The sequence below is a fragment of the uncultured Victivallis sp. genome, from assembly GCF_944391105.1.
In the GTDB taxonomy this organism is placed as follows: domain Bacteria; phylum Verrucomicrobiota; class Lentisphaeria; order Victivallales; family Victivallaceae; genus Victivallis.
The window spans coordinates 1-52,105 of sequence record NZ_CALXSK010000025.1 but is presented as its reverse complement, the minus strand read 5'-3'; the positions used below and the strand labels follow the sequence as shown (position 1 = coordinate 52,105).

37 protein-coding genes and 1 pseudogene are annotated in these 52,105 nt (G+C 58.9%); 27 read left to right on the top strand and 11 right to left on the bottom strand.

What is annotated here, in order from left to right:
- The 5 genes and pseudogenes from Q0K10_RS09200 to Q0K10_RS09180 all read right to left on the bottom strand — a co-directional run.
- Positions 1 to 958 (bottom strand): tetratricopeptide repeat protein (locus Q0K10_RS09200; protein ID WP_294506173.1); only part of this gene is annotated, 958 nt, incomplete at its 3' end.
- Positions 959 to 1,306: 348 nt separating this feature from the next.
- On the bottom strand, positions 1,307 to 4,201 hold the full coding sequence (locus Q0K10_RS09195) for a hypothetical protein (protein ID WP_294506171.1): 2,895 nt from the start codon (positions 4,199 to 4,201) through the stop codon (positions 1,307 to 1,309).
- Positions 4,198 to 4,935: a LamG-like jellyroll fold domain-containing protein gene (locus Q0K10_RS09190; protein WP_294506169.1), complete on the bottom strand. Its 738-nt coding sequence runs from the start codon at positions 4,933 to 4,935 to the stop codon at positions 4,198 to 4,200. The genes Q0K10_RS09195 and Q0K10_RS09190 overlap by 4 nt, the downstream gene beginning before the upstream one ends.
- 505 nt (positions 4,936 to 5,440) lie before the next feature.
- Positions 5,441 to 5,638, bottom strand: a pseudogene (locus Q0K10_RS15610) (DUF1559 domain-containing protein); the annotation flags it as partial.
- An 11-nt stretch (positions 5,639 to 5,649) separates the two neighbouring features.
- On the bottom strand, positions 5,650 to 6,720 hold the full coding sequence (locus Q0K10_RS09180) for a substrate-binding domain-containing protein (protein ID WP_294506166.1): 1,071 nt from the start codon (positions 6,718 to 6,720) through the stop codon (positions 5,650 to 5,652).
- Between the two features lie 291 nt (positions 6,721 to 7,011).
- Between Q0K10_RS09180 and Q0K10_RS09175 the strand changes: the two genes are divergently transcribed.
- The 6 genes from Q0K10_RS09175 to Q0K10_RS09150 all read left to right on the top strand — a co-directional run bounded on the left by Q0K10_RS09175 (position 7,012) and on the right by Q0K10_RS09150 (position 16,246).
- Positions 7,012 to 8,181, top strand: a complete 1,170-nt coding sequence (locus Q0K10_RS09175; RefSeq protein WP_294506164.1) for an acetylxylan esterase — start codon at positions 7,012 to 7,014, stop codon at positions 8,179 to 8,181.
- A 9-nt stretch (positions 8,182 to 8,190) separates the two neighbouring features.
- Positions 8,191 to 9,252, top strand: coding sequence for an SGNH/GDSL hydrolase family protein (locus tag Q0K10_RS09170; protein WP_294506162.1), 1,062 nt, complete (start codon positions 8,191 to 8,193; stop codon positions 9,250 to 9,252).
- 63 nt (positions 9,253 to 9,315) lie between these two features.
- The gene (locus Q0K10_RS09165) at positions 9,316 to 10,014 is read left to right on the top strand and encodes a response regulator transcription factor (protein WP_294506160.1); all 699 of its coding nucleotides are present in this window, start codon (positions 9,316 to 9,318) and stop codon (positions 10,012 to 10,014) included.
- Position 10,015: 1 nt separating this feature from the next.
- The gene (locus Q0K10_RS09160; RefSeq protein ID WP_294506158.1) at positions 10,016 to 11,773 is read left to right on the top strand and encodes an ATP-binding protein; all 1,758 of its coding nucleotides are present in this window, start codon (positions 10,016 to 10,018) and stop codon (positions 11,771 to 11,773) included.
- Positions 11,774 to 11,910: 137 nt separating this feature from the next.
- On the top strand, positions 11,911 to 13,083 hold the full coding sequence (locus tag Q0K10_RS09155) for an efflux RND transporter periplasmic adaptor subunit (RefSeq protein WP_294506156.1): 1,173 nt from the start codon (positions 11,911 to 11,913) through the stop codon (positions 13,081 to 13,083).
- A gap of 13 nt (positions 13,084 to 13,096) precedes the next feature.
- Positions 13,097 to 16,246, top strand: coding sequence for an efflux RND transporter permease subunit (locus Q0K10_RS09150; protein WP_294506154.1), 3,150 nt, complete (start codon positions 13,097 to 13,099; stop codon positions 16,244 to 16,246).
- A gap of 56 nt (positions 16,247 to 16,302) precedes the next feature.
- Here Q0K10_RS09150 and Q0K10_RS09145 read toward each other — a convergent pair whose 3' ends face one another.
- The 3 genes from Q0K10_RS09145 to Q0K10_RS09135 form a co-directional block, all read right to left on the bottom strand.
- Positions 16,303 to 20,829, bottom strand: coding sequence for a hypothetical protein (locus tag Q0K10_RS09145; protein WP_294506152.1), 4,527 nt, complete (start codon positions 20,827 to 20,829; stop codon positions 16,303 to 16,305).
- A gap of 22 nt (positions 20,830 to 20,851) precedes the next feature.
- On the bottom strand, positions 20,852 to 21,550 hold the full coding sequence (locus tag Q0K10_RS09140) for a type II secretion system protein (protein ID WP_294506149.1): 699 nt from the start codon (positions 21,548 to 21,550) through the stop codon (positions 20,852 to 20,854).
- Positions 21,551 to 21,643: 93 nt separating this feature from the next.
- Positions 21,644 to 22,696: a GntR family transcriptional regulator gene (locus tag Q0K10_RS09135; protein WP_294506147.1), complete on the bottom strand. Its 1,053-nt coding sequence runs from the start codon at positions 22,694 to 22,696 to the stop codon at positions 21,644 to 21,646.
- A 198-nt stretch (positions 22,697 to 22,894) separates the two neighbouring features.
- Here Q0K10_RS09135 and Q0K10_RS09130 point away from each other — a divergent pair, with 198 nt between their 5' ends.
- From Q0K10_RS09130 to Q0K10_RS09040, 19 genes are all read left to right on the top strand, one after another.
- Positions 22,895 to 23,746 carry a discoidin domain-containing protein gene (locus Q0K10_RS09130; protein ID WP_294506145.1) on the top strand — a complete coding sequence of 284 codons (852 nt, stop codon included), beginning with the start codon at positions 22,895 to 22,897 and terminating at the stop codon, positions 23,744 to 23,746.
- Between the two features lie 409 nt (positions 23,747 to 24,155).
- Positions 24,156 to 24,923 (top strand): ABC transporter permease, encoded by a 768-nt coding sequence (locus Q0K10_RS09125; protein WP_294506143.1) that lies wholly within the window; start codon positions 24,156 to 24,158, stop codon positions 24,921 to 24,923.
- Positions 24,923 to 25,675, top strand: coding sequence for an ABC transporter ATP-binding protein (locus tag Q0K10_RS09120; RefSeq protein ID WP_294506141.1), 753 nt, complete (start codon positions 24,923 to 24,925; stop codon positions 25,673 to 25,675). The genes Q0K10_RS09125 and Q0K10_RS09120 overlap by 1 nt, the downstream gene beginning before the upstream one ends.
- A gap of 2 nt (positions 25,676 to 25,677) precedes the next feature.
- Entirely contained in the window at positions 25,678 to 26,784 is a 1,107-nt protein-coding gene (locus Q0K10_RS09115) for a DegT/DnrJ/EryC1/StrS aminotransferase family protein (RefSeq protein ID WP_294506138.1), read from the top strand.
- The gene (locus tag Q0K10_RS09110; RefSeq protein ID WP_294506135.1) at positions 26,778 to 28,205 is read left to right on the top strand and encodes a TDP-N-acetylfucosamine:lipid II N-acetylfucosaminyltransferase; all 1,428 of its coding nucleotides are present in this window, start codon (positions 26,778 to 26,780) and stop codon (positions 28,203 to 28,205) included. Before Q0K10_RS09115 ends, Q0K10_RS09110 begins: the two co-directional genes overlap by 7 nt.
- A gap of 38 nt (positions 28,206 to 28,243) precedes the next feature.
- A complete protein-coding gene (locus Q0K10_RS09105) occupies positions 28,244 to 29,449 on the top strand; it encodes an ATP-grasp domain-containing protein (RefSeq protein ID WP_294506132.1) in 1,206 nt (401 codons plus the stop codon).
- 73 nt (positions 29,450 to 29,522) lie between these two features.
- Entirely contained in the window at positions 29,523 to 30,473 is a 951-nt protein-coding gene (locus Q0K10_RS09100) for a hypothetical protein (RefSeq protein WP_294506129.1), read from the top strand.
- Positions 30,466 to 31,758: an ATP-grasp domain-containing protein gene (locus tag Q0K10_RS09095; RefSeq protein ID WP_294506126.1), complete on the top strand. Its 1,293-nt coding sequence runs from the start codon at positions 30,466 to 30,468 to the stop codon at positions 31,756 to 31,758. The genes Q0K10_RS09100 and Q0K10_RS09095 overlap by 8 nt, the downstream gene beginning before the upstream one ends.
- Entirely contained in the window at positions 31,751 to 32,659 is a 909-nt protein-coding gene (locus Q0K10_RS09090; RefSeq protein ID WP_294506122.1) for an NAD(P)-dependent oxidoreductase, read from the top strand. The genes Q0K10_RS09095 and Q0K10_RS09090 overlap by 8 nt, the downstream gene beginning before the upstream one ends.
- A gap of 9 nt (positions 32,660 to 32,668) precedes the next feature.
- Positions 32,669 to 33,655, top strand: coding sequence for a glycosyltransferase (locus Q0K10_RS09085; RefSeq protein ID WP_294506119.1), 987 nt, complete (start codon positions 32,669 to 32,671; stop codon positions 33,653 to 33,655).
- Positions 33,655 to 34,596, top strand: a complete 942-nt coding sequence (locus Q0K10_RS09080; RefSeq protein WP_294506116.1) for a glycosyltransferase family 2 protein — start codon at positions 33,655 to 33,657, stop codon at positions 34,594 to 34,596. Before Q0K10_RS09085 ends, Q0K10_RS09080 begins: the two co-directional genes overlap by 1 nt.
- A gap of 210 nt (positions 34,597 to 34,806) precedes the next feature.
- Entirely contained in the window at positions 34,807 to 36,381 is a 1,575-nt protein-coding gene (locus tag Q0K10_RS09075; RefSeq protein ID WP_294506114.1) for a glycosyltransferase family 39 protein, read from the top strand.
- 134 nt (positions 36,382 to 36,515) lie between these two features.
- A complete protein-coding gene (locus Q0K10_RS09070) occupies positions 36,516 to 37,553 on the top strand; it encodes an ABC transporter ATP-binding protein (RefSeq protein WP_294506112.1) in 1,038 nt (345 codons plus the stop codon).
- Between the two features lie 13 nt (positions 37,554 to 37,566).
- Positions 37,567 to 39,150: an ABC transporter substrate-binding protein gene (locus Q0K10_RS09065; protein WP_294506109.1), complete on the top strand. Its 1,584-nt coding sequence runs from the start codon at positions 37,567 to 37,569 to the stop codon at positions 39,148 to 39,150.
- Entirely contained in the window at positions 39,151 to 40,821 is a 1,671-nt protein-coding gene (locus tag Q0K10_RS09060; protein WP_294506107.1) for an iron ABC transporter permease, read from the top strand.
- Between the two features lie 40 nt (positions 40,822 to 40,861).
- Positions 40,862 to 43,933, top strand: a complete 3,072-nt coding sequence (locus tag Q0K10_RS09055; RefSeq protein WP_294506104.1) for a glycosyl hydrolase — start codon at positions 40,862 to 40,864, stop codon at positions 43,931 to 43,933.
- A 3-nt stretch (positions 43,934 to 43,936) separates the two neighbouring features.
- On the top strand, positions 43,937 to 44,770 hold the full coding sequence (locus tag Q0K10_RS09050) for an AraC family transcriptional regulator (RefSeq protein ID WP_294506177.1): 834 nt from the start codon (positions 43,937 to 43,939) through the stop codon (positions 44,768 to 44,770).
- Between the two features lie 128 nt (positions 44,771 to 44,898).
- Positions 44,899 to 46,341: a hypothetical protein gene (locus Q0K10_RS09045; protein ID WP_294506100.1), complete on the top strand. Its 1,443-nt coding sequence runs from the start codon at positions 44,899 to 44,901 to the stop codon at positions 46,339 to 46,341.
- Entirely contained in the window at positions 46,338 to 46,766 is a 429-nt protein-coding gene (locus tag Q0K10_RS09040; protein ID WP_294506097.1) for a hypothetical protein, read from the top strand. Before Q0K10_RS09045 ends, Q0K10_RS09040 begins: the two co-directional genes overlap by 4 nt.
- Positions 46,767 to 46,777: 11 nt before the next feature.
- On the opposite strand, the gene Q0K10_RS09035 is transcribed toward Q0K10_RS09040, so the two are convergent.
- Together Q0K10_RS09035 and Q0K10_RS09030 are read right to left on the bottom strand one after the other, a co-directional pair.
- A complete protein-coding gene (locus tag Q0K10_RS09035) occupies positions 46,778 to 47,362 on the bottom strand; it encodes an L-threonylcarbamoyladenylate synthase (RefSeq protein ID WP_294506093.1) in 585 nt (194 codons plus the stop codon).
- On the bottom strand, positions 47,359 to 48,981 hold the full coding sequence (locus Q0K10_RS09030; RefSeq protein WP_294506091.1) for a sodium:solute symporter family protein: 1,623 nt from the start codon (positions 48,979 to 48,981) through the stop codon (positions 47,359 to 47,361). Before Q0K10_RS09030 ends, Q0K10_RS09035 begins: the two co-directional genes overlap by 4 nt.
- A gap of 191 nt (positions 48,982 to 49,172) precedes the next feature.
- Here Q0K10_RS09030 and ispH point away from each other — a divergent pair, with 191 nt between their 5' ends.
- On the top strand, positions 49,173 to 50,102 hold the full coding sequence (ispH, locus tag Q0K10_RS09025; RefSeq protein ID WP_366942986.1) for a 4-hydroxy-3-methylbut-2-enyl diphosphate reductase: 930 nt from the start codon (positions 49,173 to 49,175) through the stop codon (positions 50,100 to 50,102).
- Positions 50,099 to 50,674, top strand: a complete 576-nt coding sequence (locus Q0K10_RS09020) for a hypothetical protein (protein WP_294506088.1) — start codon at positions 50,099 to 50,101, stop codon at positions 50,672 to 50,674. The genes ispH and Q0K10_RS09020 overlap by 4 nt, the downstream gene beginning before the upstream one ends.
- Positions 50,675 to 50,693: 19 nt before the next feature.
- Here the strand turns inward: Q0K10_RS09020 and Q0K10_RS09015 are convergent, their stop codons facing one another.
- Complete coding sequence (locus tag Q0K10_RS09015; protein WP_294506086.1) at positions 50,694 to 52,022, bottom strand: ADP-ribosylglycohydrolase family protein; 1,329 nt, start codon at positions 52,020 to 52,022, stop codon at positions 50,694 to 50,696.
- Positions 52,023 to 52,105 lie beyond the last annotated feature (83 nt).

The following is a 52,105-nucleotide window of genomic DNA, read 5'->3' as shown; positions in this document are numbered from 1 at the left end:
GTTTCACCCCCTCGCCGTTCTCATACATCACGCCGAGATTGTACTGCGCGGACGAGTGTTCCTGTTCCGCTGCGAGGCGATAGTACTTCACCGCCTCGACATCATTCTCGTCGACTCCCTCGCCCACGTCATATGACACGGCAAGATTGTACTGGGCATCCGCAAACCCCTGCTCCGCCGCAAGGCGATAGTACCTCACCGCCTCCGCGAAATCCTGCGGCACGCCACGACCGTTGTCGTACATCACCCCGAGAAAGTACTGCCCCTGCGCGTCTCCCTGCTCCGCCGCCAGACGATACCATTTCGCGGCCTCCGCGAAATCCTGTTCCACCCCCTCGCCGTTCTCATAGGCCAGACCCAGATTGCATTGCGCGAGAGAGTCCCCCTGCTCCGCTGCAAGGCGATAGTACTTCACCGCCTTCTCAAGATCCCGTTCTACCCCCTCGCCATGTTCGTAGGCTGCGCCGAGATTGTTCTGAGCCCACGCAAATCCCTGATCCGCGGCCAGACGATACCATTTCGCGGCCTCCACGTGATCCTGCGGAACGCCTTCGCCGTTGTCATACATCACGCCCAGGTGATATTGCCCCTGCGCGTCTCCCTGCTCCGCCGCTTTCCGAAACCACTGCGCGGCCTCCGCGTCATCCTGCGGAACTCCCGCCCCAATGCAGTATGCCAATCCCAGATTACGCTGCGCGATCACGTTGCCGGCCTCCGCGGTTTTGCGGAACTCCGCCATCGCGGCGGCGTATTCGGGTTGTTTCAGGAACTCCGGGCCAGTCGCGGCGAGCGCATCCCCCAGGCTGGAAATCGCAACATTCGTCTCCGCCGTCGCCATCGCACGAATCAGCTCTGGAATCGCGGAATACCCGCTCTGCGCAAGTTCCTCATATTTCGCCGAGTCCTCCCGGGAAGGCGGTTCTCCAGCAACGCAAACCACACAAACCAGTATCAACACGGCCCCTGCGATTCTCCTCAACAGCATGGCATTCCTGTTGCAAATCAATTTCAGAACCTCCAAGTTTTCTCTTTTCTCCTGTCGGACGGAAAAAAAATAGCACCAAACCGGGCTGTTTGCAACCCAGGTTCAGTGCTATTGTTCCAAGGAAAAACCCGCTGTCGAACGGTTTGCGGGAAATCGCTTTCCCGGAGCCGGTCTCAGCGATGAAACTTGAATCGCCCGAAACTTGACGGCCCCGCCGGCCACCCCTCGATCCCCGTAGCGAAGAGATTCACCTTCCAAACCGACCTCCCGCCCCGGATGAGCGCCGGAACGGGAGATTTTTTCCGGGATGTTCAGGGAGAGCTACAGCAGCACCCCCCAGCCGAACTCGTCCGGATTCTTCGAACGGCCGATGCCGCCCATCCATTCAATCCAGCGGACGCGCCCCTGGCCGTCGTTCTCATTCACGAGGAACGAGAAGCGGAAGAGCGTGCCGGAACGGTCGGCGATGCCGAGTTTCTCCAACGGCAGCGAAACCTCATAGAGCGTGACGTTTCCGGTGCGTTTCACGCTGACCGGGACCTTCCACTCTTCCGCCGACGCAGGAGCGGGAACGACGGAAGCGTAAGCAGCTCCCCCGCCATCCTCCCCGGAAAGCGTGATCTCCGTAAACGCACCGTCAAGATTCTGGAAGCCGATCTGGATGCTGTCATCCCTCCAGCCCTCTTCCGGTTTCGAATTCATGACGTGCCGGTCGTCGGTCACACGGGCGACGATCCGCAATGCACCGTTTTCCCGCGTCATCGCAAGGTCACAGGAGAGATCCGCCGCCCCCTTCCAGCGCGGAATCGCCGGATCGAACGTCAGCTCATGGACCCGGTCGAGCGTGTCAAGCACGATATGCGCTGCCGCAGTCCGTCCCGCCGCCACCGGATAACCGACATTCACCGCCAGCGGCACCGTCAAAGAGAGCTTCCCGCTGCCGGCTTTGAGTTTCACCTCCCGGTCGAGAGAGAAAATCCCGTTCACCGCATCCGCGGGAACCGCGACCGGAATGGAAAGAACCCGTTTCTCTCCGGCGGCAAGTTCGACCGGGGCATTCCCTTCGACCACAACCCGGGCCGGAACGGAGAACGGATTCCGAAGTGCCAGCGGCACCGACACTTCGCTCCCGGCACGCGCCCCCGTCACCTGCGTCTGTTCCGCCACGGCCGCCGCCAGACGGAAGCCCCCCAGCGGATAACTCACATAAACCGGGTCTTCCACCGGGATCGTCACAAACGGCGCATTCAGCCGCGACTCCTTCCCGAAGATTCCCGCAACCGTAACTTCGCCGCGACCCTCCAGCGAAAGGAGCTGGCGGGTCCCCGCCACCTTCGGCCAGAGCGCAAGAACCTCCCGATTCCCCTTCTCATCCTTGAACCGGTAGATCTCCAGAGCTCCCGTGCCGGAGAGAAGTTCGCCCTGCCCGGTGTTCCCGAGCCGGCGGATCAGCTCGTTGTAGGCGACGAACGACGGTTTCGGGCGGTTGTCGCTCGTGACAAGCCCGAACGAATCGTCCGCTTCGAAATCCATGTCCCAGTAATCCTGAAGCGTGAACCAGGTGTAGAACTCCGTATGACGGCTTTTCGCATAGACGATCTTCTTGACGAGCGTCACGGCGTGACGCTTGATCGTGTCGACCGTGTAACCGCTGCGGTCGCCCGTCTCCGTGTTGCAGACCGGCAGATCGACTCCGGCTTCCGCGAGCCATTTCTCCAGCAGCTCCTGCCGCTCGACGTAGTTCAGGAGGCTTCCGTGCGCGTGGAAGCAGGCGACGTCGTAAAGTCCCTTGCCGCGGGAGTACATATCACGCGAAAAGTTCTTCTTCTCCTTCGGATGGATGATTGTAACCCCGCCGGTCGCGATCCGGATTTCCGGGGCATTCTCCTTCTGGGCGGCGCGCACGATCTTCAGCGCGTCGAGATAGCCGTCAAGCGTCCCGATCAGGAATCCGAGGTCCGGCTCGTTCCAGAACTCGAAATACTGGACATTCGGATAGTTCCGCAGACAGCGGAACACCTTGTCCATGTGGCCCCGGAACGCCTCCGGCTTCGTGGGCAGCCCGCGCCACAGCTCCTTCTCCTGCGTATAGGCAGGCACTCCTTCGGTATAGGAGACGCAGGCGATCATGCCCGCATCGCGATTGCTCCGGAGGATCTTCTCGTACCCTTCGAAATTCGTCACTTCGCCGTTGTCGAGGCGGTTGCCGGTGATGCCGAGCCGTTCGATGTCGAACCCGGCCATCTTCATCCACTCGTAATGCAGGGCGTTTTCCGCCTCGCAGTTCCAGATGGAGGTGTCCTGGATGCCGAACCACATCGGGTGTGAATTTTTCCGCCCGTTGTTCGGGTGGAACGCCGCGATCCAGTCCGTATAGTCGCTGCGGACTTTGCCGGATGTGAATTCGATGATCATCGGGTAGCAGCCGATCTCAAGCGCCGGAAGCGGCACGTCGAGAACCGCACTGCCGAACGGCGGGACAGCAAGAGGAAATGTCCGGTCCATCACCGTCCGGTCCTTCCAGTCAAGAAGGCGGCAGCGCACCGTTCCTTCGACCTTCCCCGCGGAGGCGTTCCGGAAGCGATACGAGGTTTTCCCCGGTTTTCCCGGCTCGGTCGCCAGCGAAGAGAGAACAGGGCGGATCGAAATCCGGCGACGGCGGCTTACATCCCCGGTCATGGCGATGTCATCCACCAGAATGTAACCGCTGCCGGAAATCCCTTCCGCTTCGAAGTGCACTTTCACAAGTTTAAAGGGGCCGGTATGCGTCTTCGCGGCCTCCCCGACCTCGGCGCGGCAGCGACGCCACCCCTGCCCGGAAAATGGCGCACTCCCGGTACGGAACTGTTTTCCCCCGGCGTCTTCGAGTGTAAACGAGAAACGTCCCGTCACACCGCGCGGATCGACGTCGAGTTCCACTCCGTCGGCAAACACCTCCGGCTGTCCCGCCTTCGCCCGGACAAAATCGAGCGCGCTCCTCTGCGCCGGATCGGCGAAGTGAAACAGCAGTTTGCCCGCATAACCGTCATCGCGCGACGCATCCGGCGTTCCACCGAGGCAGAGGTCGGCTCCGAACCACTTTCCCGGCGTCACATTCCGGACGCCGTTGGTCCGCCAGGTTCCGACGTCGGAGAAATCCTCCACAATCAGCCGGTCGGCCGCCCCGGCCGACGCACATAACGCCGCAAGCGCAGCAGGAATCCACAGATGCTTCATTTCGACTCCAACGGTTCAATCTCATCGATCCACTCCGCGGAGAGCGGGGACGCATAGACGCGGATCTCATCGATCTGCATCTTCTGCGCCGAACTCGCTTTCAGGCGGCCGACCATAAGACTTTGAAACGCATCGAGTTTCGGCATCGGGGAATTGCGCTCCGCAGTCTTGCCGTCGACAAAGAGCGTCACTTTCTTCGTCTTGCCGTTGAAGGTGATCGCGACATTCGCGTATTCTCCGACCGTGACCGGCAGGTGGCCGGACGCCATGCCGGTTTCAAGCTTTTCCGGCCCCTTGGCCCGTGAACCGATTCCCTTGGATGTGAAGAACGGCGTCAGAACCAGCTGCGCCCAGTCGCCGGGGGTGACCGCATTGACCAGACCGAAGCTGAAAAACGGCTCGTTGGCAGGAGCGTTCAGATACTTGATCCGGCACCAGATCGTGCCGCCCTCGGCGAGCCCCGCGAACTTTTCCGACGCCGAGTTGATCGCGTCGCTGAAAAGGATCACGCCGCCGCCGAGAGTCACGGAACCATCCGCGTTGCAGCTGAAACTCGGATCGCTGCCGATGGAGCTGCGTTTGAGAACCAGCCCGCCGACATCGTCGGTCAGCGCTTTCTCCTCACTGGAATTGTCGTTGAAACTCCAGCGGGCAAGCAACCCCTGGGTGAAGTCCGCCTGTGCCGAAAACACTCCCAGCATCAGCGCCGCCGCAATCATTCCGCTTTTCTTCATGACAGTTTCCACCTTTCCTTCATTTCAAGGTCAAATAATATTCCACTTCGTTATAGCCGACCGTGGTCACATGCATATCAACTGCAAGCACATTGTCCCGCTTGTTGTGGCGCACCGGGGAAAGATTGTCCACTCCTCCCACCGCTCCGGCATTGTACAAATAGGTATTGCTGGGAAGAGCCGCCTCATTGTATCCGGCATCGATCGCCAGCAGGATTCGGGAGAGTGCGACATTCCGATAGGCTCCGTTGTTCATACTGTTGATCTTACCGAGTTTGACGCCGTCGGAACGGGTCGTCGTATAATCGAACGTGTTGGTCCGGTAGGAAACAATGTCACGCTGATTCGAAGGACAGAACATCACGCATCCGGGCCGCTGCCCGTAGATGGCATAATTGTATTCATTCGTGCCGACTTTTCCATCGTATCCGATATAGCTTCTCAACCGGTACTGCCAGCAGTTCAGCGGCCACGCCAAGTCTCCGGTGGAGCGTCCCACTGCGATCTGGTCGTTAAAATCCCCGGCGTACTGGGTCTCTGCCAGACCGATCTGCTTGAGGTTGTTCATGCAGCTCGTCCCGCGCGCCCGCTCCCGCGCCTGATTCAATGCAGGCAGCAGCATCGACGCAAGAATCGCGATGATCGCAATTACCACCAGCAATTCGATCAATGTAAATTTCCTCACACCTGTTCCACCAGTCATTCCGAACATTTTCATATTGCCATTTCCTCTTGTTTGGGTGAAAATTTCTTTACGGATGTACGCTCGGCGACAACGGGAGAAACCTCGATGTGACCCGGCAGTTTCCTCCGGTGCCGCAGACGGTCTTCTATGATATCGAAAATCCTGCAGGCCATTTCGGATCGCGGAGTATAAACACTGGACAGCCCGCTCTCCGCCCCGAGGGTGTTGCCGAATCCGAGCACGCTCAAATCCTCCGGCACCCGGATGCCGAGCTCGTCGAGAGCCTGAAGCGCCCCGGCCGCACTTCCATCGCTGACCACAAACAGAGCCGAGATGTCCGGCACTCCGCCTCGGAAATGTTCGAGGACATACCGGTAGGCATTCTCCGAGGAACTTTCCCCGGAAACGGTGCAGCAGTCGAACAGCTCCACCCGGCAGAGATTGGTCCGCGCGCTCAACGAAAACCCATTCACCAGCTCGCTGACCGAAAAAAGATGCGGCTCCGAAAAAAGCACCCCGAGTTTCCGATGCCCCGCCTGGTAGAGATGGTTCGCCGCTACGGCGCCCGCTTCGGAGTTGTTGCCGCACACGTAGCAGATCTCCTCCACCCGGACGATGGAACGGCTGATGACCACCGGCACACAGCAGCGATGAATCCTCGTAATCTGCTCAAGGGAGAGAAAGTCGTTGGGCAGGCCGTCGATCACAATCGCATCCGCCTCGAATCCATCCAGTTTCGCGCAGATGTTCTCCTTGAAATTGAAACGGCGCAACTCAAAACACATTCCGCGAAGCAGCGACTCCTTCCTCAGAAGTTCGATCATCTCGGCAATCCCGCGGCTCGGCCAGTCATTCGCCAGCAGCAGAACTTTCGGCGGGGTTTCCGCCGCAGGACGGCGCACAAATGTCCCCCGCCCGACGAACGATTCAATCAACCCGAGTTCACGCAGTTTGCGCACCCCCGCGGTCACCGTCGCCTGACTGACTCCGTACTCTTCCATAAGCCGGCGAACCGACGGAAACTCCGCCCCGTCCGGCATCGCCGAAATTCGCAGGCGCAACAGCCGGAACAATTCATCGCCTTTGTTTTCCACCAACATCGTGCCAACCACTCTTCAATGTGTTTATCAACGATACACTTTGCCCGCTTCCCTGCCGCCTGGAAAAAGCGGAGGGAGAAAAAATTCAGGTGTGTCTATTCTCGATACACTTTAATTATACCACATTCGCCAGTGAAAAACAACAGTTCTTTCAAAAAAAATCGTGTTTTTTTCGATTTTCAACGGGAAGATTTGAGAGTTCTCCGGAAAAAGCGGAATCCGGGATTGCAAATGCGGTTTGCCGCGTTATATTGATTGCAAACACAGTCCGAAACAACCCGGAGTTTCATTATGACGACCGCCACCGCCTTTGGCGACGTGACACTTTTTCACCGGCTTCCGAAGCGCCATCCCGCCCCCGGCTTTGAAGCCGAAGGGGTTGAAGCGTTTTTCTACGACGGCCCCTGCTGCGGGGGACGCGCCACCCGGATCTTCGCCTGGTATGGACGGCCGGAAAACGCCTCGCCGGAACATCCGGTTCCGGGCGTGGTGCTCATCCACGGCGGCGGAGCGACCGCCCTTCCCGACTGGGTCCGGCTCTGGAATTCGCACGGATTCGCCGCCATAAGCATGGACACCTGCGGCGGCGTCCCCGCCTGGAATGAAAATCCCTACTGTCGCCCGCAGTGGCCTCGCCATGCGCACTCGGGACCGGCGGGCTGGGGCAATCTGGCCGACTCGGAGCAGCCTCCCGCGGAACAGTGGATGTTTCATGCGGTCGCTTCGGCACTCCTCGCCCGCACGCTGCTCGCGTCGTTTCCGGAGGTTGACGCAGGAAACATCGGTCTCACCGGCATCTCCTGGGGAGCGGTGATCGGCTGCAACGCCGCCGGGCTTGAGGAACGTTTCCGGTTTACAATTCCCGTCTACGGGTGCGGATTTTTCAATCTCCCCGAATCCAGGCTCGTCGGCACTGGCGAGAGCGACAGACAACGCGACAGGTGGTTTCAACTCTGGGATCCGGGCCGACACCTCTCCGCCGCGGCGATGCCGTTCCTGTGGCTCACCGGCGCCGAGGACTCGGCCTTTCCGCTCCCGGCCTGGCAGCGTTCGAGTGCGGCATCGCGGGGAACGGTCTGTCGTTCCCTGCGGATCGACTATCCGCACGACCACACCCGCTGCTGGAGTTCAAAGACCATTTTCGACTTTGCACGCTCCACGGTCGAAGGCAAACGTTTGCCGTCATTCGGGCCGGTGAGCCGCGACGGAGAGAACCTGCACGTCCGATTCGATCGCGCGGGCCGGGGAATTCGCTCCGTGGAACTCTGCTTCACCCGGGCCGCCGGAGCGTGGCAGGATCGCCGCTGGCACACTCTGCCGGCGAAAGCCGACGGCGACGAAATCTCCGCGGAACTCCCGCAGCTCACTACGGCTGTCTTTTTTCAGTGCCGCGACGCAAACGGCGCGCTGTGGAGCTCCGAACTCCTTGAAATTCACCACCGGAACCCGATGCAAACATGAGGTTTTGCCATGTCTCTTCTCTGGAATCGTAAAACCGGCGTCGTCCGCCGGGAAAGCTGTATGTTCGCCGGAACGGACTCCGTCCGATTGCTGTTCCCCGCCTCGGAACTGCTCCGGATCGCATGCCCCGCTCTCGGGACCGAATATCAGTCTGGATGCGACTGTTCGCTCTCTCCCGACGGCCGGACGCTGAAGTTGGAACCCGGCTCCCGGATTCCGCACCTCACAGAGCGGGAACTCCATCCGGCAGAGCCGGAAGCACGTTTTTACCCCGCGCCGGACGCCAATGCGATCGAAGGCGGAATCGACGGGCGCAACCTCCTCTTCGACCGGAGGAATTTCTTCGCCCGCCACCAGATCGAAGTCGACTACCGCAGCGACGAAATCGACTTCCGCTCAGAACTCGCCCCGCAGAGAGACCGGCTGCCCCGCTGCCGCGCCCGGCTCGCCCGCCGCGAACGGCTGAACATCACCGTCATCGGCGACAGCATAAGCGAAGGATACAATGCGACCGCCTTCGTCGGGTCTCCCCCTTTTGAGCCCCCCTATCCGGAACTCGTCCGCAGGGAGCTTGCCGAACGGTTCGGGACGACGGTCGAACTTCGCAACCGCGCCATCGGCGGAACCGGCTGTCGCCAGGCGGCCGACATCGCGGACTCCTGGCTCGGAGACCGGCCTGATCTGCTCATCGTCGCCTACGGGATGAACGATTTCGCGCACCTCTCCGCAACGGAATTCATCCGGATCATGGCGGAGATCCGCGAACGCTGCCGCCGCACATCGCCCAATACGGAGTATCTCTTCGTCGCCTCGATGAGCGGGAATCCGCAATGGCGGCTGACTCCGCCGGGGCCGGATGCGGAGTACGCCGCCGCCCTCCGGGAATTCGTCGCGGGCTCTCCCGGCGACACGGCTCTGGCCGATGTGCACAAGGTGTGGAGCAGGATTCTGGAACGGAAGAGCTTCTACGACCTCACCGGCAACGGCGTCAACCATCCGAACGACTACGGCCACCGGATCTACGCGAGCGTACTGGTCGCACTGTTCGATCCGGCGGAAGGCAGCTTCTGAGCCGGAAGACTTGACAAAATCGTTCCGGACAACTATCTTGTAAAAAAAAGAGAGGAGAACAGTTTGAGTGCAAATCCGAAAATCCTGATGATCGAGGATGATCCCTCCATCTGCGACATGACGAAGATGAACCTCAACATGAACGGATACCAGCAGGTGTTCTGCGCGATGGACGGGAAAGAGGGACTTGCACTCGCGGCGAAGATCGTTCCCGACCTGATCCTGCTGGACGTCATGCTGCCGGAGATCGACGGGTTGACCGTCTGCCGCTGTTTGAAGAACACGCCCGGGCTCTCCTCCATACCGATCATCATGCTGACGGCGAAGGGCGAGGAGAACGACATCGTGCTCGGACTGGAGATGGGTGCGGACGACTACATCTCCAAACCGTACAGCAGCAAAGTTCTCGCGGCCCGCATCGCCGCCCGGCTTCGCGGCCGCAACACCCCCCGGATCGAAAGCCGAACGGTGACGCTTGGTGCGCTCGAAATCGATTTCGAGGCTCATTCAGCCAAAATCGACACGGAGCCGGTCGCCCTGACGCCGGACGAATTCAACACCCTTGCGCTGCTGGCCGGAACCCCGGGGCGGGTATTCACCCGCAACCAGATCATCCAGAAGGTCAAGGGTGAGAATTATCCGGTGACGGCGCGCGCGATCGACATGCACATCGTGAATCTGCGCAAAAAGCTCGGCGACTGGGCCGATCATATCGAGACCGTCCGCGGCGTCGGCTACCGGATTGCAGCGGAGCAGGCGTGAAATGGCCCGGCGAGACTCCGTTTTTCTTTTCATTCCGGCGCTGATCGGTGGAATCATCGTCATTTCGATCTTTCTGCTGGACATTCAGCTCGCGAACTTTCAGGAGGCGTATTTCCGCGAAGTCGCCGACGAGACCAGGCGGAACAACTACTTTCTCGTCCGCTTCTGCAAGGAGCAGCTCGAAACAGGCAATCTGGAGAATCTGCGGCGGCTTTTCCGCAGCCGGGGCGCAAATCCGATGGTCGCAAAAATCATCGCCCGCGGCAAGGGACTCGTGGTCGAAACGGAAAATTCCCCCGACTACCTGGCCGAACATCTCCGGACACCGGAAGTGCGCGGAATCTTCCGGCAGAACGAGCAGGAGGATGTTCTCGTCAAATATGATGAACCGCTCCAGTCTTTCATGATCTACCACTCCGCCCACTTCCGGGTGGGGGGACAGGAGTATCTGCTGCTCATGGCCGCGAAATGCAACAGCATGACCATGCTCATGCGGCAGACCCGTCGAAGCATGATTGTGCTGACCGTGTTCGGACTTCTCTCTGCGGCGGTTCTCATCGCCTACTTCGTCTATCTCGTCCGTTCGCCGCTGAACCGGCTTTTCGCGAGCATGTCGAAGATCGCGGCCGGAGAACTCGAATATCCGATCTATGTTCCACGCCACGGCATCGTACACGAAATCGCACTGTGCCTGCAAAGTCTGACCGACCAGCTGAAGAAACAGATCGTCTCCCTGCGCGATGACGCGAGCGAACGCAAAGCGATCCTCGACGCCCTGACCGAAGCGATTCTGCTCATCAACGCAGAGGAACGGGTTGAACGGTGCAACCGGACCGCCTGCCGGCTCTTCTACCCCGGTGCGGATCCGGCCGCCCCGGGCACGCCGGAGTGTCCGCCCGAACTCCTGGATTTCATCCGCTCCACGGATGATGCCGGAATCCGTTCCGGGGAGTTCCGCATCCGGAGCGGAGAAAAAAAGCTGCAGATGTTCGTCAATGCCGTCTCATTCACGCGGGAGGGGAACCGGTATGTCCTCGTCACGCTCACGGATCTTTCGGACATCCGCAAACTCGAAGCGGACCGCACGGAATTCATCGCCGCGATCTCGCATGAGATGAAAACCCCGCTGACCGGCATCGTCGGCGCCGTCGACGCGATCAACAACGGCGCGCTCGACAACGAGGAGTATAAATCCCGCTGTATCCGGACTCTGACGCTGCAATCGGAACGGCTGCACGCGCTGCTCCAGAACTTTCTTACGCTGAACGCGCTCGAAACCATGCGCCGCGACGGGGAGAACGATTTTCTCCCGGTCCGGCCGCAGGCGGTGATCCGCAGCTCCATCGAAGTGTGCAAGCCCGATGCGGAAACCGCCGGAATCGAACTCGTCGCCGGAACATGTCCCGAACTGGAACTGCCCGGAGACGCGCTGCTGCTTCAGCAGGCGCTGAATAATTTGATCCGCAACGCGATCCTCCACAGCGGGACCTCGAAAATCGAGGTCTCCGCCACGCTTCTGCCGGATCAGACACTCGATTTCCGTGTACGGGATTACGGCTGCGGCATCGCGCCGGAACATGTCGACCGCATCTTCAAACGATTTTACCGCGTTCCTTCCAGCCACACCCGGCAGAACGGCAACGGCATCGGCCTGGCGATCGTCAAACACGTTGCGCTCCACCACGGAGGGAGCGTATCCGTCGACACCCGCCCCGGAGAAGGGGCCTGTTTCCATCTGCGAATCCCCGTCCCGGCATAACCGCACGCCTCAGGCGGACGATTTGTCGCACCTGAATCAGTATTTTGTCAAGATTCTGTCAAGGTCATTGCAACCTTCTTCCCACGTGCTATTTTATAGAAATGACCATTTAACAACACTCCTGGGGGGGAGGATTCATGCACACATTATTGCGCTCATTGTCGTGCATCGCCGCAGCAGGAATCGTGCTGGCACACTGCGGCGGATGCGGGAAAGAACAGAAAAAGGAGATCGCTGAACGTGAGATCCGCGTCACGCTCAAGCCGCTGGAAAAACGGGTGTTCCGCCACCAGATTCCGGTACAGGGGACAGTCTGGCCGGTCGAATATGCCGTTCTTTCCGCAAAGATCAGCGGAACGCTTGAACTCCTGAAGGTCGACGAGGGGGATGTCCGAAAAAAGGGAGACACGCTCTTTGGCATCGACCGCCAGATCCTGAAGAACCAGGTCACGGTCCGCGAGGATGAGATCAAGGTCAAGCAGGCCGAACTCGAAAGCGCGAAACTTTCGCTGCAGAGCGCGAAGATCCTGGAGGAAAAGGCGACGCTCGACTACAAGCGATTCCTCTCGCTGTGGAGCTCGAAAGCGACCAGCGAAAGCGAATTCGAAACCTACGAGACCAACTATAAAAAAGCCGAGACCGACGTCAACTCCGCCCAGGCCGCGATCGTCAACGCCGAGGCTCAGCTCAAACAGGCCGAGGGGAATCTCGTCATCGCCAGAAAAAATCTCGATGACTCGATCGTCTACGCTCCGTTCGACTGCGTGGTTACGGACAAATACGTCGAGGAGAACGAATATGTCGTCACCGGTCAGAACATCCTGCGACTCGAAAATCCCGGGGAACAGGAGGTGATCTGCTACATCAGCGCCGGTTATTACGATATGGTCAAAGCCGGCACGACGCCGGTGATCTTCGCACTCGACGGCGTGGAGAAAGGGCGCGGCGTCGTGACTTACAAGGCGCCGAGCATCGATCCCGAAAGCCGCACGTTCAAGCTCAAGGTGCAGGTGCCCCGGGAAATCCAGCTCGTGAGCGGAACCTTGTGTGACCTGAACATCATCCTCGAAGAGAAGGAGGCCTATGGACTCCCGGCCGACGCGATGCTGCTGCGCGCAAACGACCGCTACATCGTCTACGCAATCGACAAGGAGAATCGAGCGAAAAGCATCGACGTTGTCCGCGGCATCGTCGACGGCAAATACTGCGAAGTGGTGAATGCGGACAACCTTCTGAACGAACGCATCGTGGTGACGGGTCAAACCTTTGTGAACAACGGTTCGCTGCTGCGGCCGATCAACGCGGAATAACGGAGGGACGGCCATGTTTCTGAGTAAATGGTCCGTCCAGCGTCCGATTGCGATGACGGCGCTCATCATTGTTCTGGTGATGATCGGAATCAGCCTCTATCCCCGGCTCAGCATCGACCTGCTGCCGAACATGGAGATTCCGACCGTACTTGTGCGGTGCGAATACCAGGGGGCCAGTCCGACTGAAATCGAAGTTGAAATCGCCAAGCGCATCGAGGACGCGGTTTCGTCTCTGGACGGAATCAAGCATATCACAAGCATGTCCATGGAGGATGAAGCGCGGATTCAGCTTGAATTCAACATGGGTACGGACGTGGACATCGCCGCGACCGAAATCCGGGAAGCTCTGAACCGCATTCGCGAAGACCTCCCCGACGGCGCGAACGAACCGACGATCCGCAAGATCGACACGAATGCGACCACGGTTTCCCAGGTGTTTCTCGTCGGCGACCGCACCCAGGATGATCTTTACGACTACGCCGATGACGTGATCGCCGACCGGTTCGCCTCCGTTCCCGGAGTCGGAGAAGTGCGCGTCTACGGTGCGAACGAGATGCAGATCCACGTGCTGCTGAATCGGGAAAAGCTCACGGCGATGAATCTTTCCATCAACGACGTCGTCTCGAAACTGCGCGAGAACAACGTCCGCGAGCCGCTCGGGCGCATCCAGTTCGACAAGGGCGAAAAAAACGTCACGTTCAATGGCGACTTCAAGGATGTTGAGCAGATCAAAGCGCTGGAAGTCGGGAAATTCAAGGACAAGCGCGTCTACCTGCGCGATGTTGCGGACGTAAAGCTGATGAGCCGGGAGGTGCGCAGCAAGGCCTATGTCAACGGTCAGCCTGCCGCCCGGTTCAAGATCGTCAAAAAAGGCGAGGCGAACGCGATCGAAGTGATCCGAGGCATCCGTCAGCGATTCGACCAGATGGTTGCGAACGGCGAACTGCCGACCGGGATGGAGCTCTTCTGGTTCACTGACTCGGGAGCTTTCATCCAGGCGTCGGTCGACGATGCTTGGAGCAGCATCATCACGGGCATCATTCTGACGGCGGTGCTGCTGTTCCTCTTCCTGCACGAACCGAAATCGACTTTCATCGTCATGGTATCGATGCCGATTTCGGTGATTGTGACGTTCGCGGTGATGGTGTGGTTCAACTACTCGTTCAACATCATGACGCTGCTGTCGCTCGGGTGTTCGGTCGGCGTTCTGGTGACGAACTCGATCGTCGTCATTGAGAACATCTTCAAGCACATCGACAAGGGCGAACCGATCAAAACCGCTGCCGAACGCGGAACGGGGGAAGTCATCGCGGCGGTCTCGGCCAGCGCGCTCACAAACGTGGTGGTTTTCGTTCCGGTGATGATGATGACGACCCGGATCGGCAGCATGATGGTGCCGTTCGCCGGGGTGATGGTCGGGGCGACGCTGGTTTCGCTCTTCATCAGCTTCACGCTGACCCCGATTCTCGCATGTGTGCTGCTGAAGCAGAAAAAACGGAAAAAGGCCGATGAACCAGAGAAGAAGAGTCTGCTGCAACGCATATTCGTTCCGTGGGATCTCGGCTATGACTGGCTCTGCCGGAAATTTGACCGCTCCATCGAATGGACGGCGCGTCATCCGATTCTGCTGATGGCGGCGGTAGTGGCGCTGGCACTCTCAACCGTGCTCTTTATTGTGCCCAAGGTGGGGCTGTCATTTCTGCCGTTCTGCGACCAGGGGGAGATCCGGATCAAACTCGAGTTTCCGACCAACTACAATCTTGAGACGACCGACAAGCTCATCCGGGAAGCGGCCGATCATCTGAAAAAGTTCGACTTCATCCGCGGCATGTCGATCACGATCGGCGACTCGGACGGTGGTTCCGGGCAGGTGAATTCCGCGGTCTACCTCGGGCAGATCACGTTGAAAACCTCGGAAAAATTCGAGCGGGAGGAGACGATTTACGATCTGCTCGCGCAAGTACGGGAAGAGCTATCCTACCTCGACAACTGCCGTCTGACATTGTCGATTCCGTCGACGTTCGGCGGCAGTGGCGCGGAGATCCGCTGCGTGATGAACGGTAATGATCTTGAGGTGCTTGAGAACGCCGAGATGACCGTCATGGAAAAACTGCCGACCCTGGGCATCACGCGCGATCTTGATTCGAGCCGCCGTGAACGCAAGCCGAACATCAACATCACGCCGCGCCGGACCGTGCTTCAGAATCTCGACATGTCGGCCAACGAGTTGTATGAATATCTGCTCGGGTCGCTGGACGGCATCGAAGTCGGGGATTTCCGCAGCGGCACGCGCACGTTCGACATCCGGGTGAAAAACGCCAAGGAGTATGGGGAAGAGCAGCTCCGCCAGGCGGCTCCCGCGGTCAAGGACAACAATCCGCTCGGCGTGGAGGCTCTTGCGGAAATCACCGAGGACACCCGTCCTGTGGTCATCAACCGCTACGACAAGATCCGGACCATGTGGCTCTACGCGAACACGGCGCCGGGGATGGCGCTCGGCACGGTCTCCCAGACGATCGGGGAAATCGCGCTGGAGGCGCTGCCGCCGGGCTATGGCGTCCGAATGAGCGGGAACGTCGAACTCATGAATGAGACGGCCCGGGAATTCGGTCAGGTCATCATTCTGGCGACATTGCTGACCTATCTTCTGATTGCGGCGATCATGGAGTCCTGGACGCGCCCGTTCCTCATCATGTTCACGGTGCCGCTCGGATTCCTCGGCATGTATGCGACGCTCTGGGCGACAGGAATGTCGATGTCGCTCATGGGACTTCTCGGCGGGGTGATGATGATCGGCATCGTGGTGAACAACGCGATCCTCATCATGGACGAGTGCGCAACACTGGTTAAATCCGGAGTGACGACCCACAAGGCGATGCTGCTCGCGACCCAGTCAAAGTTCCGTCCGATCGTGATGACAAGCATCGCTTCAGTCGCCGGCATGCTGCCGATGGCACTCGGAACCGGACTCGGTTCGGAACTGCGCGCGAGCTGCGGCATGGGTGTGGTCGGCGGCCTTTCGATCGCGTCGCTGCTGACGCTCTATGTGATTCCGGCGCTCTACTTCATCTTCGTTCATGACACGGCCAAACCGCGGCGGCACCGTCTGCGCCGCCTGTTGCACCGCCTGTTGCGAAGCGGAAAAAAACCGGTCTCCGCATAACGGCAGACCGGGCCATGCTGGAGGGCGCGGGGGGAAATCTCCCGCGCCCGTTTTGTTCAGAATTCAAGGACGAAGCGGTTTTCTCCGGGGAGCAGCGGAAGGAGAGCCCCGGCGTCGGCCTTCGCGGCCTCGACCTCGGAACCGTTCCGCAGGATGCGCTTCGGCGGGGTGACGCTCTCGACTACGAGCCGGCTCCGCGGCCCGGCTTCGAAGTCAACCTCGAGTTTCCGGGTGTCGGGATCGTACACGGCGCGGGAGATGTCCAGTTCGTTGCACTCCGCGAAGGCCGGAGCGGAATATTTGCGCCAGAGCGTGCAGCCGAAGTGGAACGGCGCGCAGATGCCGGGCCAGTCGCGTTTGAGATTTTCCCCATGCAGTTCGAGAACTCTGGCGGTTGCCCGTTCGAGCGCAGCCGGATCTTCCCCGTACATCGAGAACGGCTGAAGGTAGGCCGAACGCATGATGAAATTCTTCTCATCGGTCAGAATCGGCAGTGAAGTCTCCCGCAGATAAGTCTGGATCTCCGGCAGCGCGCGGTCGCGGTAGAGTCGATAGAGCACGCCGGGTGACCCCTGCGACAGATCGAAGAGATCCATCGCCGTCACGAAATTCCCGGTCGGGAAACGCATGGTCTTGACTCCGTCCTCCCCGAATCCGGTCACAAGCCCGATCGCGGAGGTGTCAAATTCCGGCATCGCCCGGTTCAGATAACTCTTGAAATGGAGGCGCATCAGCGTGGGGAGCGTACGTTTGGCGGCGCGGTAAAGCGCATGCTCCGCGGTGGCGTCGTCCCCCGCGAGTTCCGCAAGACGCGAGAAGTAGACCATTCCGGCATATTCGCCGTTGAGCATATCGATCCAGGCGCCGACGCCGAATTCGCGGCAGCTGCCGGTGTGGAACGCGTAATCGTCGATGAAGAGATTGTGGCGCATGATCTCCCGGAAGAAGTGCCAGTTGGAACGCACGAGTCCCGCGTGGCCGTAAACATCCGCGAGCTGGCGGCCGACCCAGCTGGTCACCGTGCACGCTTCGTTCACATCGCCGTAGATGATCTTCGTTCCCATCCCCGGCGCATAAACGGTGGTGTTCGGATAGTAGCTGTTGAAGCTGATCGGATATTTGAGTCCGCTGAACGGCTCCTCGCGGTGACGCACGAAGTTCTTGTATTGATAGAGTTCAATCGGCTCGATGAAGCGGTTGCGGCACCGTTCCTCGAGTTTCATCCGGTTCGATTCATCGAGCAGGAGTCCGCCCTGAAGAGCGGTGGTCATTCCGAAGTTCCACGCGAAAAGGTCGATGTTTCCTGTCGGGATATCCCCGGCGGGTTTCGCGGGAGTCCACGCCGTGACCGGAACGCCTCCGCCGCAGGAGAAACGCACGCCGGAAGCGAAGATCTCATTCCACGCGCGCCCGAGTTCGCCCGCATTGCGAATCCCCGGAATCGTCAGATCCTCCGGCGGCGGCAGCGGCAGCGAATAAGCGATCGTACTGCAATTGCGCACTCCGGCCGTCGGTCCGAGCCGGGTGTTCAGCTGGAAATCGGTTACAGCCGCATCGGTTTCGACAAGTTTTCCCTGTTCAAGCGCGAAGGCGGCGAGTGGCGGCAGCGTTGCGAACGGTTCGAGCGGAGTATTCCAGTCGTCCCTGACCGGGCTGAAGCGGAAACGGTTCACGATGCGGACCCGCTGATTCTGCCGGTCCAGCGCGAAGATCTCGTCGCAGCCGACCGGCAGGTTCAGCGCCATGTTGACCCCCTGTGCGATCTGCCGCAACGCGGTTTCCGGCAGCGCTTCCGGCCAATTCGTCGAGTCGGGGGTCGTAACGCCCCACGGCCAGCCTGCGCCGACCACGCCGACCGGGCGGCCGTCCGAACCGGAAATGCGAATTCCTTCCAGAACCGTGCCGCGAAGCTGCGCAGCAAGTGAACCGGGCTGCGAGGCGAATACCAGCAGCAGCGGCTTGCCTTCCTTCCTGCGGAACAGCAGCAGCCAGGGAGCGTTCCATTTTCCGTCACGCTTCCGGTCGAAGAACTCCGGCGTGCGGCGCAAATCGGCAATGCGAACTCCCTGACCAGTGCTCCAGGCGGCGTAATCAAACGTGTTCTCCTGCGCGAGCATCACCTCGGACTGCGGGAACGTATAACGAATGAAAGGAGCCAGCAGCGTCATCTGCAGTTCCCGCGTCTGGCCATTCGATTTGACGCGATAGGTCTTGCCGATCCAGTCGACGGCGCTGACTGCGATTTCCGGAGTCCCGGCATTCTCCGAGACGGTCAGGTACGGGCGCGATCCGAACCTTGCCTCGCCGCGCAGATTGCCGACCCGGACGGTGAACCGGTTCGGTTCGCCCCAGCGGACCTTGTCCTGCGGAATGGGATAGACGCGCGGCGTCATCCAGTGATACGGCACAGTTTCGCCGGTCTCCCCGATTACAACGCCGTTGAGCCAGGTTCTGTCCACGTCGTCGATGCCGCCCTTGACTTCAAATACCAAACGTTTGCCTTTCCAGGCCGGATCCATCAGAAGTTCGGTGGTGTATTCCACTTCGCCGACGCCGGACCACTCCTCGCACGGATCAATCTCGCCGGATGCGGCGGCGGCGGAGGGGAACGCGACCTCCCCCTTCACAACTTTTCGACTCCAATCCGCAAACGGGATGGAGAGTTTGCCGTCCGCGTCAAAGCGATAGCTCTGGGCGCCGTTCGACACGGTCAGGTCCCGGCTGATGCTGTCGCAGGAGAGCCCCTCCCCGATCAGCCATCCGAACCGCCCCATGTTGTCACGCGACATCCCGGGCCGGTAGACCAGCTCCGCGGCCGGCGTGATTCCAGCCTCTTCAAGCACGGAGTCGACAAGCGAACTGTCGGCTGCGGCGCGCTGTGCGAGCAACTCCTTTTCGCGTGCGTCAAGCGCGGCGAGCGCCGGAGCGTTGCCGAGCGCGGCGGCACGCAGAAAAAATTTGTCGTAAAACACCTCCCCGGGTTCGAGCGCACTGCCGATCCCGCAGGCGAAGTGCAGAATCGCCCCGTCCTCGGCGAGGAACGGCGTCCCGTCCTCAAACGAAAGCAGCGCCCGCCCGCGCCGGAGCGAACTCTTGAAATAACGCCCGAAATCCCCGTCGACGAAGGTACGTCCCGAAAGCAGCGGATGCTCCGCCGCCTTCCCGACCTTCGACCGCGATGCGAAACCGGTCAGCGCCAGCGGTTCGAGCGCAATCGGCAACCGGACACTCACTTCAGGATCGGCGGGGTCGCCATAGACGATCAGCCGTTTTCCCTTCGCGAGTCCGTCGAGCACCGCGGCCGGATTTCCCGGAGCGGCGCGCGAGTAGACGAGCACATCGGCCGCCTCCGGAGAATCCGCAAGTTCGACGATCCCCTCCGCATTGTCGAGCAGGCGCCCGCGGAATCCCGCGGTCGTCACCGGATCGTCGATGATCCCCGGCGAAACGCGGCTCTGGATCCGCCCCGAGAGATCGTCGTTGTCGAAGTCAAACCAGACCTTCACCGGCGTGACGCCGGGAACCGTGCGCACCTGCTTTTCACGCGGGGACGGGACGACGATGAAATCCACCCCGGCTCCGGAAAGCTCGTCGGCGCTGACGATGCGGACATCCTCGATCTCGACCTCGGCCGTACTGCCGGCGGGATTCCCGGAACCGTTCAGGATGAACTTCAACTGTTTCAGCTCCCAGAGCGCGTCACCGAGGCTGAAATCGGTGTCGAGTCCATAGACAACGGTCTTGTATTCGTCGTTGCGGACTTCAATGCCGGACGTATTGATGTTATCCCACTTACCGTTGCGGATCACGACGAGACAGGTGGTCAGATGGGCGCTGCCGTTCGTCGACTTGCCGCGCACCCGGAATGCGAGTTTCTGCTGGGCGGCGGCGCGGCCGTTCAGCTGCGACAGCGCGATCACATAATTGTTTTTCGCGGTGTTGGTCAGCGAGATGACGCAACCGCTGCGGCCGTTGTCCGTCACCTTGCCGTCGCCGACTCCGGGGACGGCGAGCAGACGGAACTTCAAATTGTCGATGCCGGAGGGGAGCGCATCCGCCTGTTGTTTCACTTCCGGCGTCTCCGTCGAGGCGGCCACTGCATCGGAGATGTTGAATTTGCGGATCTCGATCATGCTTTTCTTCCCCTGCGGTTCCCCGGTTGAGCGGAGCACGAACTTCAGCTGACGCAGCGTCCCGGGCGAGGTATTGTCCCGGAACTCCTTGAAGTCGAGCCGGACCGCTTTCTCCTCGCAGGAGAGAATCGGCAGGGTCGGCCCCTCGTGCGTGATCCATTTGCCGTTGCGTTCGATCAGAATGAACGGCGTCAAAACCGCCTTGCCGTTCTCCGCGGAACCGCGCAGCGTAAAACTCATCTGCTTCCCCGCCGCGGGCACCGGGGCGGGGTTGCTCATCGCGGTCACATAGTTGTTGACGCCGTCGCTGTTCACCAGCTCGATGGAAAAACCGTCCGGCGCGGGAGTCACCTTGCCCTCCCCCCGGCTCCCGGCCGGCAGCAGCACCCAGTCTGCGGCGCAGACCGCGGTACAGGCGGCCAGACCGCACAACATCAGAAATTTTCTCATGAATATACCTCCTTTTTACGGTTCAATAATCGGTCCGCCACATCTGAATGTTGTCTTCCTTCAAAAAGCTGCCGGTCGCATTGCCGCAGATTGTCCAGACGTAGAGCCACGGCTGGGCGACCTCGGTTTTGCTGAGCAGCTTCGCATGGCCGTCGACAAACGAGATATTGCGGGAACTGTTCCCGATGTGGCGATTGGCGGCGATGTTCTGCTCCGAAACCAGGCTCGTGCTGGAAACGAAATTGTCATAATTCGGGTGAATCGCCGTATCGTACTGCAGAACCGTGAGAGAGGGTTTCTTGATCTGACTGGTCTTGAACTGAAATCCCCAGGTCCATGCCATGCGGTTCATGCCGTAGTGGATCTTGGTTCCGTTCGGGGTCTCCTGAGCGCGCAGTTCGGTCGGACAGGCGAAGATGCCGGTAACGGCGTTCTTGTTCTCATTCGACACGTCGACCGGCTTCTGGACCAGACCGGCCTTGTAGAGCTGTTCAAACCACATCTCGTTCGTCTTTTCGTTCCACGCCTTCGGGAGGTAATCATCCGAAACATTCGTATACATGACCGTGCAGAGGGCCAGTTGTTTGACATTCCCCAAACACTTCAGGCTCTGAGCACGGTCGCGGGCCTGATTCAATGCAGGCAGCAGCATCGACGCGAGAATTGCAATGATCGCAATCACCACGAGGAGCTCGATCAAAGTAAACTTGTTTCTTCCCATGTTGTGTCCTCCTTGCTTTGTTTGGTGTGTCTGGAGCCCATGGCCCCGAAAAATGCTGTTGGAAACTGTAAAAAACGGCACATCCCCGCTCCGTTACGGAAACGATTCGCGCAGAACAAGTTCAGCCGGTACATCCACCGAGTTCAGCGCGCCTTTTCCCTCGCAATATTCAACCAGTGTCCGGAAACCGGTCCGCCCGAGCTCGCCGCGGTGCAGTTCGATGCTCGACAGCGACGGAACCATGTAGCCGGAACCATTGAGATTGTCGCTGCCGAGAATCGCAAGATCTTCGGGAATCCGGAGGTTGAGCTCATATGCCGCGCGATAGGCGCCGAGCGCCATCGCATCGGAGGCGAGAAACAGTCCGTCCGGAGTTTTCCCCGCCCGCACGAGCCGATGCAGCAGGACATAGCCGCCGGAATCCTTGTCCTCGTGCGCAAGGGCATAAGAGGCGTCCGGCATGATCCCCGCGCGCAGAAACGTATCCCGGGCACACTCCAGTTTGAAGTGGTCAATTCCTTCGAACTGATGCTCCCAGAAGCTGAACACAGCCACCCGCCGGCGGCCGGAACGCCGGAACAATTCGGCCGCCTCCCGGAACACCGGACCGATTCCCGGCCTGACATGCGGAACGCCGCTCGACTCGCTGTAGTCGTGAATGGACAGCATCGGGATTCCGAACCGCAGAAAATCCCGGTAAGCCACTGCATGCGACATCCCGAGAACCAGCATTCCCACGGTACGCGACGAATCGAAATTTCCGGGAAAAAAGTAGGAGTTGAGATTGCGGAACGTCGTCTGGCTGAAATCATAATCGTCATAATTCTCCGCTTCCGCGGATATGCCCTGATAGACATCCGCCCAGAACGACTGGCTGTCCACGGTGCCGCTCCCGAAATAGACGATCTCGATATGTTTGCGGAACGGGCTGTTCCGGAGCCGGGTCGCCTTGCCCTGGGTGATTTCAAGAATTTTCAGTTCGTGCAGATTCGACAGAGCCTGGGAGACGGTGTGTTTGCTCACATCAAACCGCCGGGCAAGATGCCGCACGGACGGCAGAACGTCCCCGGGGCGGTATACCCCGGTGCGGATCTCTTCAAGCAGCTGATTTTTCAGCCATTCGGATTTGGAGATGTTTTTTATCACGATTTGCGTCTCCTGTCCCGCCAACTGTCCTACACAGTTAATTATGGGAATAAAACCATACTTGTGTCAACCGTGCAAACCAATTTTTTCCTGTTTTTTTTCAATTTTCCGAAAGGGTGGCGCCTTGTTCCGCTCATCTTGACAAATCCCTGCAATTCCACTATATTAATCAGGGTAAAAAGGCCCGGAAAGGTGTGAATGATGAAACAGACGTTTTATGCTGCCATGGCGTTTGCTCTTGCGGCGGTCGGAGCAAATTACGGGAACGCCGCCGAAAACATCGCGGTCGGAGCCAAAGCGACCGCCAGCTCCATCGAACAGGCGGATTGTTCCGCTGCCAACGCCGTGGACGGCCGCGGCAACACCCGCTGGTCCTCGAAGCGAACCGACAACGAATGGCTGCTGGTCGATCTCGGCGCCCCGAAAACCGTCGCGCAGATCCAGCTTGACTGGGAGGCCGCGGCGGGGAAGGAATACGTCATTCAGTTTTCCGACGACGGACAGAATTTCAAAGATGTCTATACCGTGACCGACGGCAAACCCGGCGCCCGGGAGTATATCCGCATCAAACCGCAGGAAACGCGCTACATCCGTCTGCTCGGCAAAAAACGGGCAACGCAGTACGGATACTCCCTCTGGGAGATGAAGGTATTCCCCGAACATGACAGTCTGGTCTACGGCGCCAAAGTGACGGCGAGTTCCACGCAGGGGAATCTCAAGCCGGAAAACGTGATCGACGGGCGGGACACCACCCGCTGGTCCTCCAACCGGACCGACAACGAATGGATCACGCTCGATCTCGGCGCGGATAAGACGATCGGCAAAATCGTCCTGAAGTGGGAAGAGGCAGCCGGCAAGGAGTATGCAGTTCAGGTCTCCTCCGACGGAGAAAACTTCATGGAAGTGTTCCGCAAGACCGACGGCAAGCGGAAGGCGACCGAAACGATCGTCATCGATCCTGTGACCGCACGGTTCGTGCGCATTCAGGGAATCAAACGCGCGACCAACTACGGATATTCCCTCTGGGAGATCGAGCTCTACTCCAAGTAAGAGCCTCCGTTTCGAAAAGGCCGCCGGAATTCCGGCGGCCGACCTCCTCCTGACAGCCGATATCCAAGAAGCTGGTCGGACTCAAGTCGATCTGCCGCTCATGCATTGAAATCCTGCGGGAATCATCCCGGTTGCGGAACGACGGAGCGCCTCATTTTCGAAAAAACAGGATTCGGAAAACGGACCGGACGGCGGGGCGTTTTCCTCCTCCGGACAATCTTCTCGGACAGAACCGGATTTTCCCGGAACAGAGGCGGCAGGGACGAACCGTGAACTTGACTTTCCAGAATCGAGGTGCTATATTGTGTCCTGTTTCAGAAAGTACTTACCGAAATCGCGGTGAGTATCGACAATGGGAATTTATGGGATTGGGGTCTGAACTTTCCGGATAAATCGGATCAAATAGGCAATGCTTCAGAAAACAGCGATCGTTTTCGACCAGATTTACGTACTTGTTCTGCGTGATTTCAAATTAAAATACAACTCGACGGCACTGGGATTTTTATGGTCCTTCCTCGTTCCAGTGCTGCAGAGTCTGGTTTATTATGCCGTTTTCAACAGCGTTGCGCGCTTCGGCATCAGGAACTATCTGCTGTACATGCTCAGCGGCATGTTCCTGTGGTATTTCTTCAGCGGAGCCGTCACCATGAGTCTCCACTGTTTTCCAGGAAATGCGACGCTGCTCAAGAAAACCGCATTCGACCGCAGTCTGCTGGTATTCAGCCGGCTGCTGACGGAACTGATCCATTTTCTGCTGATTATTCCAGTGATGTTTCTGCTGATGCTCGTATACAAGATCGTTCCGGGCTGGTCGGTGCTGACGATGCCGATCATACTTCTCGAATTTTTCTTTTTCACGGCCGGAATCTGTTACGCGCTGGCGACGCTGAACGTGTTCTTCCGTGATCTGGAACGGATCATCGGAGTTCTGCTGCAGGCGTGGTTTTTCATGTCTCCGATCTTCTACCATCTGGACAATCTCCACGGCAAGCTCCGGGTTCTGGTCATGTGGTGCAATCCGATCTCCTGCTACATGGAGGGGTGGCGCAACATCTTTTACGATCCGGTCTGGAACTGGAAACTTCTGGCAATCGGCGTGGTTCCGGCCCTCCTGAGCTGGCTGATCGGCTATGGGATTTTTCGTCTGAAATGCGATAAAATTGCGGAGCAGATGTGATGCAGGATTACGCCATCGACATTCAACATCTCGACAAGAGTTTCACGCTGTTCCGCCATACCACCGGAATCAAGGGGATGGTGCTGCATCTGCCCAAATATATCAAAGACCGAACCTCGCCCCGGACCAAGCAGGTGTTCAAGGACTTCTCTCTCCAGGTTCCCGCGGGAGAAACACTCGGCATCGCCGGAGCGAACGGCTGCGGGAAAACCACGCTGCTCAGTCTCATCGGCAAGGTCATAAAACCCGATCGCGGCACCGTGAAAACCCGGGGACGGATCAGCATGATGCTCGCTCTCGGCGCAGGGTTCGCCAATGAACTTTCCGGCCGGGAGAACATCATTCTGAACGGCGTGCTCCAGGGGATGCCGCGCCGGAAAATGAACGAGCTGCTCGAAGAGATCATCGATGTGACGGAGATTTCCGGGGAGTTTATCGATGCGCCGATCTACACCTACTCCTCCGGAATGAGAGCCAGGCTGGGATTCGGGGTGGCGATCATGACCGACCCGGACATTCTGCTTGTCGACGAGGTGCTGTCGGTGGGAGACTCGGCGTTTCAGCAGAAATGCACCGAGATGATCCGGGCCAAGCAGAAAAAGGGGATGACGATCGTTCTCGTCAGTCACAACCGTTCGCAGCTCCGGGATTTCTGCACGTCTCTGATCTATATGCAAGGCGGTCAAGTTCTGCTTTCCGGTTCTCCCGAATCGGTAATGGCGGAAATCAACAATAGAAAGCTGGTTTTTTAATCATGAGCAAGATATTTGTCACCAAAACTTTTCTTCCGCCGGAAAAAGAGTATCAGGAGTATGTTTCCGGCATCTTCCAGCGCTGTCAGCTGACCAACCAGGGACCGCTTCTCAAGGAACTGGAAGCCAGACTTTCCGAGTACCTCGGGGTGAAGCATTTTCATTATATCACCAACGGGACCGTGGCGCTGCAGCTGGCGTTGCGGGTTCTGGGTATCGACGGAGGAGAGGTCATCACCACGCCGTTCTCCTATGTTGCGACCACCTCCGCGATTCTGTGGGAGCACTGCGTGCCGGTCTTTGTCGACATCGACCGTGAGACTCTGGCACTGGATCCGGCCAGGATCGAGGAAGCGATCACCCCCCGGACCCGGGCGATTATGCCGGTCCACGTTTTCGGTTACCCCTGCGATGTGGATGCCATTCAGGAGATCGCCGACAAACACCATCTGAAAGTCATTTACGATGCGGCGCACGCGTTCGGGGTCCGGTATCGCGGGCAGTCGCTCCTGAATTACGGAGACATCTCCACGCTCTCGTTCCATTCGACGAAACTGTTCCATACCATCGAGGGCGGCGCCTGCATTGTGAAGGACAAGGCCGTTTCGGACGAGCTTGAGGTCATGAAACGGTTCGGCCACGACAGCGATCACCACATCTGCATGGGAATCAACGCCAAACAGTCGGAATTCCACGCGGCGATGGGGCTTGCGCTGCTGCCGCATCTGCCGGAGATTTACGCCGGTCGCCGCCGGGTTTCGGAGCAGTACGACGCGTTGCTGAAAGGCTGTGTGAAACGTCCGAAGAGCGTGCCGGATCTGGAGTACAATTATGCGTACTACCCCGTCATCTTCCGGTCGGAGGAGGAGTTGCTCAAAGTGTTGCGGACGCTGAACCGAATGGGGATCTATCCCCGACGCTATTTCCATCCGAGTCTGAACAAACTTCCCTATCTGGAACGGCAGATCGCATGCCCGGTTTCGGAAGACATCGCCAGCCGGATCGCCTGTCTGCCGCTTTATCCGGAGCTGCCGGCAGAAATTGTGGAAAAGATTTCGTCAACCATACGTCAAGTGCTTCAGGAAGAAGCGGGAGGAGCAGAATGTTGAACTTACTTTCCGCATGGGCCTTGCTGCCGACGCTCACTCCGATTTCGGAAGAGAGTTTTGAGTGGCTGATCGTGCTGCTTCTGATCCTCATTGTTCTGATGCTGCTGCTGGTTCTTCTCGCCGGAGCTTTCCTCTGCCTTGGCGTACTGGGCGGAGCGTTGCTGATGATCGGAGGAGTGCGCGAGCGGGTTGTCGCAAAACTGAAGAAAGTTCTGTCGCATTTTCCGAGGACCAAGGCTTTCCTGAAAAAGCTGCTCGGCCGACCGGCGGCACCCCCCGCGGTTTCGCGTCCCGCGGCGAAAGCGTCCCTGAATTTATCGAAAAGCAATGCGGCTCAGTCCGACGCCCCGGGCATGACCAGGGATCTCTCGCAGGGGCTCTACTTCAACTATCAGCAGGTGTTCGACATCACCTCCTACAAATACGTTCACATCATGAACAACGGGATCCACAGCGTCGGGATCATCAACTTCATCTGCAGCAATTTCGACACGTCGGAACACTGTTTCATCTTTCCGTACATCATGTATCCGAAGACGCAATTCGCGTTGAGGCGCCGGAAAAACGTCTTCTTCGGCAACCTGATCAACATGCCGCTCAAGACCCTCAACAAGATCATCATCCACGGTCTTTTCGACCAGCGTCTGGTCAATTTCTTTTATGTGAAGCGGGAGTATCTGGCCAAAACCTACTGGTTCATCTGGGGCGGCGATCTTTACAACAGTCCCAAAGATGAGAAAAACACTTTTGTAAAAAACAACGTTCATGCCATCATCACGGCGTTTGACCGGCAGGAGTATGAGAAACGGTTCAAACCGGGGAAAAAATGCTGTTATGCGACCTACCCCCACGAAATTCATTCCAGAATGCTGAAACGGACGCGCAAGGATGATTATCTGCTGGTGCAGATCAACAACTCGGCAGATACTCTGACTCTGGAAATGCTGCGGACGCTGGGAAAATTCCGAAATGAGAAGATGATCGTCACCACCATCTTGTCCTACCACAGCGATGGTCAGAAAGACCTGCTCTCCTCCATCTGCCGTACCGGTTATTCCATATTCGGAGAGAAATTCCAGCCGATTTTCAATTTCATGCCGAAACGGCTGTATGCGCGCCACCTGGCGAATGTCGACATCTATATTTCCAATCAGCGGCGTCAGCAGGGGAACGGCAGTGCCGTAATCATTGCAAGTCTGGGCAGGAAGGTGTATCTCTCCCCGGCCAACCCGGTGTATCACCATTATAATCAGCAGGGGATCAAGATCTTCAACTCGAATGACATCGCCCACATGAGCTTTGAGGAGTTCCGCCGATATGATTCCGAGCAGCTTCTGCCCGGAGTCGAAAAGTTGCGTCATCGCATGATGGACAGCACCAAGGTCAAACAATGGCAGCAGGTCTTTAAAGATGTGTGTTGAAGGTTTTTGAAGTTTGCTGCGGGAAGGGAAATAGAGAGATGAGTGGAAAGAAAATATTGCTTCTCGGGGGATCGCACTTTCAGATTCCATCTGTAAAAACGGCCAAACGGCTTGGACTTTATACGATCACCTGCGATTATCTGCCGGACAATCCCGGCCACAAATTCGCGGATGAATATCACAATGTCAGCACGACGGACCGGGAAGCAGTGCTGGATCTGGCGCGCAAACTCAAAATCGACGGCATCGTCTGCTACGCATCGGATCCGGCCGCGCCGACCTGTGCTTATGTTGCCGAAAAACTCGGTCTGCCGGGGCAGCCATATCGTTCGGTGGAGATTCTCGCGAACAAGGATCTTTTCCGCAATTTTCTGACGGAAAACGGATTTCTGGTTCCCCGCGCCCGCGGCTTCTCCCGTCTGGAAGACGCCAGGGCGGACTGGAAAAACTTCCGGCTTCCGGTCATGGTCAAGCCGGTCGACTCCTCGGGCAGCAAGGGGGTTTCCAAAATTGATTCGGAAGCCGAACTTGAAAAAGCCGTGGAGTATGCGCTCTCGTTTTCCAGGTGCAAACGATTCATCATCGAGGAGTACATCGACAAGTACGGCTATCAGATTGCCGGAGACGGTTTCTCGGTCGACGGGAAGCTCGTCTTCCGCAGTTTTGCGAATGAGCACTTTCAGATTTCCGGAGGAAATCCGTTTGTTCCGATCGGAGAAAGCTGGCCGTACAATATGCCGGAACGGGTACACGAAAAAGTCCATCGGGAGATTCAGAAGGCACTGGATCTGCTCAAAATGCGGACGGGGGCCTACAATTTCGACATCCGCATCGACCGGGACGAAAACGTCTATCTGATGGAGATCGGTCCCCGGAACGGAGGGAATCTGATTGCCCAGGTTACGCAGTATGCGACCGGAGTGGACATGGTGGAATACACGATCAAGGCTGCGATGGGAGACGATTGCTCGGATCTGCACATGGCGCCAGTCAAAGGATTCTGGTCCTGCTACATGGTACATTCCCGGAAGGGGGGGAAGTTCGTCGGGGTGAACTGCTCGGACGAGTTTAAGAAGAACAACATCGTGGAATTCGACATGCTGGTGAAACCCGGGGAGGAAGTTCCCGCGTTCAACGGGTCGAACGGGACGCTCGGAACGATGATTCTGAAATACGCCTCGCTCGATGAGATGCTTTACAAAATGGACCACATGGAAGAGTTCGTCCAGGTCGAGGTCGAGTGAAAAACCGGCATTTTGAACCGACTGTGGAGCAGACGGATTACAGAAGTTCAGCAGCGGATATCTGGCAGCGAGGATGAAAACAGATTGCAACAAGGAAATCGGCGGTTATTTCGAGCTGGAATTGCCGTGCGGAAGTTCGTACCATCGGGACGCGGCGGCGCTCAACAGTGGACACAACGCCCTGCGCTGTCTGGTTCGGAACAGGAAGATTCGAAAACTGCGCATTCCCCGTTACACGTGCCCGGTGGTTCCGGATGCGTTGCAACGGGAGGGATGTGAATTTTCCTTTTACGAAATCGGGGAGGATTTTCTGCCGGTCGACGATCTCCCTGAAACGGATTACATTTTGTATACCAATTACTTCGGGGTATGCGCACGGCAGGTGGAAGCTCTTGCGGGCCGATATCCGAAGCTGATCGTCGACAACGCTCAGGCGTTTTACATGCCGTTTCGCGGGATGGCCGGGTTTTACTCTCCCCGAAAATTCGTCGGGGTTCCGGATGGCGGGTATCTGTACGGAACCGTCCCCCCGGAAGAAAAACTGGAACGCGCCTGCTCCTGGGACAAGATGACCCCTCAGCTCAAACGCCTCGACTGTGGTGCCGGAGCGGGCTATCCGGATTTTCAACGCAGCGAGCGGCAGCTGTGGGAGGAGCCGGTGCTCGGAATGTCGCATCTTACGGAAAAAATTCTCAACAGCATCGATTATGAGAGCATCCGCGCAAAGAGGCTGAAGAATTTCCAGTATCTGCATTCGGCACTCGGAACCAGGAACGGATTGAAACTGGAGTTGACGCCACTCGATGTTCCGATGGTGTATCCGTTTCTGAGCGCCGACTCCGGGCTGCGTGACAAGTTGATCGCCAATCGGATATTTGTCGCGAAATACTGGCCGGGGATGGAGCAGTGGTGTCAGGAAACAGCATGGGAGCTGCATCTGCAGCAATATCTGGCGCCCCTGCCGATCGATCAACGTTATGACATTGCTGATATGCAGCGAATTCTGGAGGTGATGAATGTCTAGTCTTCAAGGGAAAAAACTTCTGGTTCAGGGAGCCATTTATCTGCTTCGGGAGGTGGTGAGGGAGGCGCACAAGCAGGGGGCGCATGTCACCGTCATCGACTACTTGGAAAACTCTCCGGCCAAAAAGCAGGCCGACGAGAATTATCTGGTGAGCACCACCGACGTCGAAGCAGTGACCCGTCTGATCCGGGAGCGACACATCGACGGGATTTTAACCGGTTTCATCGACTCCATGCTCCCGTATTATCAGGAGATCTGCGAGAAGACCGGTCTGCCGTGTTATCTCACGAAGCGGCAGATTCAGGATACGACGGACAAAGTCAGATTCAAGGAGTTGTGCCGGCAATTCGATATTCCGGTGGTGGAGGAGTATCAAATCACTCCTGATGCCACAGATGAAGAACTCGGGAAACTGAAGTATCCGGTCATCGTCAAGCCGGTGGACAACAGCGGAGCGCGCGGAATTTCCATCTGCCGCTCGCCGGAGGAGCTGCGCCGCGGAATCGAATACGCGCTCACCTTCTCCGCGCAGAAGAAGGTGATCGTCGAACGGTTCATGCAGTGCAAGGAGGCGACGCTGTTCTACCTCTTTGTCGACGGCGAGGTCTACCTTACCGCGATGGGGAACCGCCACATTCAGGAGACGCGGGAGGGTTCGTTGAAACTGCCGGTTGCCTACACGTTCCCGTCGCGTTATCTTCCCCGATATCTGGAGTCGATCCACCCCCGCGTCGTGAAAATGTTCCAGTCCATGGGGATGAAGAACGGAATGGCGTTCATCCAGAGCTTCGTGGAGAACGGGGAGTGTATTTTCTACGAAATTGGACTGCGGTTGACCGGCAGTCTGGAATATATTCTGCTGGAAGCGATTGGAGGATACAATCCGCTGGAGATGATGGTTCGCTTCGCTCTGACCGGAAAGATGCGCGAGGAGCAGACGCCGTTCCGGCCGGATCCGTTCTTCGGCGGGCGTTATGCGGGGAATCTGACGTTTCTGATCCGGCCGGGAACCATCGGCAAAGTCGAAGGCCTGGAGGAGACGGCCGCAATCCCCGGAGTGGTCCGGATGTTCCAGTCCTATTATCCCGGCGACACCATCCCGGAACAGGCCTGGGGCACGCTGGCCCAGGTCGTGCTGCGGGTGCTGCTCGTGGCGGATACCCGTGAGGAGCTGATCGAGGCCATGAGCCAGGCGACACGTCATGTCCGGGTTCTTTCCGACCGGGGTGAGGATCTTCTGCTTCCGCCCTTCCGTTTAGAGGAGCTTCGGAAGTGCGATGTCTGATGGTGCGCGAATCCTTCTGCTGACGGGGGCCTCGGGAGTTCTGGGCGGGCATCTGCTCCGCCGTCTGTCGGGGAGTGGAGTACAGCTTCGTGTATTGACATCCGGCCGTTCGGATGCGGCGAAATTCGCCCCGCTTCCGCCGGAAAATGTTCACCGGTTCGATGAGCTTGAAGAAAATCCGGGACTCATTGCTCCGGGGAGTATCGTCATCCATGCCGGGTTTGCCAGAACGCCCGGCGGGAAGGAGCTCGCGGCAAGCATTGATTCCGCGCAGCGGCTCTTCACCGTCGCGGTGCGCGAAAAAGCAGCGGGAATCCTCAACATTTCGTCGCAAAGCGTCTATTCTCCCGCCAGGCAGCAGCCGGCGAAGGAGTCAGACGCGCCCGCCCCGGCCGATCTCTACGGGATGGCGAAATTCGCCTGTGAACGACTTGGGGAAAGCATTTCCGCAGGCAGTTCCACACGGTTCACCAGTCTGAGACTGGGGAGCTTGATCGGCCCGGAATATCCGGAGCGCATTCTGTCCAAATTTCTCGCGCGGCTGTTGAAACGGCAGAATCTGAAACTGATCGGTGGCCGGCAGGTATTCTCCCTGCTCGATGTTCGAGACGCGGCCGAAGCGGTCATTGCATTTTCGAAGATGCCGCCGGAACGCTGGGAGGCTTGTTACAATCTCGGCAATCCGGTGTCGATTCCGATCGCGGAACTTGCCCGCAGGGCGGCGGCGGCGGTTCGGCGCATTACCGGGTTTGAAGCGGCCATTGAGCTGGAGGAAACGGATCTGGCGCTGAATTCATCGCTGGATTCCGAACGGTTCCGCGCCATGACCGGCTGGGCGCCGCGTCACACACTGGAAGAGAGCATCGATACGATTCTTTCATTTATGGCAGGACAGAACTAAGGGGATAAAATGTCGGAGACTCCTCTGGTCAGCGTTGTCAGCCTGGCTTACAATCACGCGAAATTCATCCGGGAAATGCTCGAAAGCGTCGTCACTCAAAAGACGGATTTCCCGTTCGAACTGCTCGTGCACGATGACGCCTCGACCGACGGAACCGCGGAGATCATTCGCGAATACGAGGCGAAATATCCGGAGATCGTCAAACCGATCTATCAGACAGAAAACCAGTGGCGAAAACCGGGTCACACATCGAAACTTTTCATTTATCCCAAAATCCGGGGGAAATACGTGGCGTTCTGCGATGGAGACGACTACTGGACTTCTCCGGACAAGCTGCAGAAGCAGGTGGATTTTCTCGAAGCGCACCCGGATTACTCCATGTGTTTTCATCCGGTGGAAATCCGCTGGGAAGGGGATGAGCGGCCGCCGGAAATCTTCCCCTCCCCCGGGTTTCGTTTTCACAAGAAGAGCCTCACGTTCCGCGATCTGAAGAAACACAATTTCATCCAGACCAACTCCGTGATGTACCGGTGGCGTTTTCACCGGGATCCGCTGTCGCTGATTCCGGACCGGGTCATGCCGGGAGATCATTTTCTGCATCTGCTGCACGCGGCGGTTGGGAAAATCGGTTTTCTTGACGAAACGATGTCGGTTTACCGCAAACATTCCGGGGGGATCTGGCACGATGCGCGCCGGAGCGACGAGTTCTATCTGCAGATGGGGATTCTGATGATGAACTTTCATACGGAAGCGATGAAGCAGTTTCCCACGCGCTGCAATCGTCTCGCGGAGGTCGCGGCCTGCCGGATTCTGGCCGACCGGATGGTTCGGGCGGCGCTTGTCCAAAAAGCCTTCGACCGGTTGCGGATTCTGGCTGACACATATCCGGAATATTATCGTCGGGCGATCGAAAAAGGGCAAACGGGGTTAAAACGGGAAGAGCTGCGGCTGAAAATCTTCCGCTACATCTTGAAAAAGCTGCCTTTATGCAAGTGATGAAACGATCTGTTCCACCTCGAATCGAAATTCTGCTGGGCACGTTCAATTCGGAACGCTATCTGGAGGCGCAGCTGGAGTCGATTTTGACCCAGACGGTTACGGATTTCCGGCTGCTGATCCGCGACGGCGGCTCGGAGGATCGCACACGGGAAATCATCGATCGATACCGCTCCGCCCATCCGGACCGGATTGTCTTTCTGGAAACGGGTTCTGCGAAAGCGTGTGAGAACTTTTCCCGTCTGACGGAGGCCTCGGAGGCGGAACTGGTCATGTATGCCGACCATGACGATGTCTGGCATCCGGAAAAACTGGCGATGACGGAGCGATGCTACCGGGAAGCGGAGAAGCGATATGGGAAGAGCTGTCCGATTCTCGTTTTCACGGATCGGATTGTGACGGATTCGCAGCTGAACAAGCTGTCGGATTCGTCGTTCCAGTTTCAGAAACTTGATCCGGAGAAAACGGAGTTTCGCCGGCTGCTGCTGCAGAATATCCCGGTGGGAAACACCATGCTGGTGAACCGGGCGCTTCTGGAACGGGCCAGGCCGATTCCATACGATGCGGTTATGCATGATCACTGGCTGGCCCTGGTGGCGGCGGCGTTCGGAAGGATCGTCTATCTGCCGGAGCCAACGCTGCTCTATCGGCAACATGAAAAAAATGTATTTGGAGCGAGACGGGTATCGCCGGGATATTTTCTGAATCTGCTGATTCGGGGAAGACGGCTTGTCCGGGAGAGACTGTCGGCGGACTTTCATCAGGCGGAGATGTTTCTGGAGCGATACGGAGACGAACTGTCTGCGCGGGAAAGAGACACACTTCAAGCCTGCGCCCGGATACCGGAGGCGGGATTTTTCCGGAAGCGTTATCTGCTCCTGCGATACGGAATAGGCAAACAGGGGATGCTGCGGACTCTCGGATTGTTTCTCCTGGTGTAACAACAGCTTTCGGAAAAAATACGGCAAGTCATGTTTGCCGGCAGGACCCGACCGGAAACGGTTGAAGCAAAGCATCGGACGCGGCTTTCTTCCCGACTCCGGCGCAGTATATCTTTATTCGTAAAAATCTTTCATCCGGGATTGAAAATCCTCCCCCGCCGTGGTATGTTCCACAAACAACAGAGCGGTTCCCTGCCGGCAGGAGAAAAAGTGAAATCAGATTCCGAGATTCGCAACGAGGCGCCGAAACAGCCGTGGCTGAACCGCAACGAGTGGATTCTATTTGCCATCACCTCGGTGTGGTTCTCCGTCTTCGCCTTTTTCAGTGTCGACCTGCACCATGACGGCGTCATGCTGAAACCGGCGATGGATGTGGCGGCGGGAGGTGTGGTGTTCCGCGACACCTTTTCCCAATACGGGATCCTTTCTCCGCTGCTTCAGGGAGCGGTCGTTCAACTATTCGGCGCGGAACTGCTGTATCTCCGGCTGCTGACGGTGGGTTGTTACGGCGTGTGCGCCATATTGCTTGACAGACTGTTCCGCCGTTTTCTCTCCACGCCGTGCCGTTGGGGAATGTTCGGTTTTTTTCTGGGGCTTGCTCCCTTTTATCTGTGGGAGATGCACATATGGTCTTCGGTTTATGCACTCTGCTGCATGCTGGCCGGAGGAGTCTGCATGCTCCGCTATCTCGAATCCGGAAAAACGGGGGCACTGTTCCTCTGCGGAGTTGCGGCGGCGGCCGCATTCGGCTTCCGGCAACCGTGTGGACTCGTGATAATTCCGGCGGGACTTCTTCCTCTCGGGATCGAAGCCTGGAGCAGACAACTTCCTCCGCGGGAATGGGAGAAGCGGATCGGGCTCTTTCTCGGAGGATTCGGCACTCTCCTCGCGGGATACGCCGTGTATCTGACTGTTCACGGCGCCTGGCCGGATTACTTCCGGCAAACCTGGCTGTTTGTCAGCAAATTCGCTCTGACTGCCGAAGATAAACCGAGATTGCTCACGCTGCCGGGATGTCTCTTCCCCCTCCGCTCGGCATTCGTGTTGTTTCCACTCATCACACTCGGACTGTTTGTCCGGGAAATGAGCGCGCTGTGTCGGCGGCGGGGGGAATCCCGGCGGCATCTGATGCTGCTGGCCGTTCTCCTCGTCGGTCTGGGGTCCTGGCATCAATATTACCCGGTTCCCTGTTACCGGCACCTCTACTGGGCGGGAATCCCGATGTTCGGTGCCTTCTGGCTTCTGGTCGAGCAGATCGGGCACAGTGCACTTCGAAAAGGCATGCGGATTGCGCTGATCTGTTTGTTGCTGGCGTGGCCGCTTGCGGAAATCGGGTTCCGGCTGATTCACGGAGCGGAACGGATCGCCTCACTCCGGGAACGGGAGAGCGTCTCGCTTCCGGGAGTCCGGTGGCTTCAGCTCGATCCCGTGGAGGCGGAGTATTTCCGGAATCTCCAGCGAACGATAAACCGGATTCCACCGGAATTCGAGGATCGTCTCTTTCTCAACCTGACGCCGCATGCGCTCTTCTGCTGTTTTCTGCAAAACCATCCGGATTTCCGGCCGATGTTCGTAAACTGGGGGAATTCGGTCTATCCGGACTACGCGGAAAAAGCGATGAAAGCGGTTGTGGAATTTCAACCGCTCGTGATATCGGTCGCGCCGGAGCCGTTTCCGGGATACCGGCCGCTCGGCGGGTTCCCCGCCGATACCCCGTTCTACTATCTGTCGATTCCCCCGGAAGGGCCGATCAATTGGGAGAGCCCGCGCGCAAATTCCGAATGACCGATCCGGAATCGACGGCGAAAAACCGCGGAAACAACTGGATTTTTCCGTCTTTGTCAGGTATATTGTATGGGGAAAAAAGCGAAAGCCGCGTCCGGAAAATCCGGACTGCGGCATACATGGAAAACAACATCATGACCAGTGTGGAAATCAGGGGAATCACGAAATCCTATCAGCCCGGCGTGCCGGTGCTGAAACCGCTCGACCTCGTCGTGAATCCGGGCGAGCTTTTCTTTCTGCTCGGCCCCTCCGGCTGCGGCAAGTCGACACTGCTGCGGATCCTCGCAGGACTCGTCGAACCCGATGCGGGTTCGATCCGGTTCAACGGAACCGAAATCACGAAACTTCCGCCCGAAAAACGGCGCGCGGCGATGGTGTTCCAGAACTACGCGCTCTGGCCGCACCTCTCCGTTTACGAAAACGTCGCCTTCGGTCTGCGCGCAGCGGGGGAGAAGAAGGCCGATATCGACCGCGAAGTCAAAGCAGCACTCGAACTCGTCCGAATGGCGGAATATGCCGATCGCCGGATCCCGTCACTCTCGGGCGGCCAGCAGCAGCGCGTCGCTCTCGCGCGGGCGCTCGCGGTCAAACCCGCACTGCTGTTGCTCGACGAACCGCTCTCGAACCTCGACGCCCGGCTGCGCGACACCATGCGCCGCGAAATCCGGCGCATCTGCAAGGAGCGGCAGCTCACCGCGATCTACGTGACGCACGACCGTCAGGAGGCGCTCAGCATGGCCGACAGGCTCGCAGTCATGGATCAGGGGGTCATCCGTCAGATCGACACGCCGGAGAGAGCCTACAACGCCCCGGCAGAAAAATTCGTCGCCTCCTTTCTCGGGGATGCGAACTTCATCGAGGGGGAGTATGACGGCGCCGGCAGGTGGAACACGCCCTTCGGGGTTCTCGCCTGCGACGGCACCGCCGGGAAACCCGCGGGGAATCTCTGCGCGATGATCCGCCCGGAACGCATCCGCATCGGCACGGAGTTGGGAATGAACACGATTCCGGCCGTGCTCACGGGCCGGAGTTTCACCGGAGAGAGCTGTGAGTGGGAGTTCGAGGCGGCTGGACGGAAGATCGTCGTCACGGAAAGCGCTCCGCCCGAGCGGAAACTCGGAGAGACCTTTCCGCTCCTCCTGCCTCCGGATCAACTGATCGTATTGCAGTGAGGCGTTGCGGAATATGATCCGGAAAATTCTGACAGCCGCGCTGCCGCTTCTCATCCTTCTGGCGATTCCGTTTTTCCTGCGTCCGAAACAGCAGGAAGGGACGAAGAGTTCCGGCCCGGCGGACAAACTCGTCATCATCTCCGCCCACAACGAATCGATCCGCCACGAATACGAACAGGCATTCCGCAAATTCTATCGTGAAAAAACCGGACGGGAGATCGAGCTTGACTTCCGCTCCCCCGGCGGCTCGTCCGACATCGTGAAATACATCGCCGACCGCTTCGAGGCGGAGTTCCGGCGCGAATTCGAATCCGATCCAGCCAACGGCGAATGGAACGACGAAATCGCCCGGCGATTCGCCGAGCCCGGCGTTGAAAACGATCCCGGCGCTCCGGAAGAGGTCAAAAAGGCGCGCAAACTCTTCCTCCATTCGAATGTCGGAATCGGAATCGACCTCATGGCCGGCGGCGGCACCTTCGACATGCAGCGCCACGCGAAGCGGGGATTCGCGGTCGACGGCGGCGCCCGGAAGCGCCACCCGGAATATTTCAAACCGGAGATCATCCCGCAGAGTTTCGGCGGAGACGAACTCTACGACAAACAGGGACGCTACTACGGCGTCGTGCTCTCGACCTTCGGCATTTGTTACAACAAGGACCGGATCGCGGAACTCAAGGACCCGACCCCGCCGAAACGGTGGGCCGACCTCGGCGAACCGCGTTTCTTCAACACGATCTCTCTCGCGGATCCATCGAAATCGGGCTCGGCCAACAAGTGCTTTGAAGTTCTGATCCAGCAGTGCATGGCCGACTCCGGCAGTCCGGAAAAGGGCTGGGAAGAGGGGCTGAACATCATCAAGCGCATCTTCGGAAATGCGCGCAACCTCACCGACTCCGCGGGGAAGATTCCACGGGACGTCGCCGCCGGAAACGCCGCCGCCGGAATGGCGATCGACACCTACGGCTTCACCGAAAAGGAGTGGAACGAACTTCAGTTCGACGGCAGGCCGCACTTCTTCTATGTCGCGCCGGAGGGGGGAACCGCCGTCTCCGCCGACCCGGTGCAGATGCTGCGCGGCGCACCGCATCGCGAAGCGGCCGAACTCTTCATCGACTTCCTGTTGAGTCCGGAGGGACAGAAGCTTCACGCGTTCAAGGTCGGCGCGCCGGGAGGACCGGAAAAACATGCCCTGCGCCGTCCGCCGATCCGGCGCGACCTCTACAAGCCGGAGTTCCGCGAATTCCGTTCCGATCCGGACTACAACCCCTATGAGTCGGGAGCAAGTTTCGTCTACCGCCCCGAGTTGACCGGTCCCTATTACAGTCTGCTGCGCATCCTGATCCGCTGCATTGCGCTCGACCCGCAGCCGGAGCTGCAGCGTGCGTGGAAGGCGATCATCGACGCGGGCGGACCGGAGAAGGTTCCGCAGGCGATGGCGGCGTTCAACCGCATCCCCTTCCCCTACTCGAAAATCGCCGAAGAGAACGCGAAGCTGCGCGAGGGAGCGGTCGAAGTTGCCGCGCTCTGCCGCAAATGGAGCGACTCCGCCCGGGAAAATTATCTCGAAGCGGAGCGGCTTGCGAAGGAGGGCAGATAAATGGGAAACCGTCTGATTCAATATCTGCTGCTCGCGCTGGTCATCGCATTTCTCGGGGTATTTCTGCTCGCGCCGATCTTCACGGTGGTCGGGGTGGGGCTCGACTGGAGGCTGCTCGCGGAGGTGTTCAGCAACTACATCTACCGCGAGGGATTGCTCAACAGCTTCAAGATCGCCGTGGTGACGACGTTTCTGGTCTTTCTGATCGCGTTTCCGCTCGCGCTGGTCTACAATCGATATGAATTTCCCGGAAAGGGATTGTCGCATCTGCTCGTGATGATTCCGATGATTCTGCCGCCGTTCGTCGGGGCGCTCGGGTTTCAGCAGATTCTCGGTCACTACGGGGTGGTCAACCGGCTGCTCTCGTACTGCGGGATTCCGGCGGTCGACTTTCTCGGCGGACCGGGGAGATTCTGGTCGGTCTGCCTCATTGAGGCGCTGCATCTCTATCCGATCCTCTATTTGAATCTGGTAACCGCGCTCGGCAACCTCGATCCGGCGCTCGACGAAGCGGCCCGGAATCTCGGGGCGTCGCGGTGGACGCGTTTTTGCCGGATCACCTTCCCGCTCATGAAGCCCGGCATCCTCGCAGGCGGCAGCATTGTGCTGGTCTGGAGCTTCACGGAGCTCGGAACGCCGCTGATGTTCGGCTATAACCGCGTGACCTCCGTGCAGATCTTCAACGGGATCATGGAGCTGGAAAGCAATCCGGTTCCCTACGCGCTCGTGGTCGTCATGCTCTTCTTCGCGGCGGCGATGTATCTTGCGGGGAAATTCGCGCTCGGAAAATCCGCGCTCAACACGACCGTGAAGGGAACCGCGGGAGCCGGAACGATCCGTCCCGCCGGCTGGCGGAAGTTCGGGCCGACCGCACTCTTCGCGCTCGTGACGTTTGCGGCGGCGCTGCCGCACATCGCGCTCGTGCTGACGGCGTTCTCGCTCAGATGGTACAACACGGTTCTGCCGCGCCACTTCACGCTGCTGCACTTCGAGAATGCGTTGTCGAACAAGATCGTGCTGCCGAGCATCGTCAACAGTTTGAACTACTCGCTGCTTGCGATGGTCATCGCAGTCGCGGCGGGGGTGCTGGTTTCGCTTGCGGCCGTGCGCTGGAAGCTGCGCGGGAGCATGCTTGCGGATCTGCTCGCGATGCTGCCGCTGGCGGTGCCGGGAATCATCATCGCATTCGGCTACCTCGGGATGTCCGTGAAGTTCGGTTCTGCGGCGGCGTATTTCAATCCGGTCGAGAATCCGTTCCTGCTGCTTGGAATCGCCTACGCGGTGCGGCGGCTGCCCTATGTCGTGCGTTCGGTCTCGGCGGGACTCGAACAGACGCCGGAGGAGCTCGAAAACGCCGCACGCAGTTTCGGGGCGACCGCCTTCACGACATTGAGAAAGATCACGCTGCCGCTGGTTTTCGCGAACGTGATCGTCGGAGCGCTCTTCGCATTCAGCTTCTCGATGCTGGAAGTGTCGGACTCGCTGATTCTCGCGCAGAAGGCGGAGTTTTATCCGATCACGCGTGCGATCTACGATCTCTCGCAGATTCTCGGGTCCGGGCCGTTCATCGCCTGTGCGTTCGGCGTCTGGGCGATGCTCTTCCTTGCGGCGGCGCTGGCGGCTGCGGGCGCGCTGCTCGGGAACAAGATCGGAACCATCTTCAAACTTTAAATCGCAAACGGAAAAAAATCATCATACAAGGAGCGACCAAATGGCAAACACCAATCTGGATCTGAACAATCCGCCGGCGGAATACCGGCCGATCCCCTTCTGGAGCTGGAACGACAAGCTCGAACCCGATGAACTGCGCCGTCAGGTGCGCGAAATGAAAGCGGCCGGACTCGGCGGATTCTTCATGCACGCGCGCGGAGGGCTGCGTACGGCATACCTCTCCGACGAATGGATGGAGTGCGTGAGAACCTGCCTCGACGAGGCGGGAAAGTGCGGAATATCCGGCTGGCTCTACGACGAAAACGGCTGGCCGAGCGGATTCGGCGGCGGCCTCGTGAACGGACTCGGCGTAAAGTATCAGCAGAAGTATCTGCGGTACGAGTTTCTCGACGCGGCAGACCTCGAAGCGGAAGAGCGCACGAACACGATCTCCTGGTACGATGCCGCGACGCTCGAACTGCTCGGAGAAACCCTGCCGCCCGGAACGACCGGGAAGCTGCTGCGCTGTTACTATGAGGTCAACCCCTACTACGTCGACAACCTCGATCCGAAAGTCGTGCGGGAGTTTCTCAAGGTCACGCACCAGCACTACTATGAAAATCTGCCGAAAGAACTTCTCGCCCACCTGAAAGGGATCTTCACGGACGAGCCGCAGCTCTCCCGCAAGGGACTGCTCTGGTCGTTCGTTCTTGAGGAGGAGTATTGGAAAGCGTACCACTGCGAGCTCCTGAAAGAACTGCCGATGCTGTTCCTCGGCACGGCGGAGAGCGATGCGGTGCGGATCCGGTTCTGGAGTCTCGTCGCACGGCTCTTCTCGGAGAATTTCATGAAGCAGATTCATGACTGGTGCGACGAAAAAGGATGGCTGCTGACCGGCCACCACGTGCTCGAAGAGACCTGTCAGGCACAGATTTCGAGCAACGGCTCGATCATGACGCAGTATGAGCACTACCATATTCCGGGGATGGATCACCTCTGCCGGACGGAACCGTCGCCGGTGGCGATGGTACAGCTCGTCTCGTCGGCGATGCAGTTCGGACAGAAACAGATCCTCTCGGAGAGCTTCGCGCTTTCGGGGTGGAACATCAACTTCTTCGGGCTGCGATGGATGTTCCAGCAGCAGTTTGCGCACGGAGTGAATCTCGTCTGCCCGCATCTCTCGAGCTACACGCTGCGCGGCCTGCGCAAGCGGGACTATCCGGCCTCGCTTTTCGTGCATCAGCCGTGGTGGGGCGATTACAGGAGTGTGAACGACTTCTTCGCACGGGTCGGAATGCTGCTCGCGGAGGGGAAGGCGACAACGGAAGTTCTCGTACTGCACCCGCTCTCATCGGCCTGGTGCCACTATGCGGGGGACGAGTCGGACCCGGCGCTGGCTCACTACACCGACAGCCTGACGCGCCTGACCGTCGCGCTCGACGCCCTTCAGATCGCCCACCACTACGCCGATGAGCAGATTGTCGCGGCGAAAGGGAGTTTCGAAAAGGGGAAGATCCGGATCGGGCTCCAGAGTTATGACTGCGTCATCATCCCGCAGATCACGAATCTCTCGAAGCCGATGCTCGCACTGTTGCGCGAATTCGCAACTGCGGGCGGACGGATCCTCGCGGTCCGCAACCGGCTCGAACCGGAAAAGCTCACCATCGAGGGCGAACCGGCTCCGGCGGAGGTTCGGAACTTCTTCCGTGCGCTCCCCTCGTTCGACTCCGAACAGGCCGCGGCCGACGCCGCAGCGGCGGAACTCACGGGGCGGCGCACGATCGCGACCGAAAACGGGGTTCCTGCCACACAGATCCTGAGCACGTTCCGCGACCTCGACGACCTCGACGGACGCGCCGGACGTTTCTTCTTCGTGGCGAACAAGGCGTACAATCAACCGTGCCGCGTACATCTTGAACTGCCGCGCAACGGGGGGCGGCAGGTGGAGCTCATCGATCCGGCGACCGGGAAATTCTCGATTCTGTCGGGCGTCCACCGGCACGGCGAATACCTGAGTTTCGACTATGCGTTTGCGGCGGGAGCGGCGGCGATGTTCTTCGTCGCGGGACATCCGGCAAAACATGCGCACTCCATCACGGTGGAGGATCCGTTCCGGGTTCCCGCGAAGAAGCTGCTCGCGAATGAATTCACGCTCTCCGGCGCGCCGGAGAATCTGCTCACGCTCGACCGCTGCCGCTACCGGGTCGACAACGGCGGCTGGATTCGCGACGATGTGAGCGTGATTCAGGGACGGCTGCTCGCGTTGCAACGTGACTGTGAGCTCGAAATCGAATATGAGTTCGAACTCGACGATGATTTCGACCTCGCGACGCCGCTTGCAATCGCGGTCGAAACCCCGGAACTCTTCACCTTTGCGCTGAACGGCGTCCCGTTTGAAGGAAAGGTCTCGGGATATCTCTTCGACCGTGCGTTCGAGCGCATCGCCCTGCCGGCAAACCTCAAAACGGGGCGCAACGTCATCTATATGAAGATGCACTATCATCAGGACGAAGAGGTCTACGACCGGCTCCGTCGTGCTCTTAAATTTGAAACGGAATACAACATGCTGACCTACGACACGGAAGTTGAGAGCATCTACCTGTGCGGAAACTTCACCTGCCGTCACACGGGACGGGTCGAACCGCTTCTGCGCGGGGCGGAGCGTCTGAACGGTCTTTTCACGCTCGGCCCGGCCGCCGCTGGAAAAAGCCTTCGGGCGGACGACCTCGTACAGGAAGGATTCCCGTTCTTCGCGGGGAAGGCCGTGCTGCGCCAGGAGTTCGAGCTGACCGCGAACGAGGCGGAGACGATCACGCTGCTGCGCTTCACGCCGGTCGGGGCGAACTCGTACCGGATTCGCGTGAACGGCGAAGATGCGGGATTCTGGAGCTATGGGTTCGCTGCGTTCAGGATCGATCAACTGATCCACGCGGGGAAGAACACGTTAGAAGTGGAATTGACCACCTCGCTGCGCAATCTGCTCGGCCCTCATCACCTTGTCGAAGGAGAAAGCTATGCGGTCAACACGCTCTCGTTCAATCGGGAAGCCAATCCGATCGGCTGGCCGGCTCCGGTCTATCATCCGGGCTACTGCATGGTGAAACTCGGCATTGCGGACGTGGAGCTGGTCTGAGTGATGGATGACGATCCCGGCGGGCTCGAAGCGGCGCTTTCCGCACTTGAAGCGGAACTCGCCCTCCCCGTGACCGTCATCGACAACGCGTTCTTTCTGAACCGGCGGAACATTTTTGAGTACGACCGGCGCAGCCATCGCAAAAATCCCGTCTGCGAAGCGGGCTTCTGTGAACGATGCGTGCGCCACTGCCGTTACGCGATGAACAGCCGATGCGCAAGAGAACGGCGTCCCTTCCTTGCGGTCTGCTGGAAAGGGATCGCCCAGATCGTCGCACCCCTGCGACACGGAAACATCCATTACGGGATGCTCTACCTCGGACTCTGGAAAGGAGCCGGACCGGAACCGGGAACGGAGGCGGAACTGCCGCCGGAATTTTTTCGGCTGCGCGATACGCTCTCCGCTCCGCCGGAGGAACTCGGAGGCATGCTTGCGCTTGCGCAGCTCTGCGCTGACGGAATCGTGATGAAGCTGCTCAAAGCCCGGCTGCTCGACACGGTTCCCGACGAGCGCGGGGCACGCATCGCGGCTTTCCTGCGTGAACACTGTTCCGAACCGATCGGTCTCGGGGACCTCGCGGACGAACTCGGACTTTCCCGGTCACGCACGAGTCTTGTGGTGAGGGAACTTTTCGGAGAGAGCTTCTCCCGGCGGCTGCAGGCCGAGAGAGTCGAGCGGGCGCGGCACTTTCTGGCCGGAAGCACTGCCACTTTGCGCCGCATCGCCGCAGAGTGCGGATTCAGCGATGAATTCCACCTGAGCCGCGTCTTCAAACAACACACCGGGGAGACGCCGAGTGAATTCCGCAAACGCCACCTCGATCCGCCGAAATCCTGAGCATGGCGCCCGGAATCCGCAGGATGCGGATTTTCGCAAATTCTCCGGTGATGGGACTTGCTTTCTGACGGATTCCGGTTTATACTGAATGACAGACCGTATCGTCCGCGGTTCACCGGGAGGTTCTCATGATTCGAAATCCTGTTCTCACGATGCTGCTCGTCCTCGCGCTGCCGGGGCTCGCCGCTCCTGCGGCGAAAGAGCTGCCGGCGTCGATGACGCTCGAACCGGATAAGACGATCCGCATCTACGATACGTTTCTCCTCGGCGTGAACGACTCCTGGCCGGATCTTTCGGGAATTCGCGCGGTGGCCGGTTCCCCGCAGCTGCCGGGGCCGGAAATCGCCGGACGCCTGCGTTCGCCGCTCTTGCGCATGAACGGATTCGACTCCCAGTATCTCGACTGGAAAAAGCTGCCGGGTCGAGGCCTCCCCGGCCGACTCGCCGCGATCCGGCAGTGGAATCCCGAAGCGCAATATATCTGGACGGTCAACATGGCGCGGGGCACCCCCGAGGATGCCCGCAGCCTCGCCGAATTCCTCACCGGAGACTCCGATACGCTGTGGGGAAGAGTGCGGATCGATCTCGGCTTCCCCGAACCGATGCCGCCCGCAATCTGGGAGCTCGGCGACGAGCTTGACTACAATTACAGCAGATTCCATTCAGGGGCCGCCTACGCCAGCGAGTGTCTGCGCTATATCTTCGCGATCCGGAGCGTGATTCCTGATGCCAGGTTCGCCGTCCACGCCGTCACGGCACCTTGGGCGGATCGTTCCAAGGGGAAACTCCCGGAATTCAACCGGACGCTGCTCGACGCCCTTGCGGAGGAGATCGACTTTCTGTCGTTCCATCCGTATCTGCGCGACCTGCCGCCCGCCGTGGCGGAACCTTATTTCGAAAATCTCGCGCGGGAGATCGCCGCATCGCGAAATCCTGAGATCCGGCTTCTTGTGACCGAACCGGCACTGCCTCCGCAGGGAATCGCCGGAAAGTCTCCGGAACATCAACTCCGGAGCGTGTCGCTCGCAGGGTGTCTCGAGGAGGCGGAGTGGTTTCTGTTTCTCCTCAGCCGTCCGGAAGTCGGCGCGGCAACCCTTTTCCAGCTCCCGCCGGGAGTCCGCGGAATGACCGGCATGACCGCGAACGGGCTCCCGTTCGAAACCGGCCTCGCACAACTCTACCGGTTTATTTCCCGGATTCCATCCGGCTCCCGGATGGTCCGCAGCACGCTCTCGGGCGAGGCCGCCGTCTTCAATCGCAGCCGGACACTCAGCGCAGCCGCACTGAAATCTCCCGACGGAAACAAACTCTATGTGCTGTTCGACAATCAGTCACCCGAAACAGACCGCCCGGTCTCGTTCCGGATTCTCCGGGATCGGCAGTGGATTCTGGAAAACGCACTCCGCCTCTCCGCGCCGGAACTCGCCAGCCGCAATACGGCGACGGAACGGCCCATCGCGGAAACGAGCCTCCCGGTTTTCCCCGGGAAGCCGCCTGAACAATTGACGATTCCGGCGAAAAGCCTTGTCCTGGTAATCCTGACACGACCGACAAAGGAGGAAAGCAAATGAAATCGTTCGCCAGACTTGCAATGACCGTCGCGCTCTGCACGATCTTCTGTGCCGCATTCGCGCAGGAGCGTTCCACCCTGCGCGACAGCTCCGGCCGCACAACCGGACGTTCCACCACGAACGGCAACACCACCACCTACTATGACGGCTCGGGACGCATGACCGGCAGAGCCACCAGAAACGGCAACCGAACCACCTATTACGATGAATCCGGACGCGTGACCGGCAGAGCCACCAGAAACGGCAACACCACCATCTATTACGACTCATCCGGCCGCATGACCGGGAAAGCCACCAGAAACGGCAACCGAACCACCTATTACGATGAATCCGGACGCGTATCGGGACGCTCCTCAACAAACGGAAACCGCACCAATTACTACGACTCGTCCGGCCGCGTCCGGGAAAGCAAAACAACCTACTGACAGGACCGGAATCAGATCCGGAGCGCCCCCTGGCGCAGCACTTTCGGAGAGGAACCGGTCGCATCCACCACTGTCGAGGCGAGCGCATCCGGCGCAATCGCCCCGCCGTCAACCGCAAGCGGCAGCTCTCCGGAGAGTTCCGCCAGGGCGGCCGGAACGGTCAGCGCATTCGGATGCCCCGAGTGGTTTGCGCTCGTCTGTGCCAGCGGACAGCCGATCCGGCGCAGCAGGGCGAGCATGAACGGGTGATCCGGAATCCGGAATCCGACCGTCCCGCCGCCCTGCACGGGCGCAATGATCGTAATGGGGCCCGGGCAATATTTCGCGGCAAGTTCCGCGGGAAGCCCGTCGAGAAGCACACCATGTTCGGCGAGCTGCCCCGGCTCCGCAACGAACCAGCCGAGCGGTTTCGTGGCGTCACGGTCCTTCAGATCGTAGATCCGCTGTCGCGCCGCCGCGTCGTCCGCCCGGCAGACAAGCCCGTAGACCGTCTCGGTCGGAACCAGAACGACGGCTCCGGGGAGAGAGAGGGCACGACATGCGGCGTCGACCGCCGCTTCGACCCCCTCTCCGGCCAGATCGAGAATCGGCGTCATTCCTCCTCCTCGTCCGGCTGGTCAAGAACCCAGTGCGGAACCCGTTCCCCGATGTAGCAGCAGGTGAATGCCACCGCACCCGCGATAAATCCGTAAACCGCGCCGACTGTGAGACTGCGGTCGAGATCGGAGTTCATCAACTCCGTGAAACTCATACCCGTGCCGCTTGAATCGACAAATACATAAGCGAGCCACACTCCGGTCGAAACCGCCATCGCCGCCCATGCGGCATTTTTGCTCGCCTTCGGAACATAAAGCGCCGTCACGACCGGGATGAAGATCACCACAAGCTGCGACGCCCAGCTGTTGATCATCAGACTGTAAATACTCTTGACCCCCCACGCGAGCAGCAATGCGATGAAAGTCAGGAACACGGTCGCGAACCGGGTCATCAAAAGCAGCTTCTGATCGCTGAGGCGCGGCCAGATCGAACCGATCACGTTGTTGCACAGCAGCGAGGAACCCGCCAGCAGCGAACTGTCCGCCGAACTCATGATCGCCGAAATCAGCGCAGCGAGGAAGATCGTCAGAACAATCGGATGGAGTTTCCCGAGAATGATGATCGCCATCTGCGGCAGAACCTGATTCGACAGCGTCTCGGAGTCCTCCGAAGTCGCGATGCCGTATTTCGCCAGTACCGTGCGCGCCGCAAATCCGATCGTGATCGGCACGAGACCGATCGCAGCGTAGAAGAATCCGGACATCACCGCGCTCGACACTGCGATTTTCTCATTGCGGCTGGCAAGAGACCGTTGAATCAGATCCTGACCGACCATGCAGCCCAGACCCATGACGATCCAGCTGCCGATGTAGTAGATGTAATCCGAAAAGACGAACGGCAGCACCTCTCCCGTCTCGGGATCGACCGCGTGCTTCATGCCAAGCGAAAGATCCGCCGCACTCAACCGCGAGGTCATCTCGTTCCAGCCCCCCGCCTCAAAGACCGCGCCGGGGACGATGATGAAAAGCCCGATGACGATCAGCGAAACCTGCACCACGTCGGTCAGCGTCACCGCCCACATGCCGCCGGCATAGGTGTAAATCAGAACCACCCCGGCGCCGATGAGCGTTCCCCAGGTTTCGTCCATTCCGGTGAGGATATGCAGAATCGTACCGATTCCGAGCATCTGCACGCCGAGCCAGCCGATGTAGACCGGGATCATCCAGAGCGACGCATACACGCCCGCCCATTTCCCGTAGCGTCGTTCGATAATGTCGGTGACGGTCAGGCATTTGAGCCGCCGCAGAAGTCCGACGATGAAGATACCGGCAAGCACGAGGCTGATCGACGCTCCGAACGGATCGGCCAGAACTCCGCCGATGCCGTCCTGGTAGACCGTCGCCGCGACGCCCATGCTCGACCCGGCGCCGAACCAGGTCGCCAGCAGAGTTGCGGTCGCCATCCAGAGCGGCAGCCGCCGCCCTGCGACCAGAAAGTCGTTCATCCCCTTGACCCGTCGACTGCACCAGAAGCCGATGCCGACCAGCACCGAGATGTAGACGATGATCCCGACCCACAGAGTCACCCTCGCTCCCTGGGAGAGCATGGAGCCTCCCGCTCCGCTGCTTTCCGCCGCTGCTTCGACCAGAGGAAGCGCCTCGCCGAAAAAATGGAACATCTTTTCCGTCCTGTTTTGAAAAAGTTCAAAAAAAACGCCCGGGTGGAAACGCAACGGCGTTCCGCCTGATACGGTACAGCGATATAAACTACTCGACACAGACGGATAATTCAATCGCGCAATCATAAAAAAACATTTTTTTCGCACCCCTCCCGGCTTGAAAAAAAGAGAAAGGGGAGTATTCTTAGGGAATGATGCAGAAAAAAAAAGTTTTCCTTGGTTTTCCTCACGGAATGTGCGCGGGAGTCCGGCGGGCGTTGAAAACCGTCGAAACGGTTCTCGATCGCTTCGGCGCACCTGTGTACGTGCTGCACGAGATTGTTCATAACAACTTTATTGTGAACGAACTGAAAAAAAGAGGCGTTCATTTTGCCGACTCGCTCGACGAAATTCCTCCGGAATCGGTGCTTCTCTTCAGTGCGCACGGGGTCTCGGCCGCCGTCGAGGAGGAGGCGCGCAGGCGGAAGCTGCGGATCATCGACGTGACCTGTCCGCTCGTGAAGCGACTGCACCATGCCGCGGCAAAGCCCCGGGACGTCCTGATCCTGATCGGCCACCGCGGCCACCCCGAAGTCGAGGGAACCGTCGGCCGGTCCGGGGCAAAACAAACCTTCGTGGTCGCCGATGCGTCCGAAGCCGCCGCACTGCCCGCGTTCCCGCCGGACACCCGGATCGAACTGCTCGCCCAGACGACACTCAATACCGAAGAGGTGACAAAGGTCGAAGCGGAACTGCGGAAACGGTATCCGCAACTCGAATCCGCGGCAACGGTCTGTTACGCGACGACGAACCGCCAGAAAGCCGTCCGCTCCCTCGCAAAAAAATGCGAAGCCGTGCTGATCGTCGGCTCTCCTCACAGCTCCAATTCCAACCGGCTGCGCGAAGTCGCCGAACAGGAGGGAGCGCGCGCATTTCTGATCGAAAATGCCGGGGAGCTCCCCCGGGAAATCATCGAAAACACCACAATGCTAGGGGTCAGTGCCGGAGCAAGCGCCCCGGAGTCGCTGGTGGACGAACTCCTGCAGAAACTCCTGAGCGCAGGTTTTCAGCTCAAAACGGAAAACTGCACGGCAGATGAAACCACGGAATTTTCCATTCCCGAAATCCCGGAGAAACCATGAAACACATCGTGCCGATACTGCTGATCGCCTTGACCGGAATCCTCTCCGGCGGCTGTGACGATCCATCCCGACCGGAAAAGTTCCGGGTCACCGTCAACTATGAAATCGACCGAAAGTTCCGCTGGGAGCCATCGGAGAAGCATTTTGAGGGGACGCTTCTTGTCAAGAACAGCGCGATCTCCAGGGAATTGCCGCTTTCGTCCAACTCCTATGGCGTCACGTTCCATCTCCGCCCGGGAGAACGAACCACGATTATCATCAAATGCGGCGAGGAGGAGATCTACTACAACGGCGAATTCACCGAACTGCCGATGCGGCTGCCGCTGGTCATGAACCGGCTGCCGCCCGGCGAATTCGGCGATATGTTCGACTACGACATCCGGGCGGCCTGCGAACTGCAGCTCACCTTCGAACCGGTTGACGGCCGATATTACCTCCTGTTCAGCTGCTACGACGTACAGGCCGGCTGGCTCTTCCAAACCGAATTCGAGGTGCCGGAAAACACACCGATCTCGGATGAGAAGTTCGTCCCGCTTTCGGCGGGCACTCAGGAGTTCGACCGGCTCCGCTGATCTTGCGGAACGACGCAGCTCACCGGTTGCGGATTTGTTTCCAGACGGCGAGCGTCCGCTCTGCAAGTTTCCGCATGCGGCAAGTCCCCTCCCCGATAAACTGCGGCTCCACCGTGTCATTCTGCCGCTCCGCCAGACGGCTGACCGGATTCAGAATACCGGTGATCGAACCCGCGGTCGCTCCGTTGCAGTCCGTGTCGGCCCCGCCCATCACTGCGAGAGCCGTGTTGCGGTCGATCGTCGAATCCCCGTAGAAGAGTGCCATCAGCACAATCAGCAGATTATTGATCGAGTGAACCCACGAAAGCGTCCCGTAATGCCGGTCGATCTTCTCCATGAAGGACTCCCAGTCCGCGCACTCTTTTCGCCATTCGAGAGCACGCCGGACCGCTTCGGCAATGCGGCAGTTCGCCGGAATTTCCGAGAGACCGATCTCGACGAGCCGCACCGGATCACTCTCGACGAAAGCGGCGCTGATGAGGGCGGCGACGAACATCTCCGAATAAATTCCGTTTTTCACGTGCGTCCAGCTGCCGTCCCGGTAGGCGAACTCCGCCGCGAGTTCCGGATTCCCCGCCGCGGCGTAGCCCCAGAAATCGGCGCGGATCGCCGCGCCGATCCACTCCCGGTACGGATTGTTGTGCCGCCGGGTGAATTCGGGAGTCGCGATGCTCGGGGCATACCCGCTGCACCGCGGGTGAAGCATATTGTAGTTCAAAATCGCCTGAGTCTCCGCCGTGCAGATCGCGTTGTAGGGGAGATGGCTGTTCCAGCAGTTCGCAATGTCGTCCCAGCGGAAATCCGCCCCTTTCTTCTCCATCACGCGCAGTCCGATGAGTGTGTAGTGAATATCATCGTCCGGCTCCATGCAGCGGATATTCTCCCGCTGCGAAGCGGGAGCCCAGAGCTTGGAGTCGCCGCCGCGGAAGAAGTCATTGAGCTCCCACTCGCCCCGGGCAATCAGGAGCGTGCGGATCCAGTCGCGCGTTTTCCCCTCAACCGGCCTGCCGAGGGCACAGCCCACGCAGCGGCCGCGCCAGGCGCCGTGGAACCGTTCGAGCATCTCGCCGTCGGAGAGATTCAGAGAGAGAACGCGCGGTCCCGCCGGACGCAGCCGACGGATCTCATCGAGCTCATCGGGTTCCTCATACGGCCACTCCGGCCGCATCGGCAGCCCGGTCAGCTGTGCGGCGACCTCTTCGATCCGCGCCGCCCACGGCTCCTTTTCCGCCACAAGCGTCTCCACTTCTTTGCGGAGAGAGTCCGGAACCACGCGACCTTCCTGCTCAAGTTGAATGAGTTCCTCCCGCAGAAGTTCCAACGGGGTCTGCCAGCCTGAAATCAACATTCTACGATCTCCTATGATAAAATTCCACTTCGATGCCGGGAAAAACTCAATTTTTTACGAGTTTGAATTGAGTAAAATCCTCA

Coding starts and splice junctions, on each gene's coding strand:
- Q0K10_RS09195 (WP_294506171.1), bottom strand. CDS start 4,201: ATGAAGCATCTGTGGATTCCTGCTGCGCTTGCGGCGTTATGTGCGTCG.
- Q0K10_RS09190 (WP_294506169.1), bottom strand. CDS start 4,935: ATGAAGAAAAGCGGAATGATTGCGGCGGCGCTGATGCTGGGAGTGTTT.
- Q0K10_RS09180 (WP_294506166.1), bottom strand. CDS start 6,720: ATGTTGGTGGAAAACAAAGGCGATGAATTGTTCCGGCTGTTGCGCCTG.
- Q0K10_RS09175 (WP_294506164.1), top strand. CDS start 7,012: ATGACGACCGCCACCGCCTTTGGCGACGTGACACTTTTTCACCGGCTT.
- Q0K10_RS09170 (WP_294506162.1), top strand. CDS start 8,191: ATGTCTCTTCTCTGGAATCGTAAAACCGGCGTCGTCCGCCGGGAAAGC.
- Q0K10_RS09160 (WP_294506158.1), top strand. CDS start 10,016: ATGGCCCGGCGAGACTCCGTTTTTCTTTTCATTCCGGCGCTGATCGGT.
- Q0K10_RS09155 (WP_294506156.1), top strand. CDS start 11,911: ATGCACACATTATTGCGCTCATTGTCGTGCATCGCCGCAGCAGGAATC.
- Q0K10_RS09150 (WP_294506154.1), top strand. CDS start 13,097: ATGTTTCTGAGTAAATGGTCCGTCCAGCGTCCGATTGCGATGACGGCG.
- Q0K10_RS09145 (WP_294506152.1), bottom strand. CDS start 20,829: ATGAGAAAATTTCTGATGTTGTGCGGTCTGGCCGCCTGTACCGCGGTC.
- Q0K10_RS09140 (WP_294506149.1), bottom strand. CDS start 21,550: ATGGGAAGAAACAAGTTTACTTTGATCGAGCTCCTCGTGGTGATTGCG.
- Q0K10_RS09130 (WP_294506145.1), top strand. CDS start 22,895: ATGATGAAACAGACGTTTTATGCTGCCATGGCGTTTGCTCTTGCGGCG.
- Q0K10_RS09125 (WP_294506143.1), top strand. CDS start 24,156: ATGCTTCAGAAAACAGCGATCGTTTTCGACCAGATTTACGTACTTGTT.
- Q0K10_RS09120 (WP_294506141.1), top strand. CDS start 24,923: ATGCAGGATTACGCCATCGACATTCAACATCTCGACAAGAGTTTCACG.
- Q0K10_RS09115 (WP_294506138.1), top strand. CDS start 25,678: ATGAGCAAGATATTTGTCACCAAAACTTTTCTTCCGCCGGAAAAAGAG.
- Q0K10_RS09110 (WP_294506135.1), top strand. CDS start 26,778: ATGTTGAACTTACTTTCCGCATGGGCCTTGCTGCCGACGCTCACTCCG.
- Q0K10_RS09105 (WP_294506132.1), top strand. CDS start 28,244: ATGAGTGGAAAGAAAATATTGCTTCTCGGGGGATCGCACTTTCAGATT.
- Q0K10_RS09100 (WP_294506129.1), top strand. CDS start 29,523: ATGAAAACAGATTGCAACAAGGAAATCGGCGGTTATTTCGAGCTGGAA.
- Q0K10_RS09095 (WP_294506126.1), top strand. CDS start 30,466: ATGTCTAGTCTTCAAGGGAAAAAACTTCTGGTTCAGGGAGCCATTTAT.
- Q0K10_RS09090 (WP_294506122.1), top strand. CDS start 31,751: ATGTCTGATGGTGCGCGAATCCTTCTGCTGACGGGGGCCTCGGGAGTT.
- Q0K10_RS09085 (WP_294506119.1), top strand. CDS start 32,669: ATGTCGGAGACTCCTCTGGTCAGCGTTGTCAGCCTGGCTTACAATCAC.
- Q0K10_RS09080 (WP_294506116.1), top strand. CDS start 33,655: ATGAAACGATCTGTTCCACCTCGAATCGAAATTCTGCTGGGCACGTTC.
- Q0K10_RS09070 (WP_294506112.1), top strand. CDS start 36,516: ATGACCAGTGTGGAAATCAGGGGAATCACGAAATCCTATCAGCCCGGC.
- Q0K10_RS09065 (WP_294506109.1), top strand. CDS start 37,567: ATGATCCGGAAAATTCTGACAGCCGCGCTGCCGCTTCTCATCCTTCTG.
- Q0K10_RS09060 (WP_294506107.1), top strand. CDS start 39,151: ATGGGAAACCGTCTGATTCAATATCTGCTGCTCGCGCTGGTCATCGCA.
- Q0K10_RS09055 (WP_294506104.1), top strand. CDS start 40,862: ATGGCAAACACCAATCTGGATCTGAACAATCCGCCGGCGGAATACCGG.
- Q0K10_RS09050 (WP_294506177.1), top strand. CDS start 43,937: ATGGATGACGATCCCGGCGGGCTCGAAGCGGCGCTTTCCGCACTTGAA.
- Q0K10_RS09045 (WP_294506100.1), top strand. CDS start 44,899: ATGATTCGAAATCCTGTTCTCACGATGCTGCTCGTCCTCGCGCTGCCG.
- Q0K10_RS09040 (WP_294506097.1), top strand. CDS start 46,338: ATGAAATCGTTCGCCAGACTTGCAATGACCGTCGCGCTCTGCACGATC.
- Q0K10_RS09035 (WP_294506093.1), bottom strand. CDS start 47,362: ATGACGCCGATTCTCGATCTGGCCGGAGAGGGGGTCGAAGCGGCGGTC.
- Q0K10_RS09030 (WP_294506091.1), bottom strand. CDS start 48,981: ATGTTCCATTTTTTCGGCGAGGCGCTTCCTCTGGTCGAAGCAGCGGCG.
- ispH (WP_366942986.1), top strand. CDS start 49,173: ATGATGCAGAAAAAAAAAGTTTTCCTTGGTTTTCCTCACGGAATGTGC.
- Q0K10_RS09020 (WP_294506088.1), top strand. CDS start 50,099: ATGAAACACATCGTGCCGATACTGCTGATCGCCTTGACCGGAATCCTC.
- Q0K10_RS09015 (WP_294506086.1), bottom strand. CDS start 52,022: ATGTTGATTTCAGGCTGGCAGACCCCGTTGGAACTTCTGCGGGAGGAA.